The organism is Dactylosporangium darangshiense (assembly GCF_039537565.1).
In the GTDB taxonomy this organism is placed as follows: Bacteria; Actinomycetota; Actinomycetes; order Mycobacteriales; family Micromonosporaceae; genus Dactylosporangium; species Dactylosporangium darangshiense.
In genome coordinates, this window is sequence record NZ_BAABAT010000008.1 from 222,648 (window position 1) to 280,318 (window position 57,671).

The window sequence follows — 57,671 nt, forward strand, 5'->3', positions numbered from 1 at the left end:
CAGCGCCGCCGACGCCCTCGACGCCCTGGCGCAGGGCCTGCCCGGCTGCTCGCCCGGCACCGTCTGGGGCGAGCTCAACACCGCGGCGCCCGCGGTGAAGGAGGCCGTGCAGCGCGCCGCCGGGCAGTGCGCGGTGGTCGCCGACGTGGCGATCATGGCGCCGGTACCGCCCCGCGGCCTCGGCACGCCCATGACCGCGAGCGGGCCGGGCGCCGGGCCGTTCGCCGCGCTGCTGGGCCCCCTCGGCGCGCCCGTCGAGGTGCTCGACGGCCCCGTGGGGCTCGCGGCGACCCGCAAGCTGCTGCGCTGCGTCTTCTACAAGGGCATGGCGGCCGCGGCGGTGGAGGCCCTCGCGGCGGCCCGCGCGGCGGGCCTCGAGCAGTGGCTCAGCGGGAACATCGCCGAGGAGCTGACCAGGGCCGACGCGGCGACGCTGGACCGGCTGGTGACCGGCTCCAGCACGCACGCGGTGCGCCGGACCCACGAGATGGAGGCGGCGGCGGACCTGCTCGACGACCTCGGCGTGCCGGCCCGCGTCGCGCGGGCCAGCCGCGACTGGTTACGGGACCTCTCCGCCGCCTGAGTGCATACCTCGGCGAATCGTCGGCAAGATTGTGAACAATCGCCGAGGCGATGGCCCATGTGCGGCTTAAGCTGGTGTACCGCTGGGTGGAAGACGTGAACAGAATCGTTGACAATCCTGTCGAGCCATCCTACGTTCGTCGCAGGATGCACCCCCCGCTCAGCACGTTGGCCCTGCTGTCGACATCGAAAAGGTTGCTGAGATCCATGATCAGAACCCGCCTCTTCTCCCTTCCGGTCCTCGCCATCACCCTGCTCGCGGCGTCCCTTGCCGCGTGCGGCGACGACAGCTCCGACAAGCCCGCCGGCGGCTCGTCCGCCTCGCCCGACAAGGTCAAGGTCGGCGTCATCCCGATCCTCGACGTGGCGCCCATCTACGTCGGCAAGGCCCAGGGCTTCTTCGCCAAGCGCAACATCGACCTCACCATGGAACAGGCCCAGGGCGGCGCCGCCATCGTGCCCGGCGTGGTCAGCGGCCAGTACCAGTTCGGGTTCAGCAACGTGGTGTCGCTGCTGGTCGCCGAGCAGCAGAAGGTGCCGATCAAGGCCGTCGCCAACGGCGTCAACTCCACCGGCGACCCGGCCAAGGACTTCGGCCAGCTCATCGTCAAGGACCCGAACATCACGAGCGCGAAGGACCTCGAGGGCAAGACGGTCGCGACCAACACCGTCAAGAACATCGTCGACACCTCGGTGAAGGAGATCGTGCGCAAGGCCGGCGGCGACCCGAGCAAGGTCAGCTTCGTCGAGCTCGCCTTCCCCGACATGGCCGCGGCGCTGGACGCCGGGCGCGTGCAGGCCATGTTCGTCGTCGAGCCGTTCCTGGCGCCGGCCCTGGCCAAGGGCTGGAAGTCCCGCGGCGCGTTCGCCGACGTCGACCCGAAGCTGTGCGTGGCCGCGTACTTCACCTCCGCCCAGGTGATCGCGCAGAACCCGGACCTCGTCAAGCGCTTCACCGAGGCGATGCAGGAGTCCCTCGCCTACGCCGACAGTCACCCGGACGACGTGCGCCAGGTCGTCACGACGTACACCACCATCAAGGCGGACTCGGCGAAGGCCATGACGCTGCCGAAGTGGTCGACGAGCATCGACAAGGCGTCGGTGGACCGGATGAACCAGCTGCTGGCCACCGCCGGCGTGCTCACCGCGCCGGTCGACACCTCGAAGCTGCTGCCGTGACGGCACCGGCAACCGTTCTGAGCAGGGCCGGCCGCTCGCCGGCCCTGCTCGGGCTGCTCGGCCTCGCCGGGTTCGCGGCGCTGCTGGAGGCGCTGCCCCGGCTCGGCGTGCTGCCCGCGGAGCACTTCCCGCCGCTGAGCGTCATCGCCCGGGCCCTCGCCGACGAGGCCGGGCGCGCCGGCTTCTGGCAGGCGCTGCTGGGCACCGTCACCACCTGGCTGCTGGGCCTGGCCATCGCCGTCGCCCTCGGCATCGGCGCCGGCCTGCTGATCGGCACGGTGCCGGTGCTGCGCGCCGCGACTGCCTCCACGATCGAGTTCCTGCGCCCGATCCCGTCGGTGGCGCTGCTGCCCCTGGCCGTGGTGCTCTTCAGCGCGCCGGTGCGCTCGATCCTGCTGCTGGTCGTGTACGCCTCCGTGTGGCAGGTGCTGATCCAGGTGCTGCACGGCGTCGCCGACGTCGACCCCGTCGCCCGCGAGACCGCCGAGTCCTACCGGCTCGGGCGGCTGCGCCGGGCGCGGTACCTGGTGTGGCCGACCACGCTGCCCTACGCGATGACCGGCATCCGGCTGGCCGCCTCCGTCGCCCTCGTGCTCACCGTCACCGGCGAGCTGTTCATCGGCGGCACCAAGGGCATCGGCGAGGAGCTGTCCGTGGCCCGCAACAGCGGCGACGACGGGGTGCCGGTGATGTACGCCCTCGTCATCGTCGCCGGCCTGCTCGGGCTCGCGGCCAACCTCGTCACCCGCCGCGCCGAGCGCATCGTGCTGGCGTGGCATCCGTCGGTACGAAGGGAGCTCCCGCTGTGACGAAGCTGCCCCGCCTGCTGCGGCGCGCCGCGCTCGCGCTCGGCCTGCCGGTGGTGCTGCTGGTCACCTGGTGGTTCGCGAGCGCCGGCAGCCAGGACTTCTACCAGCCGCCGCTGGAGACGATCTTCCGCGTCTTCCCGGACACGTGGACCGCTGCCCGGCTGCGCAGCGACGTGCTGCCGAGCCTGCTGCGCCTCTTCGCCGGCTACGGCCTCGCCGTCGCGCTGGGCATCGCCCTCGGCGTGGCGATCGGCGGCAACCGCACCCTGCGCGCGCTGACCGAGCCGGTGCTGGAGTTCCTGCGCGCCATCCCGCCGCCCGTGCTCGTGCCGGTGCTCATCCTGGTGTCCGGCTTCAGCGACCGCACGAAGATCCTCGTCATCGTCCTCGGCGCCGTCTGGCCGGTGCTGCTCAACACCGTCGAGGGGGTCCGCGGCGCCGACGAGGTGCTCGTCGACACCTGCCGGACGTACCGTGTCCGCGGCTGGCTGCGGCTTCGCACCTTCGTGCTGCGCGCGGCCAGCCCGCAGATCATGGTCGGCGCCCGCCAGGCGCTGTCGATCAGCATCATCATGATGGTCATCGGCGAGCTGCTCGGCACCACCAACGGCCTGGGGTACACGGTCATTGAGTTCCAGCGCGGCTTCCAGATCCCCGAGATGTGGAGCGGCGTGTTCATCCTGGGCCTGCTCGGCGTCGCGCTGTCGGTGCTCTTCCGCCTCGTCGAGCGGCAGGTCCTTCGCTGGTACCACGGAGCGCGCGCCGCCGAGCGCGCCGGCCACTAGGAGACCCGGTGCTGGAGATTCAGTCGCTGCGCAAGACCTACGACGGCCACGGCCGCCGGGTCGAGGCGCTCGCCGACATCACGCTGAGCGTCGGCGCGGGGCAGTTCGTCTGCGTCGTCGGGCCGTCCGGCTGCGGCAAGACCACGCTGCTGCGCTGCCTCGGCGGGCTGCTGCGCCCGACGTCGGGCGAGGTGCGGGTCGCCGGCGCCACGGTGTCCGGGCCGCCGGACGGGCTGGCGATCGTGTTCCAGGAGTACGGCCGCAGCCTCATGCCCTGGCTGCGCGTCGCCGACAACGTCGAGCTGCCGCTGAAGGCCAAGGCGATCGACCGCGCCGAGCGGCGCCGGCTCGTCGCCGAGGCGCTGTCCGCCGTGGGCCTCGCCGACGCCGGCCGCGCCTACCCGTGGCAGCTGTCCGGCGGCATGCAGCAGCGGGTGGCGATCGCCCGGGCGATCGCATTCGGTCCCCGGGTGCTGCTCATGGACGAGCCGTTCGCCGCCGTCGACGCGCAGACCCGGGCCGACCTCGAGGACCTGGTCCGGCGGGTGTGGCAGGACACCGGCGTCACGCTGCTGTTCGTCACCCACGACATCGACGAGGCCGTGTACCTCGGCGAGCGGGTGGTGATCCTGTCGTCCTCGCCCACGCGCGTGCTCGAGGACCTGCCGATCGACCTGCCGTCCTCGCGCGACCAGCTAGCCACCCGCTCCGACGCGCGGTTCGTGGAGCTGCGCTCGCACGTCTACGCCCGCATCCAGGAGGCGAAAGGTGCTGCGGCCCGCGTCTAGCCTTCGTGGCGTTCCACCGGGAACAGGATCGGGCTCAGCAGGTGCTGGGTGCGGCCCTCGCCCGGGCCGTGGCCCAGGTGCGGCACGATCGCGGCGCGCATGCCCTCGATCAGCGCGTCGCGCTCGGCGTCGGTGAGCCACACCGCGTGCTGGCGGTAGCCGACCTGGTCGCGCACCGGGTCGGCTGCCGGGTCGTCCAGATAGGACTGGTACTCGGCCAGCAGCGCCGCCATCGCCGCGGCGAACGCCTGCCGGTGCTCGTCGAGGGTCGCCGACGCGGCCCGCTGGGCGCTCACCGCCGCGCGGGCCGGCACGAGCCGGTAGTGCCGCTCGACGAACCCGCGCACCCGCTGCTGCCCCGACTCCTCCAGGATGCCGGCGTCGACCAGCAGCGCGACGTGGCGGTACACCGTCGCCTTCGACGCGTCCGAGATCCGCTCGCACAGCTGCTGCGTGCTCAGCGAGCGCCCGCCGGACAGCGCGTGCACGATGCGCAGCCGCACGGGATGCAGCAGCAGCTCCACGGGGTCCATTGGCCAATGTTCGCACACCTGCTAATGTTCGCAGACATGAGAACAATGCCACGGGGTACCACGGTCCAGGTCGACGGCCGTCGCATCGCGCTCTACCGGGACGGCGCCGGCGGCCCGCCCGTCGTCTTCCTGCCCGGCGCCGGCCTCATCGGCCTGGAGTACGACAACGTCGTGCGCGCCACCGCCGCCCTGACCACCGCGGTCACCTACGACCGGGGCGGCACCGGCTGGAGCGACCCGGTGCCGCTCCCGCGCACCGCGGAGGCCGTCGCGACCGAGCTGCGCGACGCCCTGCACGCCGCCGGCATCGACGGCCCCTACGTGCTGGCCGCCCACTCCATCGGCGCCGTCTACGCCCGCCGCTTCGCCCAGCTGTTCCCCGCCGACGTCGCCGGCCTGCTGTTCATCGACCCCGGCCACGAGGACATCCTGCGGTACCTCCCGGAGGAGGTCGTCGCCATGAACGAACAGATGAAGCCCACCTGGGACGAGCTGCCCGACCTCACACCCGAGCAGCTGTCGGCCTCCCGTGCGGCGCTGCTGCAGCTGTACGCCGAGTGGCCCGGCGACGTGCGCGCCGACCTCGTCGAGCACCGCCTCGAGACCTGGCGCACCGGCATCGCCGAGGGCCGCAACCTCGAGTCCGAGGTCTACGCCGAGCTCGCCGCCGGCGGCCCCCTGCCCGAGGTCCCGCTCATCGTGCTCAGCGCCGCCGACCGCAACCCGCTGTGGGTCCAGCACATGCCGCCGGAGCTGCTCGAGCGCGCCCACGCCGGCATCCACGCCCTGCACGCCGCGATCGCCGCGTCGGTCCCCGGCGGCGAGCAGCGTTTCGTGGAGGGCGCCTCGCACCAGTACCTCCACGTGCAGCGCCCCGGCCCCGTCCTGGACGCGGTGCGCGACCTGCTGGCGAGAGTCCCCGGTCCGACGCCGTCCCGGTGACGCCGGAAACCAGCCGGTCGGTCCGTTCCGGCCCCGCGAAAGATCGGGTTCTCCCGCGCCGATGCCGCGATCGAGTTCGGCGGCCGGCGCCACGTCGTGCAGGCCGGACAGCGCCGCCGGGTGGACGACGTGATCCGCGCCGAGGCCGACGCACTCTGGGAGCTGTTACGTTCCACCGACGAGGGCGGCCACGGCGCCCACGTCTACGTGTGCGGCAGCGCGCGGTTCGCCGCCGCCGTACTCCGGGCGCTGACCGGCATCGTGCCCGGCGACGGCGGCGAGTTGCTCCGCCAGCTGGTGGCCGACGGGCGCCTGGCCCAGGACGTCTTCACCACCTATCTCGGCCACGCGCAGCAGGGCCCTCGCTTCGAGGTGTCGGACCTGGCGCAGCACAACACCCCCGACGCGGGCTACTGGATGGCGATCGGCGGCGCGGTGTTCGATGTCAGCGAGTTCATACACCTGCACATCGGCGGGCCGCACATCATCCGCAATCACGTCGGGCTCGACGCGACCGCGGCCTATCGCAAAGTGCTGCACCACGCGCAGGCCGAGATCGACGCCCAGCTCGCGATGTACCAGATCGGCCATCTGCGCCGGCTGCAGTTCGGCGCCCGGTGGGGCGTGGTGCTCACCGAGGACGGCCTGCACGCGCTGCCGCTCGAAGAGCTGTTCCGGACCTGGGTACGGTTCGTGTACCTGCTGGTCGGCATGGAGAACGCGCTGACCGCCGACTACGGATTCACCACGTCGGTGGCCACCTCCGGCGAAGACCCCCGGGAGCTGACGCCCTTCAAGGCGCAGTACATCCTCGAGGCGCACCGGCGGTTCCTGGTCAGCTACCTGGACGGGCTGGTGCAGGAGGACCTGCGCACCCTGTGGCAGCTCACCGTCGGCTTCTGCGACCCGCACCTGGACATCCGGTCCTTCGACACCGATCTCGCCGACATGTCGGCGCGGCCGGATGTCGCGCTGGTCCGGCATTGCGTACCCGCCGTCAAGGAGCTCCTGCTCGACGGGGACGACTTCCGGCGGGCCGCGGCGCTGTGCCGCATCTTCGCGCGCGTCGACGTCCAGCTGCTGCGCGAGCTGAAGACCGCCGCGCTGGAAGGAATCCGGGCGTTCGAGATCCACGAGGCCGACGTCGTCGAGCGCGCGGGAGCCACGCTCCTGAACGCGGCGCGCGAGACGCTCGCCGCAGTGTCCGCCTACTACCGGCGCCTCGCCGAGCAGGCCCGCGGCCACGGCATCACCGCCGCCGACGCCGTGGTCGAGGAGGCGATCCCGCCGGACCGGGGCCTGCCCGGCCACGGCGGTCCGTTGCAGCTTCCCGACTGACGTCAGACGCGGTCCGCGACCTGCTGGCGCGCGTCGACGGCCGCGGTCGCGTGCCGCAGCGCCGCGAGCCCGGCGGCCAGCGCGACGAGCCCGCACACCGCCGTCCATCCGAGCGCCAGGTAGGCCCGGGCGCCCAGCCACGATCCGGCGCTGCCGCCGAGGAACACCGCGGTCATGTAGACGCCGTTGATCCGGCTCCGGGCGCCCGGCGCCGCCGCGAAGATCCGCGCCTGGTTGGCGACCTGGCTGCTCTGCACGGTCACGTCGAGCAGCAGCATCCCCGCCACGAGCCCGGCGAGCGCGAGCTTCGCGTTCGCCAGTTCCCCCGCCAGCAGCACCACCGCCGCGGCGCCGAGCCCGGCGAAGCACAGAGCGCTGAGCCGGTCGGGCCCGCGGCGGTCCACGAGCCGCCCGGCCGCGGGAACGGCGACGACGCTGCCCGCCCCGACCAGCGCCACGACCCCGACCGCGCCCGTGCCCAGCCCGAATCGGGGCCCGGTCAGCAGCAGCGCGATCGACGTCCAGGCAGCGGTGAACGCCCCGAACGCCAGCGCCTGGTAGGCGGCGGAGCGGCGCAGCTGCGGTACCGTCCGCAGCAGCCGCAGCCCGCTGCCCAGCAGTCGCGGGTAGCTCTCGTCGGCGTTCGGCCGCATGCGGGGCAGCGCGACGAGGAGCGCGACCGCGAGGACCGCGGCCAGCCCGGCGGCCGCGATGTACGGCGCCCGCCACCCGAGCGCCTGCCCGAGCACCCCGCCGAACGCGCGCGCCAGCAGCACCCCCGCGAGCAGCCCACCCTGCAGCGCGGCGACGGCCCGCCCGGCCCGTGCGGGCTCCGCGAGGTCCGCGGCCATGGGGATGAGCAGCTGCGGTACCACGGTGACGGCCCCGGTCAGCGCCCCGAACACCAGCAGCGGCGCCAGCGACCGCGCAGTCCCCGCCAGCAGCAGCGCCACGGCCACGGCCCCGAACAGCCCGGCGACGAGGGGCCGGCGCGGCAGCCGGTCGCCGAGCGGCACCAGGAAGAAGATGCCCGCCGCGTAGCCCAGCTGCACGGCGGTGACCGCCGTGGCCGCCGCCCCTTCGCTCAGGTGCAGGTCCCGGGCGAGCAGCGGGCTGATCGCCTGAGGAAAGTACGCATTGGCGACCCCGACCCCGCACGCGACCGCCATGAGCAGCGTCCGCATTCGCCCCTCCCCGCCTGGGTGAACCGGTTTAACTGGTGCCAGCGGACCGTACCAGTTAAACCGGTGTTGGGTCTAGGCTGTGCGCGTGGCTGAACTCTTCCGCCAGGGCGCCGGCCGCCTCTGCCTGGACTTCACCCGCACGCTGCGCCACCGCGGCACCGACCACGCCGTCGAGGAGCTGCCCGACGGCCCGTCCCTGTCCGCGTGGGTCGCCCAGTGCGGCCCCGTGGCCGCGGCCCCGCACGTCGTCCCCGCCGCGCTCGTCCGCGACGCCCAGCACCTGCGCGAGTCCGTCTTCACCCTGCTCGTCCTGGCCCGCGCCGGTCGGCCCCTGTCCGACGCCGCCGAGGACACCCGCGAGCGCGTCAACCAGGCCGCGGCCCGCCCGGTGCCGACCCCGTCGCTGGACGAGCGCGGCGACCTGCGCTGGCACGCCGACGACCCCGTCATCGCCACCCTCGCCCTCGTCGCCCGGGACACCCTAGACCTGGTGGGCTCCCCTGCGGCGGGACGCCTGCGCGAGTGCGCCGACCCGGCGTGCAACGCTCTGTTCCTGGACGCCTCACGCCCCGGCAGCCGCCGCTGGTGCTCGATGGAAACCTGCGGCAACCGCGCCAAGAAACAACGCCTCCGCACGGTGTGAATACTTTGCACTACTGTTGGTAATTCGGCGAGGCGGCGATTTGCAACCATCGGGTAAGGTGTGAAGAGCGAGAACGGAGCGCCACCGTCCTCCGCCACACGTCCTCCGATCTCCCGCCCCAGGCCTACGGGAGGTCACCAGCACCTCGACCACGGCGCCGCGGCCCTCGCGCACACGCGCGCGGTCACAGCGATTCGGCCAGATCATCGGCCGAGCCGCTCGCGCGCTGCCTAGCCGGGCTGCTCGCGGGTTGCCCAGCTGGGCTGCTCGCGGGTCGGTCAGGCGAGCTGCTCGCGCGCTGCCCAGCCCGGCTGCTCGCGGGTCGGTCAGGCGGGCTGCTCGCGGGTCGGTCAGGCGAGCTGGGCGACGAGGCGGGCGCGGATCTCGGGGGCGTCGGCGCGGTCGAGGGTCTCCAGCAGCGTCAGGGCCTGCCGCCGCCGCTCCCGCGCCTCGGCGCCGCGCCCGGCGTCGTGGAGGGTGTCGCCGAGGTGGATCAGCACCTCGACCTCGTTGTAGTGGTCAGCGGCGCGCTCGGCGAGGGCGAGGGCCTGCTCGTACGAGGCGATGGCCTCGCCGAGGTGGCCCAGGTGGTGGTAGGCGTGGCCCATGCTGTCCAGCGTGTTGATCTCCCGCTGGGCGACGCCGTTGCGGCGGAAGATCGCGAGCGCCTGCCGGCCGTACGCGAGGGTCTGCTCGTGGTCGCCCAGCAGGCCGGACTGCCAGCCGATGGAGTTCAGCGCGTCGGCCTCGCCCAGCTCGTCGCCGGCGGCGCGGTAGAGCTCCAGCGCCTGCCGGTTGGGCTCCAGGGCCTCGCGGTGGCGGCCGCGCACGGTCAGGACGTGGGCGTAGTTGAGGTACGTGTGCGCGCGGCCGATCGGGTTGCCGGTCCGCTCGAACAGCTCCAGGGCGCGCTCCAGGTGCGGCGCGATCAGCTCCTCGCGACCCAGGCGGCCGTACGCGCGCAGCAGGGCGCGGTGCGCCTCCGCCTGGCCGGCCTCGTCGCCGTCCTCGATCGCCGCCCGTAACGCGGCCTCCTGCGTCGCGGCCCACTCGTGGCAGTGGCCCTGGCGGGAGAAGAACGGGGTCACCGCCCACGCCAGCCGGCCCGTCTCGCGCCCGAATCCGCTCGCCGCCGCGGCCACCGCGGCCGCGACCAGGGCCGCGCGCTCGGCGGCGAACCAGGCCACGGCCGCGTCGGGGGAGTCCAGCGCGGTCACGAGGGCGCCCGGCGCCGGCGGGCCCAGGTCGAGCGGGGCGCGGTGCGGGGTGATCAGCATCGCCGCCGCGTGCGCCGTGTGCACATAGTGGTCGAGCAGCCGGCGCAGCGCAGCCCGGGCATCGTCGTCGCGCTCGTGGGCGTGCGCGAGCTCCACGGCGTACGCGCGCAGCAGGTCGTGCTGGGTGTACCGGCCGGGGACGTGGTCGGTGAGCAGGTTGGCGTGTGCCAGCTCGGACAGCAGCGCCGCCGCCTCGTCCGCACCGGCGCCGGCCAGGCTCGCCGCGGCCGGCACCGACACGTCGCGGCCGGGGTGCCCGCCCAACAGCCGGAACAGCCGGGCCGCGGCCGGGCTCAGCTGCCGGAACGACCACGAGAACACCGCACGCACGTCGGCCGGCAGGTCCGGCTCGGCGAGCGCGTCGAGGCCGCCGCCGTCGGCCTCCCGCAGCTGCGCGGCGAACGCGGCCAGCTCGACCCGCGGGTTGATGGCCGCGCGGGCCGCGACGATCGCCAGGGCCAGGGGCAGGCCCGCGCACCCGGCGACGATCTCGTCGACGGCGTCCGGTTCGGCCGCCACCCGCTGCTCGCCGAGGCGGTTGGCGAGCAGCCGCCGGGCGTCGCCGGCGTCGAGCACGTCGAGCAGCAGCGGCCGCGCGCCCTCGAGCGCGACCAGGCCGGCCATCCGGTTGCGGCTGGTCACCACGACGAGGCAGCCGGGCGCGCCGGGCAGCAGGGCGCGCACCTGCTCGGAGTCGCGGGCGTTGTCGAGCATCACCAGCATTCGGCGCCCGGCCATGAGGCTGCGGAAGAGCGCCGCCTGCCCGTCGAGGTCGGCGGGGATGCGGGCGGCCGGCACGCCGAGCGCGTCCAGGAACCCGCGGACCGCCTCGGCCGGGCTCGCGGCCGCGCCGGCCGGGTCGAAGCCGCGCAGGTTGACGTAGAGCTGCCCATCCGGGAAGTGCGCGACCCGCCGGTGCGCCCAGTGCAGGGCCAGGGCGGTCTTGCCGACGCCGGCCATGCCCGACACGGCGGTGACGACGACCGCGGTCGGCTGGCCGGCGTCGCGCTCCAGCAGCGCGTCGAGGCGGTCGAACTCGCCGGCGCGGCCGGTGAAGCCGGGCACGTCCATGGGCAGCTGGGCCGGGCCGCGGACCGAGGTGCGATCGGGGCGATCGGCGGCCGGAGCGTCGTCGAGCAGGCTCCACAGGGCGTCGGCGTCGTCGGCGAGGATCGCCCGGTGCAGCCCGCGCAGCCGCGGGCCGGGGTCGACGCCGAGCTGCTCGCCGAGCACGGTGCGGGCCCGGTCGTACGCCTCGAGGGCCGCCGCCGGGTGCCCCGAGCTCCACAGCGCGGCCACGAGCAGCAGCCAGCCGGTCTCGCGCAGCGGCTCGGCGAGGGTGTGCCGGCGCATCTCGGCGGCGACGTCACCGGGGCGGCCGAGGCGCAGCCGGGCCCGAGCGTGCCGCTCGAGGACGGACAGGCGCCGTTCCTGCCACTCGGCGCGGGCCGCGTCGAGCTCCGGGCCGGTCGGCAGGCCCTCGAACGCCGCGCCCCGCCACGTCGACAGCGCCGCCTCCCAGTGCCGCGCCGCCGCGACCGCACCGCCGGCGGCCCACGCCGTGTCGCCGCGCGCCGCCCGTTCGGCGAAGCGCTGCACGTCCATCGCGCGCGGTTCGATGCGCAGCAGGTACCCGCCGTCGCGGCGTTCGAGGGCGCAGCCGCCGCCGGCCATCGCGCGGCGCAGCCGGCTCAGGTAGGTGGTCACGTTGGCGCCGGCGGAGCTCGGCGCGGCGCCCGGCCACAGCTCGTCGACCACCCGGCCGGCGGTCACCTGGCGGTTGGCGTGCAACAGCAGCAGCGCCAGGACGGTGCGCTGCTTGGGGGTGCCGAGGTCGAGCACGACGTCGTCGCGGCGGACTTCCAGCGGGCCCAGCACCCGCACGTCGAGCTCCATCGGACCCTTTGTACCGGACGTATCGGAAACTTATCGAGGTGATTCGTACAGTCCCGGTACACGGCTGGGCCGGGGCCAGCGCCTACGGGGAGGCGCCGTCGGCGCGATCGGTGCCAGGCGTGCGGGCTCCGGCCCGCCGTTCGCGGATCTCAGGCGGGTGCGGGTGCGGCCGGGCCGCGCCGGACGGTGGCCACGAGCAAGGCCAGGCCGGCGACGCAGAGGATGGCGCCGGCCGCGTACGCGTAGCGGTATCCGAGCGTCGCGGCAAGGCCGAGCAGCGGACCGGCAAGGATCGCCGCCACCGGGAAGGCGTTGCCGGCGAGCGTCGCGGCCCGGCCCGGCTCGCCGGGCAGCAGCTCCTGCACGTAGGAGATGCCCAGGCCCTGCACGGCGGCGATGAAGCTCGCGTTGATCAGCTGCAGCGCGGCGACCTGCCAGCTGTGCGTGGCGAGGGCCACCAGGGCGTAGTAGACGGCGCCGAGCGCGCTGCCCAGGATGATCAGCCGGCGCAGCGGGTAGCGGGCCGAGAGGGCGCCGAACGCCAGCATGAGCGGGATCTCCAGGGCGGCGCACAGGCCGAGCACCAGGCCGGCGTCGCGCACCTGGGCGTGCAGCACGTGTCCGAGGTACAGCGACATCGCCTGCACCCCGAGCACCCCGGCGCTCTGCATGAGCGCCAGCGCGGCGACGGTCAGCCACACCTTCGCGCCCGCCCGGCCCGCCGCCGGCCGCTCGACGTGCTCCGGCGGCGACACCTCGTCGAGGCGCAGCGCCACGATGCCGGCGGCGATCGCGTACATGGTGGCGGCGGTGAGGTACAACACCCGGAAACCGCCGGTCTGCAAAAGCAGCGCGGCGACGGGCGGGCCGGCCACCCACGCGATCGAGAACAGCATCCGCAGCGTGCTGATCGCCATCGCGGCCCGGGTCGAGCCGCGCTGCTGTAGCACCTCGCGGGCGTAGGCGAACGACTGCGGGAACAGCGCGCCGCTGATCGCGGTCACGGTGATGGTGAGCGCGAACAGCACCCAGTACTCGCGCACGAACGCGGTCGTGATCGAGCCCGCGCAGCCGGCCAGCGCAGCGGTGAGCAGCAGCCGGCGGCGGATCGGGCGGCGGTCGGAGAGCCGGCCGAGCACCGACGACGACGCGATGCCGGCGAGGGGCCCGGCCACGAGGTACACGCCGACCCGGGCCGGGCCGGCGTGCACCTCGGTGCTGAGGAACAGCGCCAGGAACGGGCCGACCACCGCCGTGGACAGCCCGACGAAGAAGAACATGACGCCGAGGGGCACCAGGGTGCGCCCGACCCGGCCGGCGACGCCGGCGGGCGCCTCGACGCTAATGCCCGAAACCACGTGCGCACCTTACGCGATCTCGTGGAAGCGCTCTCCCCGCTATCGGCCGGAGTCTGGTACGTCACTCTGGCGGCTCAGGGCCGCCAGCCGGTGGCCGCCGCCCAGTCCTCGGCCGCGGCGACCACCAGGTCCACCACCGGGTCCTTGACGTCGGTGTAGGCGCCGAGGTCGGTGACGTGCCCGGCGAGGACCGACTTGAACGCGGCGTACGCGGCCACGGCCGCCGGGTGTGCCCGCAGCCAGTCGCGGAACAGCAGCGCCAGCCACTCGTTCGGCGAGCCGGCCAGCCGGACGTGCAGGTTCACGGGTTCCGGGGTTTCGCGGGCGTACATCAGCTTCCGCCACCGCTCGGGCGACTCGTCGCGCCCGGCCGGCACGTGGTCGTGCTCGTAGCGCTTGCGCACGAACCCTTCGGCGCCCAGCGGCGCGTCGAGGGCGCCGGGGTCGAGGGCGGCGACGCTCATCTGCAGGTCGTACACCGGCTTCGCGGCCATCCCGGCTATCGCCGTGCTGCCGATGTGCTCGACCCGAAGCGACGCCGGCGCCGCCGCGGCGTGCACGGCGGCGGCGAGTTCCCGCCCGCGCACTGCCCAGGCCGCGGCGGCGGGGTCGATGCGGATCACGCCTCGGCCCGCTTGGCGCGGGCGCGCCGCTTCCCCTCGTGCATCGCCTGCACCCGCGGCACCGGGATCGTGTGCCCCTCGGCGACGAGGTCGGCCGGGATGTCCTGCGGCGCGGGCATGCTCGCCGCCCACGGATCGGCGGCGCCGAGCAGCCCCGGCGCGGTGTGGACGGTGAAGTCGCGCGGCGAGACCCGGTCGAGGTCGGACCAGTCGAGCGGGTACGACACCGGGCAGCCCGGCCGCAGCCGCGGGCTGTACGCGCACACGACCGTCGCCCCGCCGACCCGGGTCGGGTCGAGGAACACCTTGCCCTGACGGTCGTCGCGGATGAACGCGGTCGTGGCGATCGCCGGGTCGAGCCGCTCGGCGCGCGCCGCGATCGCCCGGGTGGCCGCGGCGACGTCCTCCATCGGCGTCGGTGTGATCGGCACGAAGATGTGCAGCCCCTTCGCGCCGCTGGTCTTCACCGCGCCGGTGAGCCCCGCGGCCGTCAGCGTCTCGCGGATCAGCCCGGCGGCGCGCACCACCATCCCGAACGCGTCGCCCTCCGGCGGGTCGAGGTCGAGCACCATGTGCGTGGCGTGCGCCCAGTCGTCGGCGCGCACCAGCGTCGGGTGGTACTCCACGGCGCGCTGGTTGGCGAACCACAGCAGCGTGCGCCGGTCGTTGCACAGCGCGTAGGCGACGTAACGCTTCGACGTCTCGGCCCACATGTGCACCGTGCGGACCCATTCCGGGGTGTACTTCGGGACGTTCTTCTGCATGAAGGAGTCCTGGCCGCGCATGATCCGCACCACGGACAGCGGCCGGTCGGCGAGCACCGGCACGATCCGGTCCCGCACCGCGTCGAGGTAGTCGACGAGGTCGCGCTTGCTCGCGCCGGCCCCCTCGAACAGCGGCTGGTCCAGGTTGGTCAGCGCGACCCCGTCGCGTTCCTCGCCGGTGCTCACCGTCACACCGTACCTATTCGAGCAGCTCCATGTTCATCGCGGCCGCGGCCTTCAGCCCGCCGCCGGCCGCGACGATCACCTGCGCCATCGGGTCGGTGACGTTCCCGGCCACCCACACGCCCGGCACGTCGGTGCGCCCGGTGGGATCGGCCGGCACGTACGTCGCGACCGCCTCGCCCTGCATGACGAGGTCCACGGTGGCGAGCCCGAGCCCCGCCAGGAACCCGGCCCGGGCCGTGGGCACCGTCTGCACCACGATGGCGTCGCGTTCGACGAATGCGCCATTTCCCAGGTGTACCCCCTGTGCCTCGACGCGTTGCACCGGGCCTTCGACGACGCGGACCTTCGCCGGTACCCCCGCGACCTCACGCCCGTTGGTGAACAGCACGACGTCGTCGCTCCACTGCGTCCACAGCAGCGCCTGGTGCGCGGCCATCGCGCCGGTCGCGATGACGCCGATGCGCCGGTCGCGGACCTCCCAGCCGTGGCAGTACGGGCAGTGCAGCACCCACCGCCCGAACCCCTCGGCCACGCCCGCGATGTCCGGGAGCTCGTCCGTCGACCCGCTGGCCACGAGCAGCTTCCGCGCCGTGTGGCTGGTGTCGTCGTCGAGCTCGACCCGGAACCCGCCGCCCTCGGCCCGCGCGTCGACGACGTTGCCTTCGGCGAACTGCGCCCCGTAGGCCCCCGCCTCCGCACGCCCGATCCGCAGCAGCTCGCCGGGCGGCGTGTTCTCCCGCCCGAGGTAGTTGTGCACCCCTTCGGCGGGCGCGTTGCGCGGCTGCCCGCCGTCGACGACGAGGACCCGCCGCCGCGCCCGCGCGAGCGTGAGCGCCCCGCTGAGCCCCGCGGCCCCACCGCCGATGATGATCACGTCGTATCGCTCATTCATGCCTACGACGATGCCGCGCCGGTGCGCCTGCCGCAAAGCGTCTTGCTGAATTGGCAAGGCCGGCGGGTGCCGGTTCACAGCCGGCGTGCAGGTTGCTCGCACGTCCGAGACAGCCGCGCGCCCGAGAGTCGAGCCCATGACCACGACGACGCTGCCCAGCTCCGCCCGGCCCGCCGCCGCGCCTCGCGCCCGCCACGGCGCCGCCACGGCCCGCCCCGCCTGGCAACGCCCCGCGCTCGCCGCGTTGCTGCTGCTCACCGCGGTGCTGTACCTGTGGCGGCTCGGCGACTCCGGCACCGCGAACGGCTTCTACGCCGCCGCCGTGCAGGCCGGCACCCAGAGCTGGAAGGCCCTGCTGTTCGGCTCGCTGGACGCGGGCAACGTCATCACGGTCGACAAGCCGCCGGCGTCGTTGTGGGTGATGGGCCTGTCGGGCCGCATCTTCGGCTTCAACAGCTGGAGCCTCCTCGTACCGCAGGCCCTGGCGGGCGTGGCCGCGGTCGCCCTGCTGTACGCCACCGTGAAGCGCCACTTCGGCGCCGCCGCGGGCCTGTTCGCCGGCGCCGCGCTGGCCCTCACGCCGGTCGCCGTGCTCATGTTCCGCTTCGACAACCCCGACGCCCTGCTGACCCTGCTGCTCGTCGCCGGCGCGTACTGCACGACCCGCGCCGTGCAGAAGGCCTCCCCGGCCTGGCTGTCCCTGGCCGCGACCGCCCTGGGCTTCGCGTTCCTCACCAAGATGCTGCAGGGCCTGCTCGTCGTGCCCGGCTTCGCCCTCGCCTACCTGATCGCCGCCCCCACCACGCTGTCGCGCCGTTTCGTGCACCTGCTGACCGCGGGCGCCGCGCTGGTCGTCTCGGCCGGCTGGTACGTCGCCCTGGTCGCCCTCTGGCCGACGTCCTCCCGCCCGTACATCGGCGGCTCCACGAACAACAGCCTCCTGGAGCTCGCCCTCGGCTACAACGGCCTCGGCCGCATCCTCGGCGGCAACGGCAACCGCGGCGGTGGCGGCGGCGGAGGCGGCATGCAGAACGCCGGCTTCGGCGGCTCCACCGGCATTACCCGCCTCTTCGGCGACAGCATGGGCACCGAGATCTCCTGGCTGCTGCCCGCCGCGCTCATCGCCCTGCTCGCCGGCCTGTGGTTCACTCGCCGCGCCCCGCGCACCGACCTCACCCGCGCCGCCCTGATCGTCTGGGGCGGCTGGCTGTTCGTCTCCGGCATCGTCTTCAGCTATATGTCCGGCACCATCCACCCGTACTACACGGTCGCCTTGGCCCCCGCGATCGCCGCTCTGGTCGCCATCGGCGCCCGCGAGCTGTGGCGCGCCCGCGCCGCGACGGTCGCCCGCCTGATCCTGGCCGCGATGGTCTTCGTCACCGCCGCCTGGGACTTCACCCTCCTCTCCCGTGTCTCGTCCTGGACCCCTTGGCTGCGCTGGACCGTCCTCATCGTCGGCGGCGCCGCCGCCGTGGCGATCGCGGCGGGCGCCACCGCGGCGGCGGCGAGGCGAACCGCGGTGATCGTCGCCCTGACCGCGACCCTGACCGCCTTCGCCGGCACGTCGGCCTGGGCCCTGGCCACCGCGAACCAGCCCCACGCGGGCTCCATCCCGTCCTCGGGCCCGTCCGCCGCATCCGGATTCGGCGGCTTCGGCTCCCCCGGCGGCTTCGCCAACCGCGGCACCGGCACAGCCGGCTTCCCCGGCGCCGGCAGTGCCACCACCTCCAACGCCGACGACCTGACCACCCTGCTGAAGTCAACGACGACGAAGTGGGCCGCCGCCACGAACGGCGACCAGTCCGCCGCGGAGCTGGAACTCTCCACCGGCAAGTCCGTCATCGCGATCGGCGGCTGGGACGGCTCCGACCCCGCCCCGACCCTGTCGTGGTTCCAGTCCGCCGTCTCCCGCGGCGAGATCGCGTACTACGTCAGCGGCGGCCGCGGCGGCATGGGCGGCGGCGGCAACGGCGACATCGCCACGTGGGTGGCGGCGAACTACACCGCCGAGACCGTCGGCAACACCACCGTCTACAAGCTCACCAAGTAGCGCTCAACGACCTTCCTCACCCCCTTGGAGAGTGCGCGCCCGACCACCCAGGCCGGGCGCGCACTCGCATCTGCGGCCGCCCGTCTCCCCGTCTCCCCGTCTCCCCGGCCCGCCGCTCGTGCCTGTGTCCCGCCGTCCGTGCCCACCGCCCGCCGCCCGTGCCTGTGCCCCGCCGTCCGTGCCCGCCGCCAGTGCCCGTGCCCGTGCTCGGAACCGACCGATCAGGAGCGGCGGCCCTGTGTTGCCAGGTGCAGGCTCCCGACTCGCCGTCGCTACAGGCAGTCGCCCAGCTCGCCCGCGCTGTCAGCGCGCTCCGTCATAAGCACGAGCCCAGGTCGCGCAGCAGCTCCGAGGCGCTCACCGGATCGAGGTCGCCGAGCCGCACGCCACGCTCGTCGCCCCACGATTCGCCACCCGCCGGGCACACCCACACGTCGCTGAACTCCTGCTCCGGATGGTGCCCCGGACTCCCGAGCAGGATCCCCGGCTCGAGGCAGACGACGACCCGCGCCCCGCCCGGCACCTCCCGCTCCATCCGCCCTTGATAGCCGCCGCGCCGCCCTTCCCGCCGCCACCCCCTTCGTTCGAGCCCGACCACCTTCACGCTGAGCGCCTTCTGCCCGTCGAACCGCGCCAGCCGCACCGCTGCGCGCTCCTCGTCGCCCAGCCGTTCCACCACCCGCTTGAGCTGCTGGAACGGCTGCACCAGCCCGTTGTCCTCGAACACCTCCACCCACGCCGCCACGTCCAGCTCGACCGGATGGGCGACCCGGACGACCGCGTCGTCGGCCAGCCGCACCTTGCGCCCGTCGACGTCGACCAGGCTGCGGTCCTCCGCGACCCGCAGCGCCATGCCGCCCCGACCCGGCGCGTCGCCGGCGGCCAGACCGTGGTTCGCCGCGACCCGCAGCGCCCTGCCGCTCCCGCCCGGCGCGCCGCCGGTCATCCACACGAGCCGCCGGGCGAGCAGCCACAGCAACGGATGCTCCAGGAGCACCGCCCGGAACTCCGCCGCGCTCCACCGCCGCCCGGTGACCATCGCCTGCTCGAGCCGCCGGACCTGCTCGGCGGCGATCTTCCGCACACCGGTCTTCGCCGCCGCGAACCGTTTGCGGGCCGCGGCCGCGAGCCGCTCGTCGTCGCGGGCGGACGGCTCCGGCAGGTCCTTGCGCCGCGTCCCGTCCTCCTCCGCAACGTACGGCCGCAGCTGCTCGTCGAACCCGCCCACGAACCACCGCGCCCCGTAGTCCAGCCGCGTCGTCGCGTCGGGTGCGAGCTCGAAGTCCGGCACCAGCCGGTCGGCGAGCTGATCGGCGGTCAGCCCGAGGGTTTCGGCGACCGCGGCGAGGTGCCGCTCGGCGCGCGTGCGCAGCGCCGTCGCCCGCACCCGGGTGGCGATGTCGCGCAGCTGCCGCAGCGCCGCGCCGGTCCCGAGCGCGGCGAGCACGTCGAGTCCCGATGTGGCCCGTTTGTGCGCCTCCTCCTGGGACCACCGTTGCACCGACTCGGCCAGCCCCGCCGCGGTCTCGTCGTCGCCGAGGAGCGCCTGCGCATCGAGGGCCCAGGCATCCGCCGGCGGCGCGCCGGCCTCGTCCCAGCGCTGCAGCAGCTCCCAGCCGAGCCGGGCCAGGTCGTGCTCCTCGCACGCCGCGCGGACGTGCGCCACCCCTGCGTACGGTTCGCCGAGCCGCGACATCATCAGCATCGTCAGCAGGTGCCGCACCGCGTCGCCCGGCAGGGTGCCGCCCCCGCCGCGCAGCCGGACCGGCGGCAGCAGGGCCGGGCCGGCCCACGCAGGCGGCTCCGGGATGCGGGCCGGCAGGTGCCGCACCAGCGGGTCGGTGTCGAGCAGCTCGGCGATCGCCTCCAAAGCCGCCGGCCCGTACCCGCCGGCGGCCTCAACAACGGCCGCCCGCTGCCCGGCGCCGGCGAGCATGACCAGGGCCTGCTCGGCGGCGCGTCGCTGCGGACCGGCCTTGCCCAGCGCGGCCGGCACGAGGGCCCGGGCCGCCGGCGCCGGGTGCGCCCGCAGCCACGCCAGTGCCGTCCGCCGGGCGTTGCGCAGCCGCGCGTGCCAGTCGGCCATGAGCAGCGCGACCTCCGGGCTGACGAACGGCATCAGCAGCTCCCCGTCGGCGGGGCGCTGGTGCAGGCAGTCCACCAGCGGCGGGAGCACGTCGACGCCGAAGCGCACCGCGGCCGTGGCCAGGCTGCGCGCGTCGCGCCAGGCCTCGCCCGGCCGGTACCCCGCCAGCGCCGCCCGCCCCAGCTCCTCCGGCCCTTCGAGCAGCAGCCAGCGCATCTCCCACGCCTCGGCCGTGCCGCTCGCCAGGCGCTCGGCGTAGCCGGGATAGTCCTTCCACTCGACGGGCTTGCCGGCCAGCCGTGCCGCATACCGCTCTTCCTCGCCCGGCCGCCACACGATCTCCGGCGGGTCGGTGCAGCGCAGACCGGCCAGGACGATGGCCCGGGACGCCTTGGGACGCGTGGCCCACGGCGGCGCGCCGAGCACCGCCGGCAGCGCCTCGACCGGCGCCACCCCGGCGCTCGGCCGGTTCGCGACGCGCAGCCGCTCGGGGGCCAGGTCCGCAAAGCGCGCGGCGTGGCGGCGCAGCAGGTCGCCGACCCGTGGCCGCCCGGCGGACGCGTCCATGAGCCGCATCGCCCGGACGGGGAAGCGTCCCGCGGCGACGACGACGGCGGCCGGCACGCCTGGTCGGGCCGCCCGGTCGAGCAGCGCCTGGAACGCCCGGTCGGTCGGCAGCGCCGCCAGCGCGTCGGCCAGGTCGAGGAGGAACTGCGTCAGGCTGAACCCGCCGTCGTACCCGCTGCGCCCCGCCCAGTCGTCGGCGAACACGTCGAGGATCCCGTCGCCGAGCCCTTCGGCGAGGGTGTGCAGCATCGCCGGCTCGTGCAGGTGCCACCATCCGGCCCGGCTCAGCCGGGGCACGATCGCCGCGGCCTGCTCCACAGTGGACACCGACGCCATCAGCAGCGACGCGTGGAGGTGCCCGGCGGGAAAACCGGCCGCGTCCGCGTCCACCCACTGCGTCTCGGTCGGGGCGAGGAACGATGTGGCGATCCGTGCCGACGTCGAGCCCTCGCGCGCCTGGCACAGCGCGGTCAGCGCTTCCGCGTACACAACGGCGGGTGCCGCCGCGAGGGCCGCCCGCACCTGCGCGAGCACCCGAGCGGCGATGTGATCGGCGCCGTCGCCGCAGCGGTCCGGCGTGCGCACCAGCGCCAGCGGCCCGCTGTCGCTCGGTCGCCGGTGCAGCGCGACCACCGACAGCCCGGCGAACTCGGCGGCGATCCGGGCGGCGAAGACCGGCCCGTGCCGGGCGACCCAGTCGTCGCCGACACTGCCAACGTCGTCCGTCTCGTAGCGGCCAGCGGTGCCGAGCAGGGCGGCCCACATCGCCGCCACGCCCAGCGGCGTCGCCGTCCCGTCGAGCGCCGCCAGCCCCGCCGCAGCCAGGTCGGGCGGGGTGTCGGGGTGCCCGAGCGGGCCGCTCGCCCGCGCCGTGTCCGGGGGGTGCCGCACCGACCGGCTCGTAGCCGACCGGCGCACCGCCGCGGCGCGGATGGATGGAGCGCCGCCACGAATCCGGGAGGACGAACGTGTTCTCGTTCATGGCCGACACGTTAGCCAGACCCCCCGACAATTTTTCGGAGGCGGTCACGCTCGGTCAGTGGACCGTCACGCCGGCGGGAGCTCCTCGATCTTGCGGGGGATCATCAGCAGCACGAGCAGGCTGCACACGCCGACGACGGCCAGCGCGACGAAGACGTTGTGCGTCGCGGTGTACAGGCTGGATCGGACGTAATCGGCGACGGCCGACGGTGTGTGACCGGCCTTGAGCACGATGCTCGTCGCGTCGGCGCCGGAACCGAGCGCGGGCCGCACGTCCGGCGGGGCGGCCGCGAAGCGCCGGTCGAGCGTTGTGTTCGCGATCGCCCCGAAGACCGCCGCGCCGACCGCGCTGCCGATCGAGCGCGAGAACATGTTCGTGCCGGTCACGACGCCGCGGCGGTCCCAGCCGACCACCGACTGCACGGCGACCAGCGTCGGCGCCGACGCCAGGCCCAGCCCGACGCCGATGACGAAGCACGCGAGCGAGATCATGCCGACCGTGGTCTGCTCCGTGAGCAGCGCGGCCATGACCGTGCCGGCGATGATGATCGCGCTGCCGATCAGCGCCGTGTTGCGGAAGCCGATGCGCAGGTACACCCGGCCGGACAGCGTCGCCGCGATCGGCCAGCCCAGCGTCATCGCCGCGACCACGAACCCGGCGAGCAGCGCTCCGGTGCCGAGCACGCCCTGCGCGAAGTTCGGCACGTACGAGCTCAGCCCGATGACCAGCGCGCCGATCGTCACCGCCGCCAGGTTGCCGCCCACGAGCGTGCGATACCGGAACACCCACAGCGGCAGCACGGGCTCGGCCGCGCGCCGCTCGACGAACACGAACGCCGTGACCAGCGCGGCGCCGACCACGAAGATGGCGACGCTGGGCGCGGACAGCCAGGCCCAGCTGATGCCGCCCTCGAGCGTGCCGAGGATGAGCAGCGTGCAGCCGCCGATGAGCAGCGCCGCGCCGAGGTAGTCGATGCGGTGCTGCCGCCGTTCGACGTTCTCCTTCAGGTGACGGGCCAGCATCCACACCGCGATCAGGCCCAGCGGCACGTTGATGAAGAAGATCCAGCGCCACGACAGGTACTCGGCGAAGACCCCGCCGAGCGTCGGCCCGACCACGGACGATACGCCCCACACGCCGGCCACGTAGCCCTGCACGCGCGCTCGCTCCTGCACCGTGTACAGGTCGCCGATGATCGTCATGCTCATCGGCTGGATCGCGCCCGCGCCGATGCCCTGCACCGCTCGGAACACGATGAGCGTCAGCATGCTCCACGCGGCGCCGCACAGCACCGACCCGGCCAGGAACGCGGCGATGCCGAAGAACATGACGGGCCGGCGCCCGAGCACGTCGGCGAGCTTGCCGTAGAGCGGCGTCATGACCGCCGCGGTGAGCAGGTAGATCGAGAACAGCCACGGGAAATGCGAGAACCCGCCGAGGTCGCGCACCACGGACGGTACCGCGGTCGCGATGATCGTGCTGTCCAGCGCGACCAGTCCGGTGGTGAGCATCACGGAGCCGAGCACCGGCCCGCGCTCCGAGCGCAACCCGACTCCGGCGCGCCCGGTGAAAGTGGCCTCCCGCATGGCCACACCTTACTTGGATTCGGTACCGCACGCCGCGCACCCCGCCACCGCCACGTACGCCGCTGGTATGTCAGACCGTGGCCCGATACGCATCGAGCGCCGACATGTTCTGCTCGAGATGCCGCATCGACGACGTCCCCGGAATCGGCAGCATCACGGGCGACCGGCGCAGCAGCCAGGCCAGCGCCGCCACCTTGTCCGCCGCAGGCGCCACGGGACGCCAGGGGATGAACGCGATGCCGCGCGACTCGCAGTAGTCCAACACGTCCTCGGAGGCGCGATCTTCGATGTTGTACCTGTTCTGCACGCTCGCGATCGCGGTGATCGCCTCGGCCTCGCGCAGCTGGTCGAGGCTGACTTCCGACAGCCCGACCAGCCGCACCTTGCCCTCGTCCTGCAGCCGCCGTAGCGCTCCGACCTGGTCGGCGAGCGGCACGGTCCGATCGATGCGATGCAGCTGGAGCAGGTCGATGCACTCGACCCGCAGCCGCCGCAGCGACAGCTCAGCCTGCTGGCGCAGGTACTCGGGCCGCCCGAGGTCGAACCATTCGCCGCCGACGCAGATCCGCCCGCCCTTGGTCGCGACCATGACGCCGTCGCGATAGGGGTGCAGCGCGTCCGCGAGCAGCTCCTCGTTGCGCCCCAGGTCGTAGGAGTCCGCGGTGTCGAAGAACTGCACCCCGAGCTCGACGGCCCGCCGCGCGATCGCGATGCCTTCGTCGCGCGACAGCCACGCCGGCCCTCCGGTGAGCCGCATGGCCCCCAACCCGATCCGGTTCACGTTCAGCATTTCTTCAAGCCCTTTCCGCTTTGGTACCCCAAACGCTGCCGAACCAGACCGCTAAGCACAATCGACTCTTTCTAAGACCGACCGCGTAGCATCACTACGAGATTGGAGGCGCCCATCCACGACTCCCAAGCCCGCACCCGATTGCCAACGCCACTCGGAACCGGCCCAAGCACCGGCCGCACACGGTGCCCGTCGGCCAGGTCGACATCGCTCGCCGAGCTCCCCAGTTGGCCAGGGCCGGTGCCGAACCGTCCACAGTGGCCAGTCGGTGCTGCGACCGCCCTGGTGCTGCGGTTGGGCGCCTCGCCGAGGTGCGATGGCCGGGGTGCGGTGGCCGGGGTGCCGTCACCGTGGTGCGGCGACCGGGGTGCGGTGGCCGGGGTGCCGTCACCGTGGTGCGGCGACCGGGGTGCGGTGGCCGGGGGTTCTGGCCGGGGTGCCGTCGCCGCGGGGGTGCGGTCGCCGGTGCGGTGGCCGGGGTGCCGTCACCGTGGTGTGGCGGCCGGGGTGCTGCGGCCGGGGTGCCGTCACCGCGGTGCGGCGACCGGGGTGCGGTGGCCGGGTGGCCGTGGCCGGGTGGCCGTGGTGTAGCGGCGGTGGTGCGGTGGCCGTGGTGCGTTCGTTGTGGTGCGGCGGCCGTGGTGCGGTCGGTGGGACGGGACGGTGGACGGTGCGACAAGGAGCGGGAGAGCGGCGACGGTGCTGAATCTGGAGCGCCTGCGGGTGCTGCATGCGGTGGCGACGACGGGTTCGGTGGTCGGCGCGGCGGCGGTGCTGCACGTGACGACGTCGGCGGTGTCGCAGCAGCTTGCCCGGCTCGAACGGGAGACCGGCCAGGAGCTGGCCGAGCGCCACGGGCGGGGGCTGCGCCTCACCGAGGCCGGGACGCTGCTCGCGGCGCACGCGGCCGAGCTGCTCGCGCACGCCGAGCGGGTCGAGTCCAGCCTCGCCGAGCACCGCGGCGTGGTGGCCGGCGACCTACGCGTCGCGGCGTTCGCGACCGCGGCGCGAGGGCTCATGCCGGGCGCGCTGCGAGAGCTGCGTGAGCGGCATGCGGCGCTGTCCGTCGGGCTCGCCGAGCTCGAGCCCCACGAGGCGATCCCGGCCGTCCGCCGCGGCGAGGCCGACGTCGCGGTCGTGCAGGACTGGGCGGCGGACCCGCTGGCCGTGCCGGACGAGCTCGCCCGCCGCCCGCTGCTCGACGATCGGTTCGACGTCGCCGTGCCCGCCGGGCACCGGCTCGCCGAGCGGGAGTCGGTCGCCGTCGACGAGCTGGGGGACGAGGAGTGGATCAGCTGGAGTCGCGGGCAGATCTGTCATGACTGGCTCGTCGGCACCCTGCGCGGCATCGGGGTCGAGCCGCGGGTCGTGCACACCGCCGCCGAGCACTCGACGCAGCTGGCGCTCGTGGCCGCTGGGCTCGGGGTGGCGGTGATCCCGCGGCTGGGCCGGGACGCGGTGCCGGCGGGGGTGCGGTTCGTGGCGGTCGAGCCGCCGCCCGTACGCCGGGTCTTCGCTGTATGGCGGGCCACCACGTCGCCGCGCCCCTCGGTCGTTGCCGCCCTGACTGCGCTGTCCGACGCCGTCCGCTCAGCGTCGGCGTCGTAGCGCTCCCGGATCGATCGGCTAGTCCTAGTTTCCTAGGACGCCCTACGACGAGTGCGGGCGGCCACTGCTGGAAAGGCGCCGAGCGAATAATCGGGGAGCGCTGCGGGCGCCGCGCTGTTACGGTCGGGCGATGACCATGACGCATGCCCTGTTGGCGCCGGCGATGATGCCGGCCGCGCGTCTGCGCAACCGGCGTCGTGCCCTGGTCGTCCAGGCCTGACGGTCGCCTGCTCACACCGATCGCACGCCGAATCTCTTAGGTACGTACCAGGGCCCTTCCGTGTCCGCATCCGCGCCGGACGGGGCCGCGATGGCTCCTGTCCGTACGACAGGGAACCCTGGTCATGTCTCGAATTCGTGTTGCACATCCGCGCGCCCGTCGCGTCTACGGGCAGAACCTGCTTGCCGATCCGGGTGCCGTCCGGCGGGTCGCCGATGCCGCGGCCGTAGGGCGGCGGGATCTCGTCGTCGAGGTCGGTGCCGGGCGAGGGGCGCTCACCGCCGAGCTCGTGCGGCGGGCCGGGCGGGTCATCGCCTATGAGGTCGACCCGGGGCTGGCGGCCGCGCTGCCGCGGGTGCCGGGGCTCACCGTGCGGGTCGGGGACTTCCTTGCCGCCGACGCGCCGGGGGAGGCGTTTGCGGTGGTGGGGAACATCCCGTACGCGTTGACGTCCGGCGTTGTGGGCTGGTGTCTCGACGCGCCGGGACTGACCTCGGCGACCCTGCTGACGCAGTTGGAGTACGCGCGCAAGCGGACCGGAGACTACGGGCGCTGGTCGCGGCTGACGATCCGGACCTGGCCGCAGTTCGACTGGGCGCTGGCGGGGCGGGTGCCTCGGGGCGCGTTCCGGCCGGTGCCCGGCGTCGACGGGGGCATCCTGCGGCTCAGCCGCCGGCCGCAGCCACTCGTGGAGGCGGGGCGGCTCGGGGAGTACCGGAGGATAGTAGATCTTGGTTTTGCAGGGGTTGGCGGGTCGCTGCATGCGTCGCTGTGCCGGCGGTATCCGGCGGCGCGGGTGGCGGGGGCGTTCCGGGCGCTGCGGCTGAGCGCGGCGACGCCCGTCGGGCTGGTGTGGCCGGAGCAGTGGTTGACGTTGTTCCGGTTGCTGAGCCGGCGGTGATCATGCGGCGGTCGCGAGGACGGGGGTCGGGGTCAGTGCGCCGCGGCCGGCTCGGGCGCGCAGGTCGGCGACCGGGACCGTGCCGTCGCGCAGGGTGCGGCGCAGGCGGGCGACGCCACGCAGGTCCTCCAGCGCGGTGGCGACGAGGTCGACGCGGCTGTCCGGGTCGTCGACCCAGTCGACCGGCACCTCGTGGATGCGCAGGCGGGCGCGCTCGGCGATCACGAGCAGTTCGGTGTCGAAGAACCAGTTGGTGTCGCGGACCAGGGGCAGGAGCAGCCGGGCGACGTCTCGGCGTACCGCCTTGAAGCCGCACTGGGCGTCGGAGAAGCGGACGCCGAGGGTGGTGCGAAGGATCCGGTTGTACGAGCGGGAGATGAACTCGCGCTTCGGGCCGCGCACGACCCGCGAGCCGTGGGCCAGACGGCTGCCGGCGGCGATGTCGGAGTGGTTGGAGATGAGCGGCGCGACCAGCGGCAGCAGCCCGCCGAGGTCGGTGGATAGATCGACGTCCATGTACGCCAGGACGTCGGCGTCGGAGTGCTGCCAGACCTCCGACAGGGCGTGCCCGCGGCCCTTGCGTTCGAGGTGGTGCACGACGACGCCGTCGAAGCGCCGGGCGAGGCTGTGCGCGACGTCGAGGGTCGCGTCCGTCGAGGCGTTGTCGGCGATGGTGATGCGGAAGGTGTACGGCATGTCCAGCCGCAGGAACGCGTGCAGCGTGCGCACGCAGCGCTCGAGGGTGTGCTGTTCGTTGTGGACGGGTACGACGACGTCGAGGACTGGCGGGTTCGCGGTGATCTCCATGCCGTCGACACTCGCGCCGGATCTTGTGACGACGTCGCCAGAATCCTGGGCGTGGCCTGGCAACTCGGTTGCTTACGGGATTCGTACACGGTGCTGACCGAGCGCTGCCCGCCGGCGGGCACAGTGTGTGGCATGAGCAAGCACCGTGTACTCACCGCTTTGCTGACCGGCTGCCTGGTGCTCGGCGCCGCGGGCTGCGACGCCGTACGCCCCGGCGACGACATGGAGACCGTGAGCGTCGACGTCGCCGACGACGGCGTGGAGAGCGCCGCGCTGGCCGCGCTCGGCGTCCCAGCGTCGGCTGCGGACCTGGCCCCCGCCGCCGCCCCGTCCACGACCGCAGGCCCCGCGGGCAAGAACGCGCTGCGCCACCGGATTCGGGTGCGGCTGCGCAAGCACATGCTGCACGGCGAGGTCGTCGTGCAGACCAAGCAGGGCCCGCAGACCGTGGTGGCCCAGCGCGGCACGGTGACCGCGAAGGGTGACGGCACCCTCACCGTGAAGTCCACGGACGGCTTCACGCTCACGTGGACCACCAACACCGACACGAAGGTCGTCGCCGCGGGCGCGAAGTCCTCACTGGACCAGGTCTCCGTCGGCGCGCAGATCGGCATCGGCGGCATCAAGAGCGACCCGCAGACCGCCCGCCTCGTGGTGGTTCCAAAGCAAAAATGAGGATTTATGGGCTTTTAGCGCCGTTGCTGGTGTTCTCGGTCGTGTCTGGCTGCGCCCGGGAGCACCAGCGCGAGCGCACATCGAAGCCCGAGCGCACGATCGTGATCGACGGCCGCGAGCGGACGTTCCGCTGGCACCTGCCACCCACGACCGCGGCCGCGCCTCATGGCCCGGACGCATCCGGGGTTGGCGATTTGTCCGGAAAGCCGGGAGGCGCGAATGGCGTTCCCGGCGCAAACGGCTCCGGCGGCGCTGCGAGCGCGAGCGGCGCGGCTGGCGCAGCGAGCGCGGCCGGCGTGGGTGGCGCTGCGAGTGCGGCCGGCGTGGGTGGCGCTGCGAGTGCGGGCGCCGCGGGCGGCGGTGCGAGCGCGGGCGCCGCGGGCGGCCGCGCCGGTTCCGATCCGCGACCGCTCGTCATGATGCTCCACGGCGGTTTCGGCACCGGTGAGCAGGCCGAGGGCTACTACGGCTGGGACGCACTCGCCGACGCCGAGGGCTTCGCGGTCGTGTACCCCGACGGCCTCGACAGAGCCTGGAACGTCGGCGGCAGCTGTTGCGGCGTCCCCGGCCGCGCCGGCGTCGACGATGTGGCGTTCCTGCGGGCCGTCGTGGAGCAGATGGACGACATCGTCCCCGGCGGCGTCGACCCCTCGAGAGTCTATGCCACCGGCATCTCCAACGGTGGCCTCATGGCCTACCGCCTGGCGTGCGACACCGACCTGTTCGCCGCGATCGGCCCCGACTCGGCGACGCTGCTCGGCGCGTGTCCGAAGCCGGCGCCGGTGTCGGTGTTGCACATCCACGGTGCCGCCGACACGCGCATCCGGATGGACGGCGCCGAAGGTGACGGCGTCGCCCGCATCGACGGGCCGCCCGTTGCCGAGGTCGTCGCGAGCTGGCGGGCGGTCGACGGGTGCGAGGAGCCGTCGGCCGTCGTGGCCGGGGTCGTGACGACCAGTGTTGCGCGGTGTCCGGCGGGGCGGGCCGTCGAGCTGGTCACCATCGACGGTGCCGGGCATCAGTGGCCGGGGTCGGCGTCGAAGCCGTTGGTGCAGAAGGTGCTCGGGACCGATGAGCCGTCCACCGCGCTGGATGCCACCGCCGTGTTCTGGGCGTTCTTTGCGGCGCATCCCAGGCGTTGAAGCCAACCCAGCTCGGCCGTCGCGCTTCCGGTCCCTCGACCTTACACCCGAACACCTAACCGATCATGGGCCTCGATGCGTACCGTAACCAGATCCTAACGGCCCGGCTGGAGGACCGTGGTGAAGCCGCCGGCGGGGACCAGGACGCGGATGCGGCCGGCCGTCGAAGTGTAGTGCTCGAGCTCGTCGCCGGCCGGGTCGTTGACGCTCACCGTTGCCGGGGCGTCGCCGGGGACGACCACGTCTGCGGCGCGGGTGCTGGTGGCCATGCTGCGCAGCAGGGTGAGGTGAGCGCCGGTCAGCGGGTCGGCCAGGGCCATCGAGTGCATCTCGGCGCCTTCGATGCGCACCGTCGGCTCAGCGATGCGCGCGATCGCCGCGGCCTGGGCGTCGGCGTCCAGCGCCAGCATCGCCAGGAGGCCGTGGATGGTGGACTCGGCGCCGGCGTCGCGGTGGACCACGCCCGGTGCGCCGCCGGAGTCGTCGAGGATGTCGATGCCGTCGTAGGTGACGCCCGTCGCCGGGTCGTACATCGGTGCGCCGGCGGGGTTGTTGCCGAAGAACCAGGATCCTGCGACGCCGGCCAGGGTGCGCAGGGCGCCGCGGCCGGTCGCCCGGGCGGTCGCGAGCAGGGACTCGACGCGCGAGTGGGCGCCGTAGGCGAGCTGCACGCCGTCCAGGGTCATGGCCTCGCGGGCGCCGGGCATGGCGACGCGCAGGTTGTCCGGGCCGCCGCCGACGAGCAGGTGCGGGGTGAACGACGCGGCGTCGGCGAGGGCGGCGTCGCGGGCCGGGAGGTCGCCGCACAGCTCGTACACGCGGGCCAGGGCGCCCGGTGCGAGGCCGGCCCAGCCGTGCCACTCGGTGCGGGACAGGCCGTAGGGCAGGACCGCGCCGAACGGCCACGTCCACGGTGTGCCGGTGCGCATCGCGGTCACGGCCTCGGCGAGCTGCTCGAGGGCCTTGCGGGCGTCCTCGTCGTCGCTGATTCTGGTGTACTCGCACAAGCCCAGCAACGCCTCACCGGTCAGGTCGGCGCCGTCGGCGATGAGCCACGCCGGCGTCGGGGTGTCGTCGACGAGGCGCCACTGGCCGTACCGGCTGAGCACCTGACGCCGCACCGCGCCCACGGCGAGGCGCAGGCGGACCCGCAGGAACGCGGCGAAGGCGGGGTCGTCGCCGTGGAAGGCGGCGTAGCCCTCGCCGAGCGCCCACAGGGTGCGGGCGAGCCAGGCGGACTCGGCGCTGTCGGACGGGTCGGGGGCCTCATGCGGCTCGGCGCTGTTGTTGAGGCGGCCGTCGGTCTGCTGCCACAGCACGACGTTGCCGGCGCGGGGGTCGGTGTCGTCGGCGGGCGCGGTCTGCAGGTAGCACAGGCCCCGCAGCAGCTGGCGGGCCGCGGAACGGCTGGTCAGGGCGCCCGTCGCGCGCCAGTGGCGGGTGTACACCACCGCCGCCCGCGCGATGTCGTCGGCGTTGAACGCACCCTGTGTGTACCCGCCGTCGTCGATCCGGTCGCCGCCGCCGCACGGTAGGAAGCTGCCGTCGGGCAGCCGGTTCGCGTAGGTCCATACGACCTCGACGTCCGGCTCCTCGGAGAGCCGGTACGTGGTGTGCCCGGCGACGGCCGGCGGGGTGATGCGGACCCGCAGCGAGTCCAGATGGGCGAGGTTCGTCAGCACGGGCCGCGCTCTACCCGGTCCCCGTGCGGCAAACGCCCACCCCGGGGCGATCCCTGGCGTTCGAACGGAACCCGGTGCAGGGCCCGGCGCAGCAGCGCGCGGGTGTCGAACAGGAACCACTGGTCGTAGCCGAAGAAGTCGTCGATGTACTGCGCGATGTGCGGCGAGCAGCGACGATTATGGTGTGTGCAGCAGGGCGCGGTGCTCGTGCCAGAGCCAGGCGAGGTAGCGCCGCAGCAGCTCGGGATCGGCGACCCAGCCGCGGTCGGTGTATTCGATGATGCGCCGCATCTCACCGGCCACCATGTCCCACGCGGACGCGCCGCTCTCCGGCACGGTGGCGTCGGGCGCGACGGCGACGGGCAGCGGCAGCAGCGGGATGCGCACCCCGGCGTCCTCGCAGGCGCGCAGCACCGTGAGGTAGGCGCGCGGCAGATGGTACGGCGACACCGCGAGGGCCAGCCCGGTGATGCCGAGCTCGCGCACCTGGGCGGCGACCCACGCGGCCTGCACGCCGGTGTCGGCGGCCGCCTCGCCCTGGATGTGCACCCCGGAGACGCGCCGCAGCCCGAGCCCGCGCAGCGAGTCGAGGGTGACGTCCTCGTACGTCGCCTCGCGCGCGTTCGTCGTCGCGACGAGCAGGTGCCGCCGCGCCGGCCGTGCCTCCCAGTCCCCGACGGCGTGCGCGAGCCGCCACGTCTCGCCCTGCCCGGTGAGCACCGCGACGGCGTCGAGGCGCTGGGCCGCCGCCCCGGGCAGGGTGAGCACCATGGTGAGGGCCCGCATCACGTCGAGGAGCCGCCCGGCCGGGTACTCGGCCAGCTCGTCCTCGTGCACCAGCCGGGCGATCTTGCCACCGTTCAGCATGCGCCGACCGTAGCCGCCGCGGGGGTGACGGCCGGGATCGCCGGCGGGCGGGGTTACGGGCGGCGGTCCAGGGAGACGGAGGCGGCGGCGGTGTCGACCCGCAGGGCGTAGCGGTCGGTCGCCGCGGCCCAGCCCTGGCCGGCGACCGTGGTGGCGCCGGTGACGTTCTTGCTCTGCTGGTCGTCCAGGCGTACCTCGCCGATGGTGCCCTTCTCGCCCAGGGTGAGCTGCGCCGGCGGGCCCGTGGGGGCGTGCACGGCCAGGCGGCCGACGCCGCCGACGTGGATGGGCATGGTGCCCTCGGGCTTGGGGACGGTGACGTCGAGCTCCTGGACGCCGGCCCTGACCTCGATGCCCGCGAGGCGGCCGGAGCCGAAGTCGACGACCTGGCGCAGGCCGCCGCCCGCCAGGTTGAGGGTCCAGCGGACCTTGTCGTTGAGGTACACGTGGACGGTGGCCTGGCCGGCGATCTCGGTGCCGTTGAGGCGCAGCTGGACGGCGTCGCCGGACTCCGACGCGACCGGCTCGACCTTGCTGCCGGGCAGGGTGGAGGCGCGGTACAGCAGGCCGTCGAGGGGCTCGCTGTGGATGATGACGGACTCGGCGCCGCTGAGGACCTCGAGGCTGGCGGACTGGCGGTCGCCGAGGACGCCCTGGACGCTGTGGACCACGTCGCGCGGCGGCGGGGCCGCGGGGCGGCGGGTGACGAAGAAGAGCACCAGGAGTACCGCTCCCACGGCTGTGAAACCAACGGCGTAGCGCAACATCGCGGCGGTGGCCCTTCCACGGCGGACGGTGGTGGCGCCCGCGAAAGGGCGGGCGCCACCGGGGACGGACGGTGCTAGGGGCTGGTGCAGGTGAGGGTCGGTGCGGTGGCGGGTTCGGTGCCGGTGCCGTTGAAGCCGAACGACGTGGTGGCGTTGGGTCCGAGGACCTTGTTCCAGTCGACGTTCTTCACCGCGACGTTGGGTGGCTGGCTGGTGACGGTGCCGTTCCACGGGGCGCCCTCGAAGCCCTGGCCGCCGGTGAACGTCCACTTCACCGTCCAGCCGTTCAACGTGGACGTGCCGCTGTTCTTGACGGTGACCTCGGCCTGGAAGTGGCCGGCCCAGTTGATGGCGTTGGTCTTCCAGGTCGCGGTGCAGCCGCCGGTACCGCCACCGCCGGACGGCGACGACGAGGCCGGCGAGGACGGGCTGCGCGACGACGACGGCGACACCGACACGGACGGCGACGCCGACGGGGAGCGCGACGCGGACGGGGAGCCGGTGGGCTGGTTGCCGCCGACGCCGGTGACCTCGCCGTGGCCGCCGTCGAAGACGACGTCGGAGCAGCTGAAGAAGTTCTCCTGGCTGTCCGAGCGCACCCACTGGATGAACAGGATGTGCCGGCCGGTCTTGGCCGCCGGCAGGGTGGTGTCCCAGTAGTAGTAGTTGAAGCCGCCGGGGCCGCCGGACTGCGGCGGGTCGGTGACGCTCCAGAACGACTCCAGGTCGCCCCAGGCGAGCGGGGTGGCCGGGTTCCAGCCGTTCTTGGTGATGTACATGTGGAAGGTGCCGGGGTGTGCGGCCCAGTTGCTGTAGTGCAGCTGGATCGTCGAGCCGGCGGTCAGGTGGGTGGTCGGCCAGTCGGTGCGGGCGGCGTTGTAGGCGGCGTACTTGGTGGTGCCGCCGCCGCAGATCTGCCCGTCGGGGATGTAGCCGGTGGTGCGGCCGCCGGCGTCGGAGCGCAGGACGCCGAACCAGTCGTACAGCGGCTGCTGGCCGCCCTGCGCGACGGCGTCGGCGCAGGCGGGGTTACTGGGGATGATCTGGCCGGTGGCCTGCAGCCCGTCGACGTAGCACAGGTAGGTGCGGCTGCCGGGCACGAGCGCGACGCCGTGCGCGCGGGCCGGGCCCGGTGCGACGAGCACGGCCGCGACGAGCGCCGCTGCGGCGGCGACGGCCGCCGGCCACAGCGCGCGTCTAGCGTGGGTTGCCAATGGGGTACCTCCTCGGTTCTGGGGCGCGGCTGAGTCGCTCGGCTCCCACGAGGTAGGCGCAGTGTCGGTGCGGTCACTCCCGAAAGGCAAACACGATCATGAATGTGTGCGGGCGGGGCGTGCCGCGGGCGTGAAACTTACCCGGACACGCCCCGCCCTAAGGATCAGTCCACGTCCACCGCGGCGGCGGCGAACTGGGCCGAGTACAGGCGGGCGTAGGCGCCGTGCGCGGCCAGCAGGGACTCGTGCGTGCCCTGCTCGACGATGGAGCCGTGCTCCATCACCAGGATCAGGTCGGCGTCGCGGATCGTGGACAGGCGGTGGGCGATGACGAAGCTCGTCCGGCCCGCGCGCAGGGTGCTCATCGCGCGCTGGATCAGCACCTCGGTGCGGGTGTCGACGGAGCTGGTGGCCTCGTCGAGGATGAGGATCGTCGGCTCGGCCAGGAACGCCCGGGCGATCGTGATGAGCTGCTTCTCGCCCGCGCTGACCCCGGCGCCCTCCTCGTCGATCACCGTGTCGTAGCCCTCCGGCAGGGTGCGCACGAACCGGTCGGCGTGCGCGGCCTCGGCCGCGACGGTGATCGTCTCGCGGGTGGGGTGGTCGGCGCCGTACGCCAGGTTCTCCGCGATGGTGCCCTGGAACAACCAGGTGTCCTGCAGCACCATCCCGATCTGCTCGCGCAGCTCGTCGCGCGACATCGTGGCGATGTCGACGTCGTCGAGCAGGATCCGGCCGCCGGTCAGGTCGTAGAACCGCATGATGAGGTTGACCAGCGTGGTCTTGCCGGCGCCGGTCGGGCCGACGATCGCGACGGTCTGGCCGGGCTCGACGCTCAGCGAGAGGTCCTCGATCAGCGGCTCGTCGTCCTTGTACCGGAACGAGACGTGCTCGAAGGTGACCTTGCCGCGCACCTGCGCCGGGCGGGCCGGCACCGCCGGCTCCGGGCTCTGCTCGGCCGCGTCGAGCAGCTGGAACACCCGCTCGGCCGAGGCGATGCCGGACTGCACGAGGTTGGCCATGCTGGCGACCTGCGTCAGCGGCTGGGAGAACTGCCGGGAGTACTGGATGAACGCCTGCACGTCGCCCAGCGTCATCGTCCCGGAGGCCACGCGCAGGCCGCCGACGACGGCGACGAGCACGTAGTTGACGTTGCCGATGAACATCATCGCCGGCTGGATGAGCCCGGAGATGAACTGGGCGCGGAACGACGAGGCGTACAGGGCCTCGTTGTGTTCCGCGAACGTGGCCGCGGCCTCGTGCTGGCGGCCGAAGATCTTCACCACCGAGTGGCCGGTGAACATCTCCTCGATGTGGCCGTTGAGCCGGCCGGTGCTGGCCCACTGCTTCACGAACTGCGGCTGCGAGCGCTTGCCGATGCGGGCCGTGATGAACACCGACAGCGGCACCGTGACCAGCGCGATGACCGCCAGCAGCGGCGAGATCCAGAACATCATGCCGAGCACCGCGATGATCGTCAGCAGCGACGTGAGCAGCATGCTCAGCGACTGCTGCAGCGTCATCGCGATGTTGTCGGTGTCGTTGGTGGCGCGGCTGAGCACCTCGCCGCGGGGCTGCTGGTCGAAGTACGACAGGGGCAGCCGCGAGAGCTTCTGCTGGACCTGCTCGCGCAGCCGGTAGACGGTGCGCTGCACCACGACCGTGGTCAGGCGGGCCTGCAGCAGGCCGAAGATCCAGGCGAAGAGGTACACCACCGCGACCTGCAGCAGCACGTGCTGGAGCCGGCCGAAGTCGATGCCCTTGCCCGGCACCACGTGGTACATGCCGCTGAGCAGGTCGGCGTAGCGGTCCTGGCCGTGCGCGCGCAGGTCGGCGATCGCCTGCTCCTTGGTCATGTTCGGCGGCAGCTTCTTGCTGATGATGCCCTCGAAGATGACGTCGGTGGCGTGGCCGAGCAGCCGCGGGCCGAGCACCGACAGCACGACGCTGACGATGCCGAACAGCAGCACGGCGGCGACGATCAGCCGGTCCGGCGCGAGCATCCTCAGCAGCCGCTTGGCGGAGCCCTTGAAGTCCTCGAGCTTCGCCGGCGGGCCGCCGGCGCCCATCATCATCCGGCCGGGGCCGAACGCGGGGCCGCCGGGGCGCGCCCCGCCCGCCGCGGGCCTGTTCGGTGCCGTCATGCCGCGGCCTCCTGCTCCGTAAGCTGGGACAGGACGATCTCGCGGTAGGTCTCGTTGTCGTCCATGAGTTCCTGATGTGTGCCGGTGCCCACGACCCGGCCCTCGTCGAGCACGATGATGCGGTCCGCGTCGCGGATGGTGCTGACCCGCTGGGCGACGATGACCACCGTCGCGCCGGCGATCTCGGAGCGCAGCGCCTCGCGCAGCGCCGCGTCGGTGGCGTAGTCCAGCGCCGAGAACGAGTCGTCGAACAGGTACACCTCCGGGCGGGCCACGAGCGTGCGGGCGATCGCCAGGCGCTGGCGCTGCCCGCCGGAGACGTTCGTGCCGCCCTGCGCGATCGGGCCGTTGAGGCCCTCCGGCATGGCGCGCACGAAGTCGGTCGCCTGCGCCACCTCCAGGGCCTGCCACAGCTCCTCGTCGGTCGCGTCGGGCCGGCCGTAGCGCAGGTTGGAGGCCACCGTGCCCGAGAACAGGTACGGCTTCTGCGGCACCATGCTCACCGTGCGCGACAGCAGCGCCGGGTCGATGCGGCGCACGTCGACGCCGTCGACCAGGACGGTGCCGCCGGTCGCGTCGAACAGCCGCGGCACGAGGTTGAGCAGCGTCGTCTTGCCCGCGCCGGTGCTGCCGATGATCGCCGTCGTCTGGCCCGGGTGCGCGACCAGGTCGACGCCGGAGAGCACGGAGGCCTCGGCGCCCGGGTAGTGGAACGACACGCCGCGCAGCTCCAGCTCGCCGTGCACGTCCAGGCTCGTCACCGGCTCGTCCGGCGGCACGACGCTGGACTCGGTGCCCAGCACCTCCTGGATGCGTTCGGCGCACACCTCGGCCCGCGGGATCATGACGAACATGAACGTCGCCATGAGCACCGACATGAGGATCTGCATGAGGTAGCTCAGGAACGCCGTCAGCGCGCCGACCTCCATGCCGCCGCTGTCGATGCGCTGCGCGCCGAACCACAGCACGGCGATGCTGGAGACGTTGACGACCAGCATGACGCTCGGGAACATCAGCGACATCAGCCGGCCCACGGCGAGGGACACGTCGCGCAGGTCGGCGTTGGTGTCGGCGAAGCGGGCCCGCTCGTGCTCGTCGCGCACGAAGGCGCGGATGACCCGGATGCCGGTGATCTGCTCCCGGATGACCCGGTTGACCAGGTCGATGCGCACCTGCATGAGCCGGAACAGCGGCCGCATCCGGACCACGATGAGCGCGATGAGCGCGATGAGCAGCGGCGTGGCGACCAGCAGCAGCGAGGACAGCTGCACGTCCTGGTTGAGGGCCAGGATGATGCCGCCGACGCACATGATCGGCGCCGAGACCATCAGTGTGAAGGTCATCAGCACCAGCATCTGCACCTGCTGGATGTCGTTGGTGGTGCGGGTGATCAGCGACGGCGCGCCGAACCCGCCGACCTCGCGGGCGCTGAGGCGCTGCACCTGGGCGAACAGGCCGGCCCGCACGTCGCGGCCCAGCGCCATCGCCGTGCGCGCGCCGAAGTACACCGCGGCGGCCGAGCAGACGATCTGCACCAGCGTCACGGCGAGCATGTAGCCGCCGATGCGCATGATGTACCCGGTGTCACCGGTGATGACCCCGTTGTCGATGATGTCGGCGTTGAGGGTCGGCAGGTACAGGGTGGCGAGCGTCTGCACCAGCTGCAGCACCACCACCAGGGTGATCGGCCCGCGATAGGGCCGCAGGTACGTTCGCAGCAGACGGATCAGCATTGGTCAGGCTTCTCCCCGGTTTTGGTCGTGCTCGGTGTCGGTTCGGCGGAGCAGGCCGTCGAGCAGGACGGCGACGATCTCGTCCGGCGTGAACGGCTTCTCGGTGGGCAGGTCACCGCGGACGGTGCTGGCGACCAGGGCGAACAGCACCCCGGCGGTGGTGTCCGGGCTGCGCCGCAGCTGGGCGCGGTCCGGCTCGATGAGCTCGGCGACCGCCTCGATGAGCCGGCGGCGGCCGCGCAGCAGCGCCGCCAGCGGCGAGTCCTCGGCGTCGAAGGGCATGGTGCGGGCGAGCATCATCAGCGGTACCGAACTCTCGACCCGGCGGATCAGGATCGCCGTGGCGTCGCTGAGCCGCTCCCGCAGCGGCGCCTGCGGGTCGATCGCCGACAGCGCCCGCAGCATCGGCCCGGCGTCGAAGGCGCTCTCGAGGGCCGCGGCGATCAGGGACGCCTTGTCGGGGAAGACGCCGAAGATGGTGCCCTCGGCGACGCCCGCGGCCTCGGCGATCTGCCGGGTCGTCACCGCCGCGCCGTGCGTGCGCAGCAGCGGCAGCGTGGCGGCGACGAGCGCTGCCCGCCGCTCGTCGGGCGCGAGTGCCGGCACCCGGCGCCGCCGCCGGGTCTGCTGATCGTTCACGGTCGACACTGTAATGAGCGAGCACTCACTCGGACAACCGATTTCTCCGACGGCGTACAAGGCCGTCGGCCGCCCGGACCGGTGCGACTTGACAGCCCGGCATGGCTAGCGGTTATCTATCGGCGATCAAGAGGAGGTCGCCTGGTGCAGGACGTGGTGCTGGCGATGCTGGCCAAGGAGCCGGCGCACGGGTACGAGCTGCGCGCCCGCATGCGCGACGCGCTCGGCCCGCTCGGCGAGGCGATGAACGCCGGGCAGATCTACGTGACGCTCACCAGGCTCGCCAAGGCCGGGCTGGTGACGTCGCGGCATTGCGAGGGCCTGCCCGACCGCCCCGACCGGCGCGTCTACGCACTGACCCCCGCCGGGCAGGAGCGCGTCGCCGCCTGGCTGTCCGAGGTGAGCTGGCCACGGCCCGACCTCACCGAGTTCCACCTCAAGCTCGTCGCCGCCGCGGCCGCCCGCCTCGCCGACCCGATCGCCCTCGTCGACGCCCAGCGCCGCGAGGTGCTGCGCCGGCTGCGCGACGCACAGCGCGCCGCGCTGGACCGCGCCGTCGACCCGGTCGCCGGGCTGCTGCTGGAGGGCGTCGTGCTGCGGCTGCGCGCCGACCTGGACTGGCTCGAGGCGTGCGAGCGGACCTGGTCGGGCCGCGCCCGGGAGGTGCGGGCATGACCGCCGCGATGCTCCTGCAGGCCCGCGGCCTGTCCCGCCGCTACGGCAGCGACGACACCCTCGTGCGCGCCGTCGACGACATCGACCTCGACGTCCCCGCCGGGCAGGCCCTCGCCGTCATGGGCCCCAGCGGCTGCGGCAAGTCCACGCTCCTGCAGCTGCTCGGCGGCCTGCAGCGCCCCACCGGCGGCGAGGTGTGGCTCGGCGGCCGCCGCGTCGACACCATGAGCGAGCGGGCCCTGGCCAAGCTGCGCCGCGACCGCATCGGCTTCGTCTTCCAGGACTTCCACCTCATGGACGAGCTGAGCGCCGTCGAGAACGTCGAGCTGGCCGCGCTGCTGGCCGGGCAGCCGCCGCGGCGGGCCCGCCGGCGCGCCACCTACCTGCTCGACCGCGTCGGCCTCGCCGACCGGGCCCGGCACCTGCCGTCCGAGCTGTCCGGCGGCCAGCGCCAGCGGGTCGCGATCGCCCGGGCGCTGAGCAACGAGCCCGACGTCGTGCTCGCCGACGAGCCGACCGGCAACCTCGACACCGCCGCCACCCACGAGGTGCTGCGCCTCTTCGACGAGCTGCGGGCCGCGGGGCAGACCCTCGTCGTCGTCACGCACGACGCCCGCATCGCCGCCGTGGCCGACCGGGTCATCTCCATGCGCGACGGCGCCTTCGCCGACTCCCTGCACGTGGGGCGCTGAGATGGCCGGCCGCCTGCTCCTCGTCGGGCGCCTGCTGCTGCGCGACCTGCGCCGCCGCCCGCTCGAGACCGTCCTGCTGCTGCTGGCCATCGCCGCCGCGACCGGCACCCTCACCATGGCGCTCGCGCTCGACGACGTCGCCGCCCGGCCGTACGAGCGCACGCGCGCCGCCACCGCCGGCCCCGACCTCGCCGTGACGCCCCACTCCACCGGCACCGACGCCCTCGCCGAGCTCGCACCCCTGACCACCGCCGACGGCGTCACCGGCCACAGCGGCCCGTACCCGATCGCCTACCTGACCATGACCGCCGCCGGCAAGAAGGTCCACACCGTCGTCGAGGGCCGCGACGGCGCGCCCGCACTGCTCGACCGGCCCGCCGTCACCTCCGGCACCTGGACGCGCCCCGGCGGCGTCGTCGTCGAGCGCGCCTTCGCCGACGCCCTCGGCGTGCGCACCGGCGACACCGTCAGCATCGAGGGACACGACCTGAAGGTCCTCGGCACCGCTGTCACCGCCGCCCGCGCCGCCTACCCGTACGCCCAATGGCACTACCCGGGCAGCGTCCTCGTCGAACGCGGGGGACTGGTCTGGGTCGACCCCGCCGACATCGCCGCCCTCAGCGGCGGGCGCCCGCTGTCGTACACCCTCAACCTCCGCCTCGCCGACCGCAACGCCAGCGCCGGCCACGGGTCCAGGGACGTCTACAGCTCCTGGCAGGAGATCGCCGAGGCCAACGCCGGCCTCTACCGGGCGGCGCAGACCGTGCTGGTCATCGGCGGCTGGCTGCTCACCGGCCTCGCCCTGGCCGGCGTCGCCGGGATCGTCGCCGGCCGGGTCGTGGCCCGCCGGCGCCGGGTCGGGCTGCTCAAGGCCGTCGGCGCCGGGCCGGCCATGGTCGCCGCCGTCCACGTCGCCGAGTACCTCGCGATCGGCCTCGCCGCCGCCGGCATCGGCCTGGCCGCCGGCTGGTTCGCCGCGCCGGTGCTCATCAGCCCCGGCGCCGGGCTCATCGGCTCCGTCGGCGGCTCCCCGCCGGCGCTGCGTACCGTCGTCGCCGCCGTCGCGCTCGCCCTCGCCATCGCCGTCATCGCGACCGTGGGTCCCGTCCTGCGCGCCGCGACCACCAGCACCGTCCACGCCCTGGCGGACTCGCCGTCGCCCCCGCGCCGCCGCGGCGGGCGCATCCGGCTCTCCCGCCGCCTGCCCACCGCCGTGCTGCTCGGGCTGCGCATCAACGCCCGCCGGCCGCGCCGCGCCCGGCTCGTCACGCTCAACGCCTTCGTCACCGTCACCGCGCTCGTCGGCATCCTCACCGTCCGCGCGCAGCGGGAATCCTTCGACCTCGGATACACCGAAATGGCCAACCCCCGCGTCGAACGCGGCCAGCAGGCCCTGCTCGTGCTCACCGTCGCCGTGTGCGCCCTGGCGCTGGTCAACACCGTCGTGCACACCTGGTCCGCGGTCCTCGACGCGCGCCGGCCCCTGGCGGTGGCGCGCACGCTCGGCGCCACGCCCGGGCAGGCCGCCGCGAGCGTCGCCGTCGCGCAGCTGCTGCCCGCCCTGCTGGGCGTCGCCGCCGGGCTGCCGGGCGGCGTCGTCCTGGTGGTGCTCGCCGGAACGGGCCGCATCGACTTCCCGCCCGCCTCCTGGCTGCTGGCCACGATGCTCGCCGCGCTGCTCGTCATCGGCGCGATGGCCGCCGTGCCGGCGCTGGCCGCCGCCCGCCGGCCGGTCGCCGACGCGCTGCGCTCGACGCCCGCCTGAGCATCAGGAGTGGCCGGCCCGCCTGCGGCGGTGCGGGGGGACGCCCAGCAGCGGCAGGCGCCACAGCGAGACGTCGGGGGACTGGCCGGACAGGACGAGCAGGCGGCGCATGCTGAGCCGCACGAGGTGGTACGAGATGAAGAACAGCCACGCGGCCAGCGGCAGCTCGACGAGGGCCGCGGTGGCCAGGCTCACCCACCGGTCCTGCCCGGACGCGGTCACCATGTCGAACCACGCGTCGCAGGCCAGCAGCGTGGCGCTCACCACGCCGGCGAGGATCATGATCTGGCGCCGCCGCAGCGCCGCCCACGCGGTCACGGCGAGCGCCGCGCCGAGCACCAGGTCGAAGCCGACCCACGTCAGCCGCCAGTGCCCGGCGAGGTACCGCGGCGGCAGCGTCAGCGTCAGCGCGATCACCCACGGGATCATCAGCACGCTCGCGACCCCGATGATGATCACGAAGCGCCGCCTGGCGCGCTCCGCGATCTCGGGCGCCCGCCGGGTGACCTTCGGGGCCAGCACGGCGAGCCGCCGGGCCAGGTCGGCCCGCTCGTCCGGTGACATCGCGCGCAGGTCGGCGTCGGCGATCACGAGTCGACCATACGTCGGCCGTGCGGGGCGGCGGCCCACCCCGCACGGCCGACGGCGGGTCAGCGGCCGCGCAGGGCGCGGTAGCGGCCGACCAGCGTCGCGGTGGAGGAGTCCAGGGCCGAGAGGTCCGGGCTGTCGGAGACCAGCGCCGGCTCGATGCGCTTGGCCAGGACCTTGCCCAGCTCCACGCCCCACTGGTCGAAGGAGTCGATGTCCCAGATCGCGCCCTGGACGAAGACCTTGTGCTCGTACAGCGCGATGAGCTGGCCCAGCACGCCCGGGGTGAGCTCGTCGGCGAGGATCGTCGTCGTCGGCCGGTCGCCCTGGAACGTGCGGTGCGGCACCTCGGCCTTGGCCACGCCCTCGGCGGCGACCTGCTCCGACGGCTTGCCGAACGCAAGGGCCTGCCCCTGCGCGAACAGGTTGGCCATCAGCAGGTCGTGCTGGCCGGCGAGGGCGCCGAGCTCGGCGACGGGCCGGGCGAAGCCCAGCAGGTCGGCCGGGATGAGCGCGGTGCCCTGGTGGATCAGCTGGTAGTACGCGTGCTGGCCGTTGGTGCCGGGCGTGCCCCACACGATCGGGCCGGTCGCCCACTCCACCGGCTTGCCCTCGCGGTCGACGGACTTGCCGTTGGACTCCATGTCCAGCTGCTGCAGGTACGCCGTGAACCGCGACAGATAGTGACTGTACGGCAGCACGGCGTGGGTCTGGGCGTCGTGGAAGTCGCGGTACCAGATCCCGAGGAGGCCGAGCAGCAGCGGAGCGTTGGCCGCCGGCGGCGCGGTGCGGAAGTGCTCATCCATGCGCCGGAACCCGTCGAGCATCGCCCGGAACCCGTCCGGCCCGAGCGCGATCATGAGCGACAGGCCGATCGCGGAGTCGTAGGAGTAGCGGCCGCCGACCCAGTCCCAGAACTCGAACATGTTCGTCGTGTCGATGCCGAACTTGGCGACCTCGCCCGCGTTCGTCGACACCGCCACGAAGTGCTTGGCCACGGCCGCGTCGTCGCCGAACGCCTCGAGCAGCCACGTGCGCGCCGCCGTCGCGTTGGTGATCGTCTCGATCGTCGTGAACGTCTTGGACGACACGATGAACAGCGTGCGCGCCGGGTCCGCGTCGCGGACCGCCTCGTGCAGGTCGGCGCCGTCGACGTTGGAGACGAACCGGAACGTCAGGGAGCGGTCGGTGAAGGCGCGCAGCGCCTCGTACGCCATCGCGGGCCCCAGGTCGGAGCCGCCGATGCCGATGTTGACGATCGTGGTGATGCGCTCGCCGGTGTACCCGGTCCACTCGCCGGAGCGGATGCGGTCGGCGAACGCCGCCATCCGGTCGAGCACCGCGTGCACCTTCGGCACCACGTTCTCGCCGTCGACGATCACCTCGGCGTCCCGCGGCGCCCGCAGCGCCGTGTGCAGCACGGCCCGGTGCTCCGTAAAGTTGATCTTGTCACCGCGGAACATCGCGTCGCGCAGGTCGAACACCCGCCGCGCCGCCGCGAGCTCGAGCAGCAGCCGCAGCGTCTCGTCGGTGACCAGGTGCTTGCCGTAGTCGAGGTAGAGGTCGCCGGCCTGCAGGCTGTAGCGGCCGCCCCGGTCGGGGTCTTCGGCGAACAGGTCGCGCAGGTGCACCTCGCCGAGCTCCGCGCGGTGCTTGACCAGCGCGGCCCACTCGGGCAGATGGTTGAGCCGAGGCATCAGGAAACTCCTAGCGAGTCAGCGTGGGACCACTCCACTCGCTGATTCTGCCCCTTTCGCGTTCGTCTCGTCTCCGGTGTCCCGATCTTGTGCCGCCGCGCCACCCCGCCGCCGCACCCCCTCTACCACCGCGACCGCGGTCACCGCCGCCACAACCAGAAGAACAATCGCCGTCGGTACCGCGAACAGCTTGAGCGCGCTCGCAATGAGCACGACGATCAGGGCCGCTCGCACCACTCCCGCCGGCGCGCGCGAGGACAGCCGCGCCCCGATCAGCACGCCGGGCACCGACCCGATGAGCACCGCGGCGGCGAGGTCGAGCTTGAGATCCCCGAACAGCGCGTGCCCCAGCGCCGCCGAGAACACCAGCGGAATCGCCTGCACCAGGTCGGTCCCCACGAGGTCGCGGGGCCGGAGCGCCGGGTACAGCGCGAGCAGGATGACAATGATCAGCGACCCGGACCCGACCGAGGTCATCCCGACCACGAGCCCGCCGAGCGCCCCCAGCAGCACGGTCGGCACCGGCCGGACCACGATCGGCTTGGCGGCACCGTCGTCCCCGGCGTCGTCGCGCCGGTACGCCTTGACGAGCAGCCCGACGACGGCCAGCAGCAGCGCACCACCCAACGCCAGCCGCACCACGTCCTGGACGCGCTCCCCGTCCCCGATGGCCCGCATGAGCAGCACCCCGAGGAACGCACTGGGCACACTGCCGAGGCACAGCCACCGCACCAGCGCCCAGTTGACGGTCTTGCGCCGCGCGTGGACGAACCCCCCGAACGGCTTCATGACGGCGCTGGCGGCAAGATCGCTGGACACCGCGGCCAACGGCGGCACCCCGAAGAACAGCACAAGGATCGGCGTCATGAGCGCGCCGCCCCCCATGCCGGTCAGCCCGACGACGACACCGACACCAAGCCCGGCAAAGGCCAACAGCGGGTCCATTCGCAGCAGTCTGCCGACCAACCCCAATTTTGTCCACTAACTAAGTCGACAATGCCGGAATTAGAGGCCGCAAATCACACTCACGCGTGACGGCATATCCGAAATATCCGGACAAAACCCGCGCGACGCCTGTCTGGGTGATCGGTCGCCACGCCCAGCAGTCGCCCCGCATCGACCCTAGTCGCCCCCTCTGCGCACCCGCGGAGTTCGACGACACCTCGGAGCTGCGACCGAGCCCCCTATCCGGCGTTTTCTCTCCACGATCATGAAGAAAGCACGCTCAAAAATCGGACATCGCCATGATGGTGGAACAAAACGCCGCCGAACCCCAGCGCGGCAAGGCCAGTCGGCGCGCTCTCCCCGACGGTGGCAGCCCCGTTGATGCGACCGGCCCGAGCGGTGGGGCCGAGGCGGTCTGGGCGGTGTGCTGCGGCCGGCCCGGTCGGTGGGCGGCGGCTGGTCCACGTGGCGCGGCTGGCGTGGGTGTAGCGGGCTTAGGCGGTGCGGCCTCGGCGACCGCGGCGGCGTGGGCTGCGCGGCCGGCCCGGGCGGTGCGGCCTCGGCGCCGGCGTGGGCTGTGTGGCTGGCTCGGGCGGTGGGCGGAGGCGGACTGGGTGGGGCGCCGCCCCGGCGCCGCAGCGCCGGGGCGGTCGAAGCGTCAGCTGCGCTCGACCTGGTGCCCGATCAGATCCGGCGCGCGCAACTGCGCCCCCGAACCGTCGCGGCGGGCGTCGGCCGCGGGCAGGTCGCGAGGGTCGCCCTTCGTGCTCGCGGCGACCGGGCGGGGCCCGACCCAGGCCAGGACCAGGTGGGACTCGCCCTTCAGGAAGCGCTGGGCGCGCACGCCGCCGGTGGCGCGGCCCTTCGCCGGGTAGAGGCGCAGCGGGGTGACCTTCGCGTTGCCCATCGTGGCGGTGACGACCATCGGCTCGCCGTGCTGGGGGTCCTTCGTGGTGATCGCGGCGAAGAAGAGGGCGTGGGTGTCGGGGGCCAGGTTGATGCCGGCCATGCCGCCGCCCTTCAGGCCCTGGGGGCGCACCAGCGAGGCGGGGAAGCGCAGCAGGGAGGCGTCGGTGCTCACGAAGGCGAGAGTTTCGGCGCCGTCGGTGAGCCAGGTGGCGCCGATGACCTCGTCGCCGTCGCGCAGGCCGATGACCTCGAACTCGTCGGCGCGGACGGGCCACTCCGGGACGCAGATCTTCACGAAGCCGGCGCGGGTGCCCAGGGCCAGGCCCGGCGAGCCGGAGTCGCGCTCGCCGAGCGGGGCGAGGCCGACGACGGTCTCGCCGGACTCCAGGGGGACGAGCTCGGAGGTGGACATGCCGCCGCGCAGGGAGACGGTGCCGGGCTGCTCGGGCAGGACCGGGAGCGGGAGGACGTCGACCTTGAAGGCGCGGCCGCGGCTGGTGACCAGCAGGACCTGGCCGCGGGCGGTGGTGTGGACGACCGCGCGGACCGCGTCGTGCTTGTCGCGGCCTGCCTTGCGGTTGCCCTCGGGGGCCTCCTCGGACTCGGCGGCGGTGCGCGCGACCAGGCCGGTTGCGGACAGCAGGACCTGGCAGGGGTCGTCGGTGACCTCGAGCGGGCCGGCGGGGACGGAGGCGGCGAGGACCTCCTTGAGGTCGCCGTCGATGAGGGTGGTGCGGCGCGGCTGGCCGTTGTCCTTGACGACGGCGGCGAGCTCGTCGGAGACGACCTTCTTGAGGACCTTGTCGTCGTCGAGGATCTGGCTCAGGGCCGCGATCTCCTCGTTGAGGCGCTGCTGCTCGGCCTCGAGCTCGATGCGGTCGTAGCGGGTGAGGCGGCGCAGCGGGGTGTCGAGGATGTACGTCGCCTGGATCTCGGTCAGGCCGAACTCGCTCATCAGGCCGGTCTTGGCCGCGGCGGCGTTGTCGCTGTCGCGGATCAGGGCGATCACGCGGTCGATGTCGAGCAGGGCGATGAGCAGGCCGTCGACGAGGTGCAGGCGGTCCTGGCGCTTCTTGCGGCGGAACTCGGTGCGCCGGGTGACGACCTCGTAGCGGTGCTGCAGGAACACCTCGAGCAGCGCCTTGAGGCCCAGCGTCTGCGGCTGGCCGTTGACCAGGACGAGGTTGTTGACGCCGAAGGACTGCTCCAGCGGGGTGAGCCGGTAGAGGTCGGCGAGCAGGGCCTGCGGGTTGACGCCGACCTTGCACTCGATGACCAGGCGGGTGCCGTTCTCCCGGTCGGTGAGGTCCTTGACGTCGGCGATGCCCTGCAGGCGCTTGGTCTTGTTGACCTCGTCGGTGATCTTCTCGATGACCTTCTCGGCGCCGATGCCATACGGCAGCTCGGTCACCGTGATCGCCTGCCGGCCGCGGCTGCCCTCCAGCAGCCCGATCTCGACCCGGCCGCGCATGCGCACGACGCCGCGGCCGGTCTCGTAGGCCCTGCGCACCTCGTCCAGGCCCAGCAGCAGCCCGCCGGTGGGCAGGTCGGGGCCGGGGATGAACTCCATGAGCTTGTCGAGGGTCGCCGTCGGGTGGTTGATCAGCCAGCGGGCGGCGGCGACCGTCTCGGCGAGGTTGTGCGGGATCATGTTGGTGGCCATGCCGACCGCGATGCCGGACGAGCCGTTGACGAGCAGGTTGGGAAACGCCGCCGGCAGGACCGAAGGCTCCTCGAGGGAGCCGTCGTAGTTGGGGCGGAAGTCGACGGTGCCCTCGTCGAGCTCGCCGACGAGCAGCATCGCCTCGCGCGACATCCGGGCCTCGGTGTAGCGGGAGGCGGCGGGGCCGTCATCGGGGGAGCCGAAGTTGCCGTGGCCGTCGATGAGCGGCACGTTGAGGGAGAAGTCCTGCGCCATGCGGACCATGGCGTCGTAGATCGCGCTGTCGCCGTGCGGGTGGTACTTACCCATGACGTCACCGACGACGCGGGAGGACTTCACGTGGCCGCGGTCGGGGCGGTGCCCCTGCTCGTTCATCGAGAACAGGATCCGGCGGTGCACCGGCTTGAGCCCGTCCCGCGCGTCCGGCAGCGCCCGGGAGTGGATGACCGAATACGCATACTCCAGGTAGGAGTCCTCGACCTCGGTCGTCAGCGGGTTGTTGAGGACCCGCGCGCCCGCCTGATCGAAAGCGGACAGGTCGGCCTTGACCGCCTTGGTGGTCTTGCGTGCCATGGTGAAGTGGTGGCCTTCCGATGTCTCAGGCGTCGATTGGTCAGGCGTGGATTGGTCAGGCGTCGATGGACTCTGTGTCGACCCGCGTCGCGGAGTCGATCAGCCAGTTGCGGCGGGGCTCGACCCGCTCGCCCATGAGCAGCTCGAGGACCTCCTCGGCGGCCTCGACGTCGTCGAGCGTGATGCGCCGCACCGCCCGGGTCGCCGGGTTCATCGTGGTGTCCCACAACTCGTCGGCGTCCATTTCGCCCAGGCCCTTGAACCGCGGGATCGGCGTGACGACCTGCTTGCCCGCCTTCTCCAGCCGGGCCACGGTGCTCGTCATCTCCTGCTGCGTGTAGGTGTAGATCGTCTCGGAGTTGCGCCCCTTCGTAACGATCTTGTGCAGCGGCGGGACGGCGGCGTAGAGCCGGCCGTCGGCGATCGCCGGCCGCATGTACTTGGCGAACAGCGTGATGAGCAGCGTGCGGATGTGCGAGCCGTCGACGTCGGCGTCGGCCATGATCAGAATCCGGCCGTATCGCATCGCGTCGAGGTCGAACGTGCGCCCGGAGCCGGCCCCGAGCACCTGCACGATCGCCGAGCACTCCTGGTTGTCCAGCACCTGCTGGATGTTGGCCTTCTGCACGTTGAGGATCTTGCCGCGGATCGGCAGCAGCGCCTGATACTCCGAGGAGCGCGCCATGCGGGCCGTGCCCAGCGCGCTGTCGCCCTCGACGATGAACAGCTCGCTGCGCTGCACCCCGGTGGAGCGGCAGTCGACGAGCTTCGCCGGCATCGACGCGCCTTCGAGGGCCGTCTTGCGCCGGGCCGCGTCCTTCTGCTGCTTCTGGGTGAGCCGCACCCGCGCCGCGTCGACGATCTTCTGCAGCACCGTGCGCGCCTCGACCTTGGTCTTGCGCGCGTCGATCCAGGCCTTGATGTGCTGCTCGACGACCTGCTGCACGACCCGCGTCACCGGGGCGGTGGACAGCTCGTCCTTGGTCTGCGAGGTGAACTGCGGCTCGGGGATGCGCACGTGGATGACCGCGGTCATGCCCTCGAGCACGTCGTCGAGGGTCGGCAGGTCCTCCTTGGGCCGCAGCAGGCCGCGGGTGTTGCGGATCGCCTCGGTCAGCGCCCGCACCGCGCCGCGCTCGAAGCCGCGCCGGTGCGTGCCGCCGTGCACATTGCGGATGGTGTTGGTGAACGACTCGACGACCCGCTCGTAGCCGGTGCCCCAGCGCAGCGCGATCTCGACCTCGGCGCGGCGCTCGACGTTGGCCTTCATGACGCCGTTCTCGTCGGCGGCGTTCTCCTTGTAGTGCCCCTCGCCGTTGATGAACAGCGTCCCGCACACCGGCTTGTCGCCGCCGGGTGCCAGGAACTCCACCATGTCGGACAGGCCGTTGGGATAGTGGTAGGTCTCGGTGGTGATCGATCCCTGGGTGGCGTCCTTGAGCACGTAGGTCACGCCGGGGACGAGGAACGCGGTGTTGCGCAGCTTGGACCGCACCGCCTCCGGGTCCAGTGCGGCGCCCGTCTCGAAGTAGCGCGGGTCGTGCCAGTAGCGGGTGGAGGTGCCCGTCGACGAGCCGCGCTTCATGCGGCCCTGCACGGTGAGCCCGCTGTGGCGGGTGAACTTCGCCGCCGCGCCCGCGCCGTCGAACTCGCCCGGAACGCCGTGCTGGAAGGCCATGTGGTGGACCTTGCCCTCGCGGCGGACGGTCACGTCGTAGCGCGTGGACAGCGCGTTGACCGCGGATGCGCCGACGCCGTGCAGGCCGCCCGAGGTCTTGTACCCCGACCCGCCGAACTTCCCGCCCGCGTGCAGCCGTGTCAGCACCAGCTCGACGCCCGACATCCCCGACTTGGCGTGCACGTCGACGGGAATGCCGCGCCCGTCGTCATCGACCTGGACCGACCCGTCGGCGTGCAGCGTCACCTCGACCCGCGTGGCGTGCCCGGCGATGCCCTCGTCGGTGGAGTTGTCCACGATCTCGTTGAACAGGTGCGCGACGCCCCGGCTGTCGGTCGAGCCGATATACATGCCCGGGCGCTTGCGGACGGCGTCGAGCCCTTCGAGGAGCGTGAGGTCGTCTGCCCCGTACAAGGTCTCGGGTTGTGCGGTCAACTCGACTCTCTCCAATGGTCCTCGGTCCCCTGTGGCTGTCCGCGAGCGTAGCCCCAGGGTCTGACATTTTCTGTGCACCCTCGCCGGGTGCGGCGAAACTCAGAGCCGGTGCCCGCGATGGCCGATGATCCCGGCGGACCACTCAAGACGCTCGAACGAGGTGCGTCGCCGTGACCGCTCCCACAGTCCCCACCACAGCGGCATCGAACACGTGTACAACGATCTCGCATACTACTTCGCCCGATCCCGGACAGCCGACCGCCGCGCAGTGCCTTTCGCGTGTCCGGGGCGAAAACAAGATCACCGGCGACGCGAGCTGCGCGGCCCGATGCCCAGGTTCAGATGTTGAACGCCGTGCGGCCGGCGCTGAACTGGCGCAGCGCCGCGAGGATCTCGTCCTCGGACCGGTCGGCGAAGTTCAGCGTGGCCGTGAAGCCGGAGCCGTAGAACAGCTTCAGCATGGACGAGTCGATCGCGGTGAACGCGCCGAGGCCGCCCTCGGCGCGGGGGTCGCGCGGCTTGACCACGACCATCTTCTCCAGCGCCCAGCGCCGCCGGCGGATCTCCGCGATGCCCTCCCACGGCAGCCAGATCGCCTGCCCGCGGGTCGGCCGGGTCTTGATCCACAGCCCGGCCGGCCCGGCGGCGAGGACCGGCCCGCCGGAGGAGACGAGGTAGATCTGCAGCGCCACGACGGTCGTCAGGACGACCGTCAGGCAGGCCAGCAGCGCGACGAGCGCCACGATGTCGCCGCTGGTGTGGTCGGGCCCGTCGGCGGTGAGCACGATCGCCGCCGGGCAGCCGATGACGACCAGGACGGCCGCCACGACCGGCACCAGGATCAGGGCCCGCTTCATCGCGCTGGGCCGGGCGACGAACGGCAGGTTCTCCGGAATGCGCCGCGCGATCGGAGGCGGAGCACCGGGCCCACCCAGAGGAGCGCCCGGCCCGCCGAAAGGCACGCCGGGCCCACCCAAAGGCACGCCGGGCCCGCTCAGAGGCGGCCGTGGGGGAGGAGGAGGGGCCGGCCGGTTCCAGGCCGGTGGGCGCGGCCCCGAGGCCGGGCCGGGCGAGGGCGACTCATCGCTCACCGCGACACCTTACGTCGCCAGGTGAGCGCCGTCACGGCCCGCCGGTGCGCTCGACCCACGACTTGTACGGGCGGGAGGGGTCGTAGCCGGCGTCCATGTAGTACTCCCGCAGGTCGGCGCGCACCATGAACACCGCCACGAAGATCAGCAGCGCGGCGGAGACGACCCCGGCGACGCCGTGCGGCCCGGTGTACCAGGACGGGACCGCCGAGGCGTACTCGGCCTTGAGCACGTCCGGCTCGTTGCCGGTCGGCGCGACCGCCCACTCCGGCCCGCCGACGAGGAAGCACAGCGTGACCAGCGCGATCAGCGGCCCCAGCGCCATCACGGCGTAGCGGATCCTGCTCGACGGGCGGCGCAGGAACAGCGTCAGCACCGCCAGCACGAGCACGGACACCGCCGCCATGGACAGGCTGCTGGTCAGGTCGGCGCGCACCTGTGCCAGCTGCACCGGCGAGATCATGCGGATGTGCATGCCATTGAGATGGATGAGTGCCGCAGCGGACAGTGCCGTATTGAGCGCCAGCAGCGCCGTCGCGCTCGCGACCGACCAGAACACGATCCGGACCTGCGTGGACACGCGCATTTCGCCAGCCTCCCCCGAGTCGCGTACACGGTAATCCCTCACCCCGTCACCGCGCTAACCCGTTCGACGACTTCACCGCGTCGTGCGACGATCCACACATGACGCCGCGCCGCAACCGGATGATGCGCCCCCTCGCGGGGCTTCCCGGCGTGCGCTGAGCACACTACCGACCGGGCCCCGCCTTCGTGCGGGGCGCGGATCCGGCGCGTCCGTCGTGCGGCGGCGGGGCGGAAAAGGACACCCACCATGGGCTTCTACGTCACCACCGCCATCCCCTACGTCAACGCCGCACCGCACCTCGGGCATGCCCTGGAGCTCGTCCAGGCCGACGTGCTGGCCCGCCATCGCCGGCTGCGCGGCGAACATGTGCGCTTCCTCACGGGCACCGACGACAACGCGCTGAAGAACGTCACCGCGGCCCGCGCCGCCGGCGTCGGGGTGCGCGCGTTCGTCGACGCCAACGCGGCCCGGTTCGCGGCCCTGCGCGGGCCGCTGGATCTGTCGTTCGACGACTTCATCCGCACCAGCGCCGACCCGCGCCACGCGGCCGGCGTCGAACGGCTGTGGCGGGCCGGCGCCGCCCGCGACGACTTCTACCCGCGCTCCTACCGCGGCCTCTACTGCCCCGGCTGCGAGCAGTTCGTGGACGGCCCCTGCGCGGAGCACCCCGGCGAGCCCGAGGCCGTCGAGGAGGTCAACTGGTTCTTCAGGCTTTCGCGGTACACCGGGAAAATCCTCGAAGCCCTCGAGACCGCCACGGTGCGCATCGAGCCCGCCGCCCGCCGCAACGAGGTCCTCGCGTTCGTCCGCGCGGGACTGCGCGACATCAGCGTGTCGAGGCCGGCGGCGCGCGCCGGCGGCTGGGGCATCCCCGTCCCCGGCGACCCCGACCAGGTCGTCTACGTCTGGTGGGACGCCCTCGCCAACTACGTCACCGCCCTCGATGGCGGGCTGTACGAGCGGTGGTGGGCCGGCGACGGCGAGCGCGTCCACGTCATCGGCAAGGGGATCGTGCGCTTCCACGCCGTGTACTGGCTCGCGCTGCTCATCTCCGCCGGCCTGCCGCTGCCGACGGCGATCTTCGTGCACGACTACCTGACCGTCGACGGCGCGAAGCTGTCCAAGTCCGCCGGTCACGCCGCCGACCCGGTGGACCTGGCCGGGCACTACGGCACCGACGCGCTGCGCTGGTGGCTGCTGCGGGAGGTGCCGCCGGTCGGCGACACCGACTTCACCGAGGAGCGGCTCGTCCGGCGGGCCGACCGCGAGCTGGCCAACGGCCTCGGGAACCTGGTCAACCGCACCCTGACGCTCGTGCACCGCCGCGCCGGCGGGCGGGTGCGGGCCGCGGAGCCGGCGGCGGGCGCCGTCGCGCTGCTGCCCGGGCGCATCGACCGCGCCCTGGCCCGCTTCGACCTGCGCGCCGCCACCGACGCGCTGTGGTCCGTCGTCGAGGAGGCCAACCGCCTCGTGGAGACGGCCCGGCCCTGGCAGCTGACGGGCGCGGGGCTGGACGAGGTGCTGGGCACCCTGGTGTACACCTGCCGCAATGTGACCGCCGAGCTGCGCCCCTTCCTGCCGGGCGCCGCCGCGCGGCTCGAAGCGCAGCTGGGCGCCGGCGCCGAGGTGGGCACCCCGGCGCCGGCGTTCCAAAGGATCAGCCGCCCACGTGAATGCCGGGCCGCTTCGCCGGATCCGGCTCCAACGAGCGGATGATCTCGCGCACCACCGGGGCCGTGTCGCCGCGGCCCAGGATGAGGTACCGGAACAAGTGCCCCAGCGGGTTGCCCTCCGCCCACTCGAAGTAGGCGTGCGGGCGGACCCCGGTCGCGTCGCGCAGCGCCAGCAGGACCGCGGCGATCGCGTTCGGCGCGGCCGGGCTCTCCGCCCGCAGCACCCGGTAGCCGTCGACGTCCACGCCGCGCACCGTCAGGGTGCCGCTGAACGTCGACGGGTCGACGACCGAGACCTCCAGAAACAGGATGTCGGCGCGGCCCGGCACCGGGTTGATGCCGCGCTGCTCGGCCTCCTTGCCCTCGTACTCCGCCCGGTCGCCGACCTGCCTGCGGTTCGCCACGATGTTGAGCTCGCCGTCGTACTGGATCGAGTCGGTGACGAACCGGCGGGCCTCGTCGTCGAACTCGATCGCGTCGGCGCGCAGCTCCGTGGTCCGGCTCACGCGCGAGACGAGCGACACGACGATGATGCCGGCGATGAAGACGGCGGAGATGAGGATGCCGTCGGGCTTCTCCACGACGTTGGCGCCCAGCGCGTACAGCAGGATGAGCGACAGGACCGTGAACATCACGCCGGCGGTGCGCTGGCGGGCCCGGATCGCCGAGATCGTCACGGCCACGGCGCCGGAGACCATCATCGCCAGGATGCCCGTGGCGTAGGCGCCGGCCTGCGCGTTGACGTCGGCGCCGAACGCGATCGTGATGCCGATGCTGATCGCGGTGTACACCAGGACGATTGGGCGCACGGCGCGGCCCCACTCCGGCGCCATGCCGTAGGAGGGCAGGTAGCGCGGGATGATGTTGATCAGGCCGGCCATCGCCGACGCGCCCGCGAACCACAGGATGAGCACGCTGCTGATGTCGTAGACGGTGCCGAACGCCTCGCCGATCTTCTCGTGCGCCAGGTACGCCAGGGCGCGCCCGGCGGCCTGGCCACCGTCGGTGAACTCCTTGGCCGGGATCAGCACGGTGGTGATGAAGCTGGTGGCGATGAGGTACACCGACATGATCGCCGCCGCCACGGTGAGCAGCTTCTTCGTGTTGCGCAGCCGGGACGCCTGCCGCTCCTCGGCTGTGGCGCCGTCGGCGGCCACCAGCGGCATCATGCTGACCCCGGTCTCGAAGCCGGACAGGCCCAGCACCAGCGACGGGAACGCGACGATCGCCGGCAGCAGCAGCCCGAACCCGCCGCCGTGCTCGCTGGTCAGCGCGTGGCGCCAGTCCGTCAGCGCACCGGCGGTGGTGAACACGTCGACGAACCCGACGACCACGATGACGGCGTTGAGCAGCAGGAAGATCCCGACGAGCGGGATGGCCACGGCGACGGCCTCGCTGAAGCCGAGCAGGAACACGCCGCCGAGGATCAGCAGCAGGATCACCGTGATGATCACGGCGTGGCCGTGCAGGAAGCTCGGGAAGACCGGGTTCTCGATCATGTGGACCGATGCGTCGGCGGCCGAGAGCGTGATCGTGATGATCCAGGACGTCGCCACGAAGCCGAGCAGGACGAGGACGAAGATCTTGCCGCGCCAGAAGGGCAGCAGGTTCTCCAGCATCGCCACCGAGCCCTGCCCGTGCGGGCTTTCCTTGGCCACCCTGCGGTACATCGGCAGCATGCCCAGCAGCGTGAGCGCGACGATGAGCAGCGTCGCCAGCGGCGAGAGCGCACCGGCGGCGAGTGCGGCGATGGCCGGCAGGTACGACAGCGTGGAGAAGTAGTCGACGCCGGTCAGCGACATGACCTTCCACCAGGCCTGCGGCTTGGCGTGCGCCTCGTCGCTCTCCGGGCCGACCGGCGCGACGCGGTGCTGCAGCAGCCAGCGGCCGATCGGGCCGCCGGGGCGCTCGCGCGGCGCCGGGCTGTCGACCCGCGCCGGCAGCAGAAACTCGGGGGTGGTGGTCATAGCTCCTCTTACAGCCATCCGGACTTTCGGAACAAGCGGTGCAGAACCACCATCGCGGTCGCCATGACCCCGACCACCAGCCCGTAGCCGAACTGCCAGTGCAGCTCGGGCATGTGGTCGAAGTTCATGCCGTAGATCCCCGCGATCGCGGTGGGCACGGCGGCGATGGCGGCCCACGCGGCGATCTTGCGCATGTCATTGTTCTGGTCGAGCCCGACCTGGGCCAACCGGGCCTGCAGGATCGAGTCCAGCAGCTCGTTGTACGAGGCCACGCGCTCCACCACCTGGTTGAGTCTGCCGTGGACGTCCTCGAAGTACTGTCGCAGACCCGGCGGAAGATCGCTCGTCGGCGCGATCATGGCCCGCAGCGGCGGCTGCAGCGGCAGCACCGCCCGCTTGAACTCCACCAGCTCCCGCTTGAGCTGGTAGATCTGCTGCACGTCGCAGCCGCCCTGGCGCAGGAACGCGGTCTCCTCCAGCTTCTCCACGTCCTGCTCCACACGCGTGGCCACGTCGTGGTAGACCTCGACCATCCGCTCGATGACCGCGTAGCCGACCGACCACGGCCCCAGCGCCAGCAGCGCCGGGCGTTGCTGCAGCTGCTCGCGCACGTCCGCGAGGGCGCCCGCGCCGCCGTGGCGCACCGACACCACGAAGTGCCGGCCGATGAGCAGCGTCACCGCGCCGGTGTCGACGACCTCGGAGGTCTCGGTCAGCTCGGCGTGCTCGACGTAGCGCGCCGTGCGCAGTGTGAGCGCCGTCACGTCGCCACGCCGCTCGACCGCCGGGCGCCGGTCCATCGCGAGGGTCTTGTCCACCGTCGCCTCGTCCACCCCGACGAGCTCGGCGATCGTCGTGAACTGCGACCAGGAGGGCTCGAACAGCCCCAGCCAGACGAACCCGCCCCGGCGCCGGCGGGCCGAGCCGTAGGCCTCGGCGAAGGAGGGCCGGCCCGGCTGGCGGCTGCCGCGCACGTACAGCGCGCAGTCCATCACCGCCGCGTCCTCCTCGGGCCGGGGCAGCAGCTGCGGGAGGCGCTCCGACTGCTGGACGCCCAGCAGCATGCGGCCGATCAGCCGCCCGACCCGCCGCCCGACCCTGCCGCCGGCGCTCACCACTGGTGTGCTCATGAGCCGAAACGGTACCGGCGCCGCGCACGTCGGACCCGTGTCGGGTTGATGTAGGAGCCGTGTCGGCGGGCACCGGCACCGTCGTTGTCATGACGAACGGAGAAGACCTGATGGTCGAGGCGACCGGCCTCGTGAAGACCTTCGGCACCACCCGCGCCCTGCAGGGCGTCGACATCGCCATCCCGCGGGGCACCGTGCACGGCGTGCTCGGCCCCAACGGCGCCGGCAAGACCACCGCCGTGCGCATCCTGTCCACGCTGCTCAAGCCCGACGCCGGCCAGGCCCGCATCGGCGGGTACGACGTGGTGCGCAACGCCGAGCGGGTGCGGGCCTCGATCGGGCTGACCGGGCAGTACGCCTCCGTCGACGAAGACCTCACCGGCCGGCAGAACCTCGTCCTCTTCGGCACCCTGCTCGACCTCGGCCGCCGCGGCGCCCGGGCCCGCGCCGCCGAGCTGCTGGCCTGGTTCGACCTGACCGAGGCCGCCGACCGGCCGGCCAAGACCTACTCCGGTGGCATGCGCCGGCGCCTCGACCTCGCCGCGAGCCTCGTCGGCCGCCCCGACGTGATCTTCCTCGACGAGCCGACGACCGGCCTGGACCCGGCCAAGCGCGAGGACATGTGGGGCGTCGTGCGCTCGCTGGTGCGCGACGGCTCGACGGTGCTGCTCACCACGCAGTACCTCGAGGAGGCCGAGGCCCTCGCCGACGAGATCACGGTCATCGACCACGGCCGGGTCATCGCCAACGACACCCCGCAGCGGCTCAAGCGCCGCGTCGGCGGCCAGACCCTCGAGGTCCGCCCGTCCGACGAGGCCGACCTGGAGCGCACTGCGAAGATCCTCACCCTGGTCTCCTCCGGCGGGCAGCCCGACCGGCCCCGCCCCGGGGTGCTGGCCGTGCCCGTCTCCGGCGACGCGGCGATGGCCGAGGCCGTCGCCCGGCTCACCGGCGAGGGCATCGCCGTCACCGAGCTGTCGCTGCACCTGCCCTCGCTCGACGAGGTCTTCTTCTCCCTCACGTCCGCCAAGGTTTCCGCCCAGACCGCTCAGGAGGTCTCCGCATGAGCACCATCGTCCTCAACCGGCCCGCGCCGAAGCCGTTCCGGCTGCTGCGGCACTCCCTCGAGCTCACCAAGCGGAGCCTGATCAAGACGTGGCGTACCCCGGAGGCGCTCATCGACGTCACCGTCCAGCCGGGGCTGTTCCTGATCATCTTCGTGTACATCTTCGGCGGCGCCGTCTCCGGCTCCACCCACTCCTACCTGCAGTTCCTGATGCCCGGCGTGCTGGCGCAGACCATCGCCATGGGCGCGATCTCCATCGGCGTGAACCTCAACAACGACATCGAGAAGGGCATCTTCGA

Annotated in this window: 45 protein-coding genes and 1 pseudogene (2 of these 46 cut by a window edge); 19 read left to right on the forward strand and 27 right to left on the reverse strand. The window is 73.1% G+C overall.

Translation table 11 applies throughout. The features are described from left to right. The 5 genes from ABD901_RS18105 to ABD901_RS18125 form a co-directional block, all read left to right on the forward strand. Positions 1 to 583 carry the 3' portion of a DUF1932 domain-containing protein gene (locus tag ABD901_RS18105; RefSeq protein WP_345128111.1) on the forward strand. 197 nt of this gene lie to the left of the window's left edge, so only the last 583 of its 780 coding nucleotides appear in the window; its start codon lies beyond the left edge, outside the window; the stop codon is at positions 581 to 583. Between the two features lie 206 nt (positions 584 to 789). Next, positions 790 to 1,761, forward strand: a complete 972-nt coding sequence (locus tag ABD901_RS18110; RefSeq protein ID WP_345128112.1) for an ABC transporter substrate-binding protein — start codon at positions 790 to 792, stop codon at positions 1,759 to 1,761. Next, entirely contained in the window at positions 1,758 to 2,570 is an 813-nt protein-coding gene (locus ABD901_RS18115) for an ABC transporter permease (RefSeq protein ID WP_345128113.1), read from the forward strand. Before ABD901_RS18110 ends, ABD901_RS18115 begins: the two co-directional genes overlap by 4 nt. Next, positions 2,567 to 3,355 carry an ABC transporter permease gene (locus ABD901_RS18120; RefSeq protein WP_345128114.1) on the forward strand — a complete coding sequence of 263 codons (789 nt, stop codon included), beginning with the start codon at positions 2,567 to 2,569 and terminating at the stop codon, positions 3,353 to 3,355. Before ABD901_RS18115 ends, ABD901_RS18120 begins: the two co-directional genes overlap by 4 nt. Before the next feature lie 8 nt (positions 3,356 to 3,363). Beyond that, entirely contained in the window at positions 3,364 to 4,143 is a 780-nt protein-coding gene (locus ABD901_RS18125) for an ABC transporter ATP-binding protein (RefSeq protein WP_345128115.1), read from the forward strand. On the opposite strand, the gene ABD901_RS18130 is transcribed toward ABD901_RS18125, so the two are convergent. Next, a complete protein-coding gene (locus ABD901_RS18130; protein ID WP_345128116.1) occupies positions 4,140 to 4,676 on the reverse strand; it encodes a helix-turn-helix domain-containing protein in 537 nt (178 codons plus the stop codon). The genes ABD901_RS18125 and ABD901_RS18130 overlap by 4 nt on opposite strands. A 36-nt stretch (positions 4,677 to 4,712) precedes the next feature. Between ABD901_RS18130 and ABD901_RS18135 the strand changes: the two genes are divergently transcribed. Together ABD901_RS18135 and ABD901_RS18140 are read left to right on the forward strand one after the other, a co-directional pair. Beyond that, positions 4,713 to 5,618 (forward strand): alpha/beta fold hydrolase, encoded by a 906-nt coding sequence (locus tag ABD901_RS18135; protein WP_345128117.1) that lies wholly within the window; start codon positions 4,713 to 4,715, stop codon positions 5,616 to 5,618. A 120-nt stretch (positions 5,619 to 5,738) separates the two neighbouring features. After that, entirely contained in the window at positions 5,739 to 6,956 is a 1,218-nt protein-coding gene (locus ABD901_RS18140) for a cytochrome b5-like heme/steroid binding domain-containing protein (protein ID WP_345128118.1), read from the forward strand. A gap of 2 nt (positions 6,957 to 6,958) precedes the next feature. Here the strand turns inward: ABD901_RS18140 and ABD901_RS18145 are convergent, their stop codons facing one another. Beyond that, entirely contained in the window at positions 6,959 to 8,140 is a 1,182-nt protein-coding gene (locus tag ABD901_RS18145; RefSeq protein ID WP_345128119.1) for an MFS transporter, read from the reverse strand. 85 nt (positions 8,141 to 8,225) lie between these two features. Here ABD901_RS18145 and ABD901_RS18150 point away from each other — a divergent pair, with 85 nt between their 5' ends. Further along, complete coding sequence (locus ABD901_RS18150; RefSeq protein ID WP_345128120.1) at positions 8,226 to 8,783, forward strand: CGNR zinc finger domain-containing protein; 558 nt, start codon at positions 8,226 to 8,228, stop codon at positions 8,781 to 8,783. 350 nt (positions 8,784 to 9,133) lie between these two features. Here the strand turns inward: ABD901_RS18150 and ABD901_RS18155 are convergent, their stop codons facing one another. The 5 genes from ABD901_RS18155 to ABD901_RS18175 form a co-directional block, all read right to left on the reverse strand. Beyond that, entirely contained in the window at positions 9,134 to 11,956 is a 2,823-nt protein-coding gene (locus ABD901_RS18155; RefSeq protein WP_345128121.1) for an AfsR/SARP family transcriptional regulator, read from the reverse strand. Positions 11,957 to 12,105: 149 nt separating this feature from the next. Beyond that, a complete protein-coding gene (locus ABD901_RS18160) occupies positions 12,106 to 13,314 on the reverse strand; it encodes a sugar efflux transporter (RefSeq protein WP_345128123.1) in 1,209 nt (402 codons plus the stop codon). 74 nt (positions 13,315 to 13,388) lie between these two features. Next, complete coding sequence (locus ABD901_RS18165; RefSeq protein ID WP_345128124.1) at positions 13,389 to 13,937, reverse strand: GrpB family protein; 549 nt, start codon at positions 13,935 to 13,937, stop codon at positions 13,389 to 13,391. Continuing rightward, entirely contained in the window at positions 13,934 to 14,887 is a 954-nt protein-coding gene (locus tag ABD901_RS18170; RefSeq protein ID WP_345128125.1) for a DNA polymerase domain-containing protein, read from the reverse strand. Before ABD901_RS18170 ends, ABD901_RS18165 begins: the two co-directional genes overlap by 4 nt. A 13-nt stretch (positions 14,888 to 14,900) precedes the next feature. Then, the gene (locus ABD901_RS18175; RefSeq protein WP_345128130.1) at positions 14,901 to 15,779 is read right to left on the reverse strand and encodes an NAD(P)/FAD-dependent oxidoreductase; all 879 of its coding nucleotides are present in this window, start codon (positions 15,777 to 15,779) and stop codon (positions 14,901 to 14,903) included. Between the two features lie 136 nt (positions 15,780 to 15,915). On the opposite strand from ABD901_RS18175, the gene ABD901_RS18180 reads away from it, so the two are divergent. Beyond that, on the forward strand, positions 15,916 to 17,829 hold the full coding sequence (locus ABD901_RS18180) for a glycosyltransferase family 39 protein (protein WP_345128131.1): 1,914 nt from the start codon (positions 15,916 to 15,918) through the stop codon (positions 17,827 to 17,829). Between the two features lie 316 nt (positions 17,830 to 18,145). On the opposite strand, the gene ABD901_RS18185 is transcribed toward ABD901_RS18180, so the two are convergent. The 3 genes from ABD901_RS18185 to ABD901_RS18195 form a co-directional block, all read right to left on the reverse strand. Further along, a complete protein-coding gene (locus tag ABD901_RS18185; protein WP_345128133.1) occupies positions 18,146 to 21,373 on the reverse strand; it encodes a DUF4132 domain-containing protein in 3,228 nt (1,075 codons plus the stop codon). A gap of 156 nt (positions 21,374 to 21,529) precedes the next feature. Next, entirely contained in the window at positions 21,530 to 23,050 is a 1,521-nt protein-coding gene (locus ABD901_RS18190) for an MDR family MFS transporter (protein ID WP_345128134.1), read from the reverse strand. A gap of 70 nt (positions 23,051 to 23,120) precedes the next feature. Further along, positions 23,121 to 23,840, reverse strand: coding sequence for an aldo/keto reductase (locus ABD901_RS18195; RefSeq protein WP_345128135.1), 720 nt, complete (start codon positions 23,838 to 23,840; stop codon positions 23,121 to 23,123). A 699-nt stretch (positions 23,841 to 24,539) separates the two neighbouring features. Between ABD901_RS18195 and ABD901_RS18200 the strand changes: the two genes are divergently transcribed. Then, on the forward strand, positions 24,540 to 25,448 hold the full coding sequence (locus ABD901_RS18200; protein WP_345128136.1) for a LysR family transcriptional regulator: 909 nt from the start codon (positions 24,540 to 24,542) through the stop codon (positions 25,446 to 25,448). 344 nt (positions 25,449 to 25,792) lie between these two features. After that, positions 25,793 to 26,569 carry an ErmE/ErmH/ErmO/ErmR family 23S rRNA (adenine(2058)-N(6))-methyltransferase gene (gene erm, locus ABD901_RS18205; protein ID WP_345128137.1) on the forward strand — a complete coding sequence of 259 codons (777 nt, stop codon included), beginning with the start codon at positions 25,793 to 25,795 and terminating at the stop codon, positions 26,567 to 26,569. A 21-nt stretch (positions 26,570 to 26,590) separates the two neighbouring features. On the opposite strand, the pseudogene ABD901_RS18210 reads toward erm, so the two are convergent. Further along, positions 26,591 to 27,376, reverse strand: a pseudogene (locus ABD901_RS18210) (dolichyl-phosphate beta-glucosyltransferase); the annotation flags it as partial. Between the two features lie 132 nt (positions 27,377 to 27,508). On the opposite strand from ABD901_RS18210, the gene ABD901_RS18215 reads away from it, so the two are divergent. Together ABD901_RS18215 and ABD901_RS18220 are read left to right on the forward strand one after the other, a co-directional pair. Further along, positions 27,509 to 28,051, forward strand: coding sequence for a hypothetical protein (locus tag ABD901_RS18215; RefSeq protein WP_345128138.1), 543 nt, complete (start codon positions 27,509 to 27,511; stop codon positions 28,049 to 28,051). After that, positions 28,048 to 29,193 (forward strand): extracellular catalytic domain type 1 short-chain-length polyhydroxyalkanoate depolymerase, encoded by a 1,146-nt coding sequence (locus ABD901_RS18220; RefSeq protein WP_345128139.1) that lies wholly within the window; start codon positions 28,048 to 28,050, stop codon positions 29,191 to 29,193. The genes ABD901_RS18215 and ABD901_RS18220 overlap by 4 nt, the downstream gene beginning before the upstream one ends. 95 nt (positions 29,194 to 29,288) lie before the next feature. On the opposite strand, the gene ABD901_RS18225 is transcribed toward ABD901_RS18220, so the two are convergent. The 7 genes from ABD901_RS18225 to ABD901_RS18255 all read right to left on the reverse strand — a co-directional run bounded on the left by ABD901_RS18225 (position 29,289) and on the right by ABD901_RS18255 (position 38,239). Then, on the reverse strand, positions 29,289 to 30,875 hold the full coding sequence (locus ABD901_RS18225) for a hypothetical protein (RefSeq protein ID WP_345128140.1): 1,587 nt from the start codon (positions 30,873 to 30,875) through the stop codon (positions 29,289 to 29,291). Positions 30,876 to 31,052: 177 nt separating this feature from the next. Continuing rightward, positions 31,053 to 31,742: a hypothetical protein gene (locus ABD901_RS18230; protein WP_345128141.1), complete on the reverse strand. Its 690-nt coding sequence runs from the start codon at positions 31,740 to 31,742 to the stop codon at positions 31,053 to 31,055. 53 nt (positions 31,743 to 31,795) lie between these two features. Then, on the reverse strand, positions 31,796 to 32,479 hold the full coding sequence (locus ABD901_RS18235) for a hypothetical protein (protein ID WP_345128144.1): 684 nt from the start codon (positions 32,477 to 32,479) through the stop codon (positions 31,796 to 31,798). Between the two features lie 104 nt (positions 32,480 to 32,583). After that, positions 32,584 to 33,723 carry a lytic polysaccharide monooxygenase gene (locus ABD901_RS18240; RefSeq protein ID WP_345128145.1) on the reverse strand — a complete coding sequence of 380 codons (1,140 nt, stop codon included), beginning with the start codon at positions 33,721 to 33,723 and terminating at the stop codon, positions 32,584 to 32,586. Between the two features lie 164 nt (positions 33,724 to 33,887). Next, the gene (locus ABD901_RS18245; RefSeq protein WP_425556698.1) at positions 33,888 to 35,867 is read right to left on the reverse strand and encodes an ABC transporter ATP-binding protein; all 1,980 of its coding nucleotides are present in this window, start codon (positions 35,865 to 35,867) and stop codon (positions 33,888 to 33,890) included. Then, positions 35,864 to 37,600, reverse strand: coding sequence for an ABC transporter ATP-binding protein (locus ABD901_RS18250; RefSeq protein WP_345128146.1), 1,737 nt, complete (start codon positions 37,598 to 37,600; stop codon positions 35,864 to 35,866). Before ABD901_RS18250 ends, ABD901_RS18245 begins: the two co-directional genes overlap by 4 nt. A 3-nt stretch (positions 37,601 to 37,603) precedes the next feature. Then, the gene (locus ABD901_RS18255) at positions 37,604 to 38,239 is read right to left on the reverse strand and encodes a TetR/AcrR family transcriptional regulator (protein ID WP_345128148.1); all 636 of its coding nucleotides are present in this window, start codon (positions 38,237 to 38,239) and stop codon (positions 37,604 to 37,606) included. Positions 38,240 to 38,383: 144 nt separating this feature from the next. Between ABD901_RS18255 and ABD901_RS18260 the strand changes: the two genes are divergently transcribed. From ABD901_RS18260 to ABD901_RS18270, 3 genes are read left to right on the forward strand one after another with little or no spacing between them, the layout of a single operon-like run. Beyond that, entirely contained in the window at positions 38,384 to 38,914 is a 531-nt protein-coding gene (locus ABD901_RS18260) for a PadR family transcriptional regulator (RefSeq protein ID WP_345128151.1), read from the forward strand. Next, positions 38,911 to 39,606 carry an ABC transporter ATP-binding protein gene (locus ABD901_RS18265; RefSeq protein ID WP_345128153.1) on the forward strand — a complete coding sequence of 232 codons (696 nt, stop codon included), beginning with the start codon at positions 38,911 to 38,913 and terminating at the stop codon, positions 39,604 to 39,606. Before ABD901_RS18260 ends, ABD901_RS18265 begins: the two co-directional genes overlap by 4 nt. A gap of 1 nt (position 39,607) precedes the next feature. Beyond that, the gene (locus ABD901_RS18270; protein ID WP_345128154.1) at positions 39,608 to 41,371 is read left to right on the forward strand and encodes an FtsX-like permease family protein; all 1,764 of its coding nucleotides are present in this window, start codon (positions 39,608 to 39,610) and stop codon (positions 41,369 to 41,371) included. A gap of 3 nt (positions 41,372 to 41,374) precedes the next feature. Here the strand turns inward: ABD901_RS18270 and ABD901_RS18275 are convergent, their stop codons facing one another. The 7 genes from ABD901_RS18275 to ABD901_RS18305 form a co-directional block, all read right to left on the reverse strand. Continuing rightward, complete coding sequence (locus ABD901_RS18275) at positions 41,375 to 41,962, reverse strand: hypothetical protein (protein ID WP_345128155.1); 588 nt, start codon at positions 41,960 to 41,962, stop codon at positions 41,375 to 41,377. A gap of 59 nt (positions 41,963 to 42,021) precedes the next feature. After that, positions 42,022 to 43,656 carry a glucose-6-phosphate isomerase gene (gene pgi / locus ABD901_RS18280; protein ID WP_345128156.1) on the reverse strand — a complete coding sequence of 545 codons (1,635 nt, stop codon included), beginning with the start codon at positions 43,654 to 43,656 and terminating at the stop codon, positions 42,022 to 42,024. 18 nt (positions 43,657 to 43,674) lie between these two features. After that, entirely contained in the window at positions 43,675 to 44,601 is a 927-nt protein-coding gene (locus ABD901_RS18285) for a sulfite exporter TauE/SafE family protein (RefSeq protein ID WP_345128158.1), read from the reverse strand. A 658-nt stretch (positions 44,602 to 45,259) separates the two neighbouring features. Further along, on the reverse strand, positions 45,260 to 47,746 hold the full coding sequence (locus ABD901_RS18290; RefSeq protein WP_345128160.1) for a DNA gyrase/topoisomerase IV subunit A: 2,487 nt from the start codon (positions 47,744 to 47,746) through the stop codon (positions 45,260 to 45,262). A gap of 55 nt (positions 47,747 to 47,801) precedes the next feature. After that, the gene (locus tag ABD901_RS18295; protein WP_345128161.1) at positions 47,802 to 49,859 is read right to left on the reverse strand and encodes a DNA gyrase/topoisomerase IV subunit B; all 2,058 of its coding nucleotides are present in this window, start codon (positions 49,857 to 49,859) and stop codon (positions 47,802 to 47,804) included. A gap of 338 nt (positions 49,860 to 50,197) precedes the next feature. After that, on the reverse strand, positions 50,198 to 50,821 hold the full coding sequence (locus ABD901_RS18300) for a hypothetical protein (RefSeq protein WP_345128162.1): 624 nt from the start codon (positions 50,819 to 50,821) through the stop codon (positions 50,198 to 50,200). A gap of 160 nt (positions 50,822 to 50,981) precedes the next feature. Further along, positions 50,982 to 51,536: a hypothetical protein gene (locus ABD901_RS18305; protein WP_345128164.1), complete on the reverse strand. Its 555-nt coding sequence runs from the start codon at positions 51,534 to 51,536 to the stop codon at positions 50,982 to 50,984. Between the two features lie 246 nt (positions 51,537 to 51,782). On the opposite strand from ABD901_RS18305, the gene ABD901_RS18310 reads away from it, so the two are divergent. Then, positions 51,783 to 53,252, forward strand: coding sequence for a methionine--tRNA ligase (locus ABD901_RS18310; protein WP_345128166.1), 1,470 nt, complete (start codon positions 51,783 to 51,785; stop codon positions 53,250 to 53,252). On the opposite strand, the gene ABD901_RS18315 is transcribed toward ABD901_RS18310, so the two are convergent. Continuing rightward, positions 53,194 to 55,176, reverse strand: coding sequence for an APC family permease (locus tag ABD901_RS18315; protein WP_345128168.1), 1,983 nt, complete (start codon positions 55,174 to 55,176; stop codon positions 53,194 to 53,196). The two genes, ABD901_RS18310 and ABD901_RS18315, sit on opposite strands and share 59 nt — an antisense overlap. An 8-nt stretch (positions 55,177 to 55,184) precedes the next feature. Beyond that, positions 55,185 to 56,306: a magnesium and cobalt transport protein CorA gene (locus ABD901_RS18320; protein WP_345128169.1), complete on the reverse strand. Its 1,122-nt coding sequence runs from the start codon at positions 56,304 to 56,306 to the stop codon at positions 55,185 to 55,187. A gap of 89 nt (positions 56,307 to 56,395) precedes the next feature. Between ABD901_RS18320 and ABD901_RS18325 the strand changes: the two genes are divergently transcribed. Both ABD901_RS18325 and ABD901_RS18330 read left to right on the forward strand, forming a co-directional pair. Beyond that, positions 56,396 to 57,373 (forward strand): ATP-binding cassette domain-containing protein, encoded by a 978-nt coding sequence (locus ABD901_RS18325; RefSeq protein WP_345128171.1) that lies wholly within the window; start codon positions 56,396 to 56,398, stop codon positions 57,371 to 57,373. Continuing rightward, on the forward strand, positions 57,370 to 57,671 hold the start of the coding sequence (locus tag ABD901_RS18330; RefSeq protein WP_345128173.1) for an ABC transporter permease. It continues 496 nt past the right edge of the window; the window shows 302 of its 798 coding nt (coding positions 1-302); its start codon is at positions 57,370 to 57,372; its stop codon lies off the right edge, out of view. The genes ABD901_RS18325 and ABD901_RS18330 overlap by 4 nt, the downstream gene beginning before the upstream one ends.

Excerpts from the sequence above, each read along its gene's own strand:
- ABD901_RS18110 (WP_345128112.1), top strand. The coding sequence starts at position 790 with ATGATCAGAACCCGCCTCTTCTCCCTTCCGGTCCTCGCCATCACCCTG.
- ABD901_RS18130 (WP_345128116.1), bottom strand. The coding sequence starts at position 4,676 with ATGGACCCCGTGGAGCTGCTGCTGCATCCCGTGCGGCTGCGCATCGTG.
- ABD901_RS18135 (WP_345128117.1), top strand. The coding sequence starts at position 4,713 with ATGAGAACAATGCCACGGGGTACCACGGTCCAGGTCGACGGCCGTCGC.
- ABD901_RS18145 (WP_345128119.1), bottom strand. The coding sequence starts at position 8,140 with ATGCGGACGCTGCTCATGGCGGTCGCGTGCGGGGTCGGGGTCGCCAAT.
- ABD901_RS18155 (WP_345128121.1), bottom strand. The coding sequence starts at position 11,956 with ATGGAGCTCGACGTGCGGGTGCTGGGCCCGCTGGAAGTCCGCCGCGAC.
- ABD901_RS18175 (WP_345128130.1), bottom strand. The coding sequence starts at position 15,779 with ATGAATGAGCGATACGACGTGATCATCATCGGCGGTGGGGCCGCGGGG.
- ABD901_RS18180 (WP_345128131.1), top strand. The coding sequence starts at position 15,916 with ATGACCACGACGACGCTGCCCAGCTCCGCCCGGCCCGCCGCCGCGCCT.
- ABD901_RS18190 (WP_345128134.1), bottom strand. The coding sequence starts at position 23,050 with ATGCGGGAGGCCACTTTCACCGGGCGCGCCGGAGTCGGGTTGCGCTCG.
- ABD901_RS18195 (WP_345128135.1), bottom strand. The coding sequence starts at position 23,840 with ATGCTGAACGTGAACCGGATCGGGTTGGGGGCCATGCGGCTCACCGGA.
- erm (WP_345128137.1), top strand. The coding sequence starts at position 25,793 with ATGTCTCGAATTCGTGTTGCACATCCGCGCGCCCGTCGCGTCTACGGG.
- ABD901_RS18215 (WP_345128138.1), top strand. The coding sequence starts at position 27,509 with ATGAGCAAGCACCGTGTACTCACCGCTTTGCTGACCGGCTGCCTGGTG.
- ABD901_RS18220 (WP_345128139.1), top strand. The coding sequence starts at position 28,048 with ATGAGGATTTATGGGCTTTTAGCGCCGTTGCTGGTGTTCTCGGTCGTG.
- ABD901_RS18230 (WP_345128141.1), bottom strand. The coding sequence starts at position 31,742 with ATGCTGAACGGTGGCAAGATCGCCCGGCTGGTGCACGAGGACGAGCTG.
- ABD901_RS18245 (WP_425556698.1), bottom strand. The coding sequence starts at position 35,867 with ATGACGGCACCGAACAGGCCCGCGGCGGGCGGGGCGCGCCCCGGCGGC.
- ABD901_RS18250 (WP_345128146.1), bottom strand. The coding sequence starts at position 37,600 with ATGCTGATCCGTCTGCTGCGAACGTACCTGCGGCCCTATCGCGGGCCG.
- ABD901_RS18265 (WP_345128153.1), top strand. The coding sequence starts at position 38,911 with ATGACCGCCGCGATGCTCCTGCAGGCCCGCGGCCTGTCCCGCCGCTAC.
- ABD901_RS18270 (WP_345128154.1), top strand. The coding sequence starts at position 39,608 with ATGGCCGGCCGCCTGCTCCTCGTCGGGCGCCTGCTGCTGCGCGACCTG.
- pgi (WP_345128156.1), bottom strand. The coding sequence starts at position 43,656 with ATGCCTCGGCTCAACCATCTGCCCGAGTGGGCCGCGCTGGTCAAGCAC.
- ABD901_RS18285 (WP_345128158.1), bottom strand. The coding sequence starts at position 44,601 with ATGGACCCGCTGTTGGCCTTTGCCGGGCTTGGTGTCGGTGTCGTCGTC.
- ABD901_RS18290 (WP_345128160.1), bottom strand. The coding sequence starts at position 47,746 with ATGGCACGCAAGACCACCAAGGCGGTCAAGGCCGACCTGTCCGCTTTC.
- ABD901_RS18305 (WP_345128164.1), bottom strand. The coding sequence starts at position 51,536 with ATGCGCGTGTCCACGCAGGTCCGGATCGTGTTCTGGTCGGTCGCGAGC.
- ABD901_RS18310 (WP_345128166.1), top strand. The coding sequence starts at position 51,783 with ATGGGCTTCTACGTCACCACCGCCATCCCCTACGTCAACGCCGCACCG.
- ABD901_RS18315 (WP_345128168.1), bottom strand. The coding sequence starts at position 55,176 with ATGACCACCACCCCCGAGTTTCTGCTGCCGGCGCGGGTCGACAGCCCG.
- ABD901_RS18320 (WP_345128169.1), bottom strand. The coding sequence starts at position 56,306 with ATGAGCACACCAGTGGTGAGCGCCGGCGGCAGGGTCGGGCGGCGGGTC.
- ABD901_RS18325 (WP_345128171.1), top strand. The coding sequence starts at position 56,396 with ATGACGAACGGAGAAGACCTGATGGTCGAGGCGACCGGCCTCGTGAAG.